Origin of the sequence: Raoultibacter timonensis (genome assembly GCF_900240215.1) — a bacterium.
Taxonomy (GTDB): domain Bacteria; phylum Actinomycetota; class Coriobacteriia; order Coriobacteriales; family Eggerthellaceae; genus Raoultibacter; species Raoultibacter timonensis.
In genome coordinates this window covers 1,142,282-1,199,952 of record NZ_LT964679.1, presented here as the reverse complement: position 1 = coordinate 1,199,952, position 57,671 = coordinate 1,142,282, and the positions used below count along the sequence as shown (strand labels likewise).

Genomic DNA, 57,671 nt, shown 5'->3' with positions numbered 1-57,671 from the left:
CTGCATACCATTATGCTGTCATCCCAGCATCTGCTCAACCTCATTAACGACGTACTCGAGATGTCGCGCATCGAAAGCGGGCAGATGTCTTTGCAGGAAGAGCGATGCACGCTCGATGCTATCGTCGAGGGCGTCGAGGCCATTATCCGCCCGCAGGCTCAGGCGAGAGGGCAGAAGATGCGCATCGATTGCTCGAGGCCGTCTCATCGGGAGTATACTGGCGACGAGCTTCGCATCAGCCAGATCCTGCTGAACCTGCTGTCGAATGCGGTGAAGTATACGCAGGAGGGGGGTGCCATCGTTCTCGATGTGAGGGAACTCGGGCAGGCAAGCCCCAGCTACGCTAAGATCAAGTTCACGGTTTCCGACAACGGGATGGGCATGCCCGAGGAGTTCGTCGAGAGGATATTCGAGCCGTTCGAGCGCAGCAGACAGGCGTCAAGTTCGAAGATACAGGGAACGGGACTCGGCATGTCGATCACCAAAGCTCTCGTCGATGCAATGGGTGGAACGATCGAAGTCGACAGCAAGGAAGGTGTCGGAAGCGTTTTCTGCGTGACCCTCGATCTGAGGATAGCGGTTGCCGGCGAGGCGGAACAGCCGATCGACGGTCCGGCTTCCGAAGACGAATACGACTACGGGGGAAAGCGGTTCCTTCTCGCCGAAGACAACGAGCTCAATGCAGAGATATTGATCGAATTGCTCGGACTGCGGGGGGCGGAGGTCGAGTGGGCCGAAAACGGCGAAGAGGTTGTTCGGATGTTCGCGGAAAAGCCCGCAGGGTACTACGATGCCGTGTTCATGGACGTGATGATGCCGATTATGAACGGATACGAGGCGGCTCAGGCCATACGGGCGTCGGACATTGGGTGCGCGCACGACGTCGCGATCATCGCATTGACGGCGAATGCGTTCGCCGAGGATGTGAAGGCGGCTCTGGACGCAGGGATGGACGCCCACGTTGCCAAACCTGTCGATCTCGAAGATCTCGGCCGCGTTTTGTGCAGGCTATGCGGCTAGACGGGCTGCCGGTTGGGCGCATCGGCTAGGTGGGCTGATCGACGAGGCCGCTAGCGAACGGGTTCGTAGCCGATGGCGGACTCTTCGTCGGTGGCCTCGAGTTTGAAGATGACGGGACGTAGCCCGTCGTTGCAGCTGCAGATGGCGACGCCGGGCGTGCGAATCCAGTCGCCGTAGTAGAACGTGCCCGCATCGGCACCGTGCGCGAGCGCGAAGGCGTATTGGTAGAGAGCCTTCCATGCTTCGTCACAGAACCCTTCGGGTTTGGCGTAGTCGGCGTAGTAAATCTGCCCGACCTCATGCATGGGGCACGCCTTAAGGCCTTCGGCGCCGTACTCGGCGGCAAGCTCCTCGTCGAGCGTGGTTTTGAGAACCGTTATCTTCACCTTGTTCATGCGTTCGTCCTCTCGGTCGGATCGTCCCATTGTAGACGATGCCGGACTGTGCGCTCGGAAATGAAACGAGTGCGGTGTTCCATAGGTCTGCGGCTTTGCCAAAGCGGTTGGAATCGCGTGCTTCGCTAAACGCCCTCGGTAGGCGGAGCGCTCCGATTGCCCGATCTGCTCGCGTTGTTGTCGACGGCATCGATGAGCAGCTGTTGCGAGTTGATGCCCATTTTCTGATAGATGCGGTAGATGTGGGTTTTCACCGTCGATGAGCTGATGCAGAGTTTCTCCTGGATGTGCTTTGCGTTGCGTCCCTTTGCGAGCAGGTAGAATATCTCACCTTCCCTCGGCGATAGGTCGAAGGCAGCGATCACCTCGTCGCAGCGTTGGTAGAAGTGCGAGGGGAGCTTTACGAACGATTCGGCTTCGGCGGGCGAGCTTTGATCGGTCAAAAGGCCGTTGAGGAACTCCTTGTTTCTGCCGTCGTTGCCGTTGTAGATCGAGAATGCGGTTACGACGATTCCCGCCATTATGACGATGACGAAGTTGAATACGACGGCATGCTCGGGGATCGCCGTACCGAGGACGAACGCGACGAAGGTTCCCACGAGGAACCCGAACCAGCGCGGCACCTGCCGCTGCGCGTAGCGATCGACGGGATGGAGCTGAAACTCGGCGTTCTCGATGCAGGAGTTCCCTCTGATCAGAAGCGAGCTGAACGCGAGCGCGTTGTTGACCAGGCACCCGCAGAAAACCTGCCCCGTCTCCCCGACCAGCGGCAGGAGCAGCAAACCCACCACGATGACCGGCAGTGAAACGCGTTGGATGAAGCTGTTGTCGAGGTCGATCTTCGGCTCGTAACGCGAGAACAGGAGCGCGGCGATGCTTCCGATGATGCCGCTGCCGCCGACGATGATGGCGGCGGTCGGGCTGATGAAGAACATGCACGCCGTTATGAATCCGTACAGAATGCCATGCGCTCCGACTGAAATCGAAGCAGCTGCGCTGAGCGCTGGCGCGCGACGATAGTTCTTGACGGGCAGGATGCTGGCTTGCGGAAGGTTTTTGAACGAGAACACGAGGAGGGAAAGCGAGAACATGGGGATAAGCGTGATCGCGAACAGGCTGACGGACGCCGGCGAGGCGCTTGCCGCGATAACGAAGATGAGCGTACCGAGGCAGGCGCCCGCGGCTATGGTCGAGAGGGTCCGCCGCGTGGGCAGCAGGCTCAAGTAGGTGCACCAGATGAGATCGAGGATGCCGCTTCCGATGCCGAACAGCACCCACGAGACAACCGACAAGGGCACGGGAATCGAGAAATACCTGCCTCCGACGGCGTTAGCGACTACCGCGAGCGAGAGCACGGTGCTTATCACCGCCACTTTCACTCGGTTCTCGAAAAACCAATCGGCGTTGAGCTTGCAGGCGAAGTAGGTGAGTACGAGCGCGCCGAGGCTTACCAGCCTGAGGATGAAGGCGTCGGGTATGTCGGTATAGGTGAGGAGCACCGTAGCGGGACTGAAGGCGCCGATGAGATCCCATCCGATGAAGCAGCCGAAGCCCAGACTGGCAATGAGGTAGGTGTTCAGGAGGTCATGGGAGGTAGGCTGTGCCACCGATGCTTGCTGAACAGGTGTTTCTTGCATAGGAAACCCACTTTCAACCTTCTGGTACGACAAGATTATACCTGCAAAAACCCTTTTCAACATTACCACCCGACACAGGATATGGCTAGAAAGATTTACGCTTTCGCTCAACGAAAGGGCGATTGCGTGCGGGCGGGGAATCGGATGCAATCGGCCTCGACATCCGGGGAAGGAAAGCCGGAAAGGGGGTAGAGCGCGGGGCTTTTCTTACGTTTCGGGATGCTTCTTTTCGTATCCATCCGACGTTGCCGCCGTTGCCCAAGCGAACGGTCGGCGAGGAAAAGTGAGGAGATATGGCAATAAACGCAAAAGGTACTCCTATCGTGAAAGGCCTCGGGTTCAACAGCTTCGGCATCGGAACCAACGCCTGCTCGGTCGACATCGACGAGGAGAACGACAAGATTCTCCGCATCAGGCCCTTCCACTTCGACGAGCATTACACACCCGAGGATCTGAACGCCTGGAAGCTCGAAGCCCGCGGCCAGACGTTCGAACCGGGGTTCAAGACGCTGATCTCGCCGTTGTCCCTCTGCTATAAGAAGCGCGTCTACTCCAAGAACCGCATACCCTACCCGCTCAAGCGCGTCGACTGGGATCCGCACGGCGAGCGCAACCCGCAGAACCGCGGAACGAGCAGCTACGTGCGCATCTCGTGGGACGAGGCGGCGGCCATCACCGCCGAGGAGATCAAGCGGATCCACGACGAGTACGGCCCGTACTCGATCCTCTGCGAGCTCGACGGCCACGGCGAGACGAAGTTCGTTCATGCGCCGCACGGCTGCCAGAGCAGGATGTTCGACCTCATCGGCTCCTATACCTTGCAGACGCGCCAGCCCGACAGCTGGGAGGGCTGGTACTGGGGCGCCAAGCACATCTGGGGCATGGATCCGCTCGGGCAGCAGTCGCTTCTGAACAACGTCATCAAGGACATCGCCGAGAACGGCGACGCGGTGCTGTTCTGGGGCTGCGACGTCGAGACGACCCCGCTCGGGTGGGGAGGGTATCTTGCGAGCCGCCTGTGCTTCTGGTTCACCGACCTCGGCATCAAGCAGATCCACATCTCGCCCGACGTGAACTACACCAACGCGGTGCACGCCGACAAGTGGATCCCCGTGAAGCCCAACACCGATGCGGCCCTCCAGCTGGCCATCGCCTACACCTGGATCACCGAGGACATCTACGACAAGGACTACCTCGACACCCACGCGGTCGGCTTCGACCACTTCCGCTACTACGTGCTCGGAGGCGAGGACGGCGTGCCGAAGACCCCGAAATGGGCCGAGAAGATCTGCGGGATTCCGTCCTATACCATCAAGGCGTTCGCCCGCTACTGGGCAAAGCACGCCGTGTCGATCGCGCACTGCAACGGCGGCTCGTTCATCAGGTCGTGCTACGCTCACGAGCCCGCCCGCCTCGAAGTGGCGCTGCTCGGCATGCAGGGGCTCGGCAAGCCCGGCGCCAACCAGTTCAAGTTCATCGAGTGGACGCTCTACGGCATGCAGACCGTCACGCCGCTGCCGCCCTCGTCGGAGATCCCCGATTGCAGCCCCGCGTATCGCGGCTGGTACCGGAGCTTCCCTGAGAGCTTCATTCCCAAGACCATGATCCCCGAGGCGATCATGAACCCGCCCGTGCAGTGGTACGGCCACATCGGAGCGGGCTTCCCGCGCGAAGACCAGTTCACCGGTCCCTTCACGTTCCCGCTCGAAGGCAACGAGCGCCTGCATATGATCTGGTCCGACACGCCGTGCTGGGAGACGTGCTGGAACGGCGGCAACGAGATGCAGGAAGCGCTGCGCCACGAGAGTATCGAATTCATCATCATCCAGCATCCCTGGATGGAGAACGACTGCAACTTCGCCGACATCATCCTGCCCACGAACACCAAGTTCGAGACCGAGGACATCGGAACCGACTCCGACAACGGCCAATGGAACCTCGTGTACTTCGAACGCCAGGCCATCAAGCCGCGCCTCGAGTCCAAGTCCGACATGGAAGCCGTCGGCGAGGTGGCCAAGGCGCTCGAGAAGTTCGGCGGCATCTACGAGAACCTGTTCGACCGCTACATGGGCGGCAAGACCTGCGAAGAGTACATCCAGGCGGGCTTCGAGAACACAGGAGCCGCCAAGAAGATGACGTTCGAGGAGTTCAAGGAGAAGCAGTACTACCCGTTCCCGACCATTGAGAACTGGGAGGACATCCCCGCAGGCTTAAGCGAGTTCTACGCCGATCCCGAGGGCCATCCGCTGCAGACGCCGTCGGGCAAGCTCGAGTACTACTCGACCACGCTTGCGAGCATGTTCCCTGACGACAAGGAACGCGGCCCGGTTCCGCACTGGATCGACGAAGGCGCGGGCCATCAGGAGCGCCAGTACCTGCCGCGCGGCAGGAAGTACCCGTTCCTCATCGTATCGAACCACCCGCGGTGGCGCGTGCATGCGAACCTCGACGACGTAACCTGGTTCCGCGAGATGGAGGAGTACGTGAAGGTGACCGGTCCCGATGGCTACAAGTACGAGCCGGTGTGGGTGAACCCGGTCGACGCCGGTGTGCTCGGCNCGTGGCGGGCGTCGCCGTCGACCTCGAGGCCGACGAGGTGGTCGTCGGCGCTGCGGTGACCCTCGAGAACCTCGCGGACGGCACGGTCGTCGCCGCCGAGACCGACGAGTTCGGCGACTTCTGGTTCGACCAGGTGGCCGCCGCCCCCTACCGCGTCTACGTCGAGGCCGAGGGGTACCTCTCGCGCATGGTCGAGACCGACGCGACCGACGAGGACCGGAACGTCGGCGTGGTCGAGCTGTTCAAGAACCAGATCGGGTAATGAGTTTCTGCCTGCCGCCTACGGGCGGCAGGGCTGCTGGATCCGGGGATCTTCCGAGATCGTCGGACCGTATAAGAGCCGATCGCCGCTCGGTGCAACGGGCCCGGCCGAGCGGTGTAAGGGGATATCACATATGCCGGTAGTTGCTTTCTGAAAGGAAGACAAATGGCACAAGAAATGGTAACCAAGTTTTTCAGCAAAGAGGGGTTTTTAAACAAGAAGGGCGTTGGCATCGTTCTTGCGGTTGCGGTACTCGTGATCGCCATGTTCGTTCCCGCAACGCCCGAGCTTTCCCGCGAAGGCATTATGGCGATAGCGACGCTGCTGTTCGCCGTGTCGCTGTGGGTATGCGGAACGTTTCCCGTGGGCGTCACGGGCATTCTCGCGCTCGTGGTCGCCGTGGTCATCGGTGCGGCAACGTATAAGACGGCCTTCGGCGGATTCAGCGCATCGGTCGTCTTCTACGTTATCGCGATCTTCTCGCTGCCCGCGTTGCTCCTTAAGACCGAGTGGGGCGTGCGTCTGGTGAACAGGATATTCAAGATCACCGGCGAGAGTTCGGAAAAGCTCATCCTGGCGTTCATGATCGGTACCGCACTCGTATCCACCATCATGTCCGACGTTCCTGCGGCGGTTCTGTTCATGGGCATTTCCTACGTTGTTTTAAGGGCGGCGGATGCTCAGCCCGGAAAATCGAACCTCGGCAAGTGCATGATGATCGCCATCCCGATCGCCGCGGTTATCGGCGGCGTCGTCACGCCCGCCGGCAGCTCGTTCAACGTCGTGGCCATGGGTCTCATGCAGGAGCTGACCGGACAGACCATCAGCTTCTTGAACTGGATCGTCGTCGGCCTTCCGATCGCCATCCTCTGCATTCCGCTCTGCTGGTTCTCGATCGTCAAGATCCTCAAGCCCGAGCCGATCGAATCGTCGGCGTTCGATAAGCTCCGTCAAGCCGCCGATGAGGCGGGCAAGCCCAACTCGTTCGAAATACGTGCTCTCATCATGATCCTCGCGCTTCCCCTTCTCTGGATTCTCGGCAGCTGGATTCCGATCCTCAACGTTACGACGGTGGCAATCATCGGTCTCGGTATCATGTTCTTCCCGGGCATTAACCTTCTTACGTGGGAAGAGTTCTCTGCGCAGGTTCCGTGGAGCATCATCCTCATGGTGGGTTCGGTTCTTTCCATCGGCGGCATCTTCTCGTCGACCGGCGCCGATCAGTTCGTGACGAACATGTTCATGAACAGCGGCGTTACTTCGCTTGACTTTACGTTGTTCCTGCTGGTAACCGTTGTATTCGTCTATCTGCTGCACACGATCGCACCGGTAGGCGCGGCCATCATCAGCTTGTTCCTCCCGATCCTCATCGGCATCTGCGTATCGCTCGGCGTTTCCCCGGCCATTCCGACCATGCTGCTTGCGTTCATCGTTGCGGGCAACTTCCTGCTTCCCGTCAATCCAACGCTTATCGTCACGTACGGCGAGGGCTACTACACCTTCGGCGACATGTTCAAAGCGGGTGTGATCCCGGCGATCATCTTCTGCGTCTGCATGGTGCTGTGGGTCCCGTTCATCGCGGGCGTGCTGGGACTGTAGCCGCGGCTAAGCACAGGCAAGTTGCAGGAAACGTATGCAGAAAAGGGCCTTCGGCGCATGCCGGAGGCCCGGACTGCGCGATGAGGAGAAGGTTTGAAAAGCAAATCGAAAAAGTATCAGAACCACGTACTGGTCGCGATCGTCGTCGTGCTTGTGGGCATTGCGATCGCGCTCGGGCAGTTCAAGGTGCCGTCCGTCATGCCGGCCATCATGGAAGAATTCTCTATGGATGTCGGGTCGGCTTCGTGGCTTATGTCCATCTTCACGTTCGCAGGAATATTCCTCGCCCTGCCCACCGGAGCCCTGGCATGTAAGTTCGGACCGAAGAACATGATGATAGCCGCAGTGGCCATCATCGCCGCCGGCACGCTCATCGGCGCTTTCGCCACCAGCGGCAGCATGCTCGTCTTTTCGCGCGCCATCGAGGGCATCGCGCTCGTGTTCTGCGGAGTGGCGGCTCCGCTCGCCATTCAGCGCTACGTCGCGCCCGACAAGATCGGGTTCGCGATGGGCGTTTGGGCTCTGTGGTTTTCGCTCGGATCGTTCTTCGGCGGCGTGCTCACACCTGCGCTGTTCGAGGCTATCGGCTTTCGGGGCGTGTGGTTCTTCATGGCTGCGGTTGCCGTCGTTGCGGGCGCGGTCCTGTTCTTTCTGCTTAAACCCTCCTCGGGCACCTTCTTCGAAGCGGTTGAAAGGGCGAGCGCTCAAACGGGCCCCAAGGCAAAACCCGACTACCGTCTGCTTGTGAAACCGCGGGTGCTGCTTGTGCTCGGGAGTTTTCTCATGTTCAACATGGTGCTTCTTTCGATGCTGTCGTTCTCCCCGACGTTTCTGCAAAGCCAGGGTATGGATGCCGGCCAGGCGGGGTTCGCGAGTACGCTTCCCATGCTCATCGCCATCGTGAGCTCTCCGGTGTTCGGCATGCTCGCCGATAAGACGGGCAAGGTGCGTCTGCTCTCGGTGGTGGCCATGCTCGCGATGGGACCCTGCGCCTGCGCGCTGTTGACGACGACGGGCCCGGTCATGTGGATCGCCGCCGTCGTCATGGGGTTGGTGGGCCTCGGATCGCCGACGATGTATTTGACCGTCTATCCCCGTGCCGTCGGCGACGAAGCTGTTATGCCGGTGGCTATGGGGCTCTTGATCCTCGTCCAGAGCCTCGGGCAGTTTCTTGGCACCGCGCTTATGCCGCTCGTCCTCGAAAGCGGATGGATGGCGATGGGCCTTACCGTAATGGTGCTCGGCCTGGTGGGTGCGGCCTTGCTCGCTTTCGTGAATCTGAGGGGGAGCGGGGAAGAGGCGGAGTCTACAGTTCGATGAAACCCTCGAGCCCGCTCGATCGCACGATCGAGCCGTCGTCGAGCACGAGCAGTGCTTCGATGCCGCAGGTGCGTTCTACGAAATCGAGCGCATCTGCGGAGCCGAGCGCGAAGACGGTTGTGGAATAGCCGTCCCCGTCGAGCGAGCGTTCGGAAACGATCGAGGCTCCCGCGATGTCGGTTTGCACGGGGTAGCCCGTTTTCGGGTCGAGGATGTGGTGGTAGCGGATGCCGTTCTTTGTAAAGCAACGTTCGTACAGGCCGCTCGTAACCACCGACCCCTGAGCGATCGGAACGGCGCCGATGAGCGTCGAGGGGGCGGCGGGGTTTCTCACCCCGATAGTCCAGAGCTTGCCGTCGGGCTTCGAGCCGAACGTCATGACGTTTCCGCCGAGGTTGATGATGGCGTTGGAGAATCCTTGCTCTCGCAAGAGGTCGCACAGGTCGTCGGCTATGAACCCCTTCGCCGTGCCGCCGACGTCTATCGAGGCGGCCGGGTCTTTCAACTGGGCCCAAAAGCCCGTTTCGTCTTCGGCGATAACCAGTGCATGCCAGTCGACGTGGGCGAGCGCATGTTCGAGCTCGTCTGGCTCGGGCACGGTTTCGTCGGCGAAATTCCAGAGCCGGCACACCGCGCCCATCGTAATGTCGAAGACGCCCCCGCTCGCTTCGCAGTAGAAGAGGCTCGAAGCGAGCACCCTATGGGTATCCCGTTCGATGGGAACCGCCTCGCCCGCCGATTCGTTGATGCGTACGATGTCGCTTCCGGCGAGGTGGCGCGAGAGCAGGCGCTCGAACGTCCTGCAACGTTCGACGGCGGCGGCGAAGCCGCGCCGTAGGACGGATTCGGCAAGGTCGCCCGGATACGTTTGAAGCAAGATTTCGGTATTGAAGGCGAAGAAGCTGCACGACCAAGCGCCCTTGGCGTCGGGCCCGGTAACGCTCACCGAGTCTTCGAGGGGTATGTCGGTCAGTAGTTGCTGCATGGGTCGATCATACCACTATGTTGCGCCGACGTTTTCCTTGTGACGCGAACGCACGGTTTCCGGCGATGAAAAAGGGCGCTTCCTGGGATTGGGTGTGGTGGGAAGCGCCCTTCGGGAAATGCCGCGCGGGGTGACGCGGCCGAGTGGTTGCAACTCGAGGTCAGTCGACCTTCGTGTACTCGCTGTGCATGCATGCGGGGCATGCCGGCAGCTTCTCGTCGTCGCGGTAAAGATGCACGAGGAAACCGCATTTGGTGCAGCGGTAGGTGCCTTTGCCGGGCGTCTCGCCGGTTTTGTAGATCATGGGGTCCTCCGTTCAGCCCTGCGAAGCCCATTCGTGGTATTTCCGCAGCTTGTAATCGGTTACGGCATCGATGACGGTGTAGAGGTACGTGTGGATGTCGTTTACTTCGCGCTCCTCTTCCATTGCGTTGTCTAAAATGATGCGTTCGACTTCCGCTTTGCTTTCATCGCTGGCGAGAATTCTCAAGAAATCGTTGAAGTCCTTCATGGTGTATCACCTCGTTTTCGCATCAATCATAGCAGCTCGGAAGGCGTATCCGTTGTCGGGAAGGAAACGGGGAAGATACGGTTGGATGAACTGAAAGCAAGCTCGCTGCGACGTTGTTTGCGGCGACGGCCGCACCGGAGGACTGGTCGATGCCCGAGGATCGGGTAGGGCGTTTGCCTGCGCAGCAACGAGAATCCGCTTTCGAATCCGCATCGTGCGCTTCCGATGCGCGGCTATTTGCTCCTGAGGAACTCGAAGAACGCGAACGCGATGGAGACGATGGTGAGTACCGAAACGATTAGCTGCGACATGCCGGTTGCATAGTCGACCTGCTCGGGATCGATGGCTCCGAGTACAAGGTAGTAGCAGCACCAAACAAGCCCCTGGGCAAGGATGAAGAACGTCAGGTATTTGGCGACGTTTGAGGCCTTTTTCTGAAACGCAGCGGTGCGTTTCACCTGCTTTTCGCTGTAGGTCGGTTTCTTGGCGATTTTGGCCGCGCCTAAGGAGAAGCCGATGATGATGCCGAGCGATAGGGCGAGGCAGATGGTGTAGGCGAGCTGCATGGATTCCTTTCGGGTTTGCCGGTACCGGCCGAAGTTGCAGTTAAGGAAGATGATGCCGCGAACGGCGTCGAAAGACAAGCCCCTTTCAGGTCGGGGCTCATTTGCTTCCTGCAGGTGGGCGCGCTCGGCGCGGCGGGTATTCGGGTTAGCGCATGACGAGAACGGGAACCTCGGATTCGGCGAGGACGGCCGAGCTCACGCTGCCGAGCATGCTCATGACGGCGCCGAGGCCGCGCGATCCCATGACGATCAGGTCGCACTCGTGCGCTTCGGCTACGTGGACGATTTCCCTTCGCGGCGTTCCGACGCGCATCATGACCTCGACGATGTCCTTGAAGTCCTTCGTTATCGCGGCGATTTCCTGCGCGACGGCGGTTGCGTCGTTGTCTTCGAACGCTTCGGTGTCGCTTGCCGCCATCATGCTGCCTGCTTCGAGCATCGGCTCGACGCCTCGATGGGTTGCGACCACGTGCAGGACGATGATCCTGTTGGCCATATCGTGATCGACGAGATCGAGGGCTGCTGCGAGGGCTTGTTTTCCGTGCTCCGAGCCGTCGTATGCGACGAGTATCTTGTGGTAGGGCATGAAGCGCTCCTTTCGGTTGCCGGATCTTCGGAAAAGCTTAGCAAACGGACGTAAAAACTACGTGTCGTATCGGTTACGGTTTGTGCTTCGTCCGTGCGTTCGGCTGCGTTTTCGGTAGCGCAGCACTCGGCACCGTGCGGGGGAACGGTACGCGCATGAGGTTTGCTTCGGTCGTCAAAGTTTTTTCGCTGCCGCGATCGGGCGCCTTTCGGGAATCGGTATACTGGGCTGTACGGCTCAACGAGTCGACAGATGACCGGCGAATCAGGAAACGAGGCCCATGGAACCAGCCATCCGCGCGCAGGGTTTGCGGAAAACCTACCCGCTTTCCGCAAAGCAGCGCAAACTCGAACGAACCGACCAACGGTACAAGACCGCTGTCGAGAACCTCTCTTTCGAAGTGGTGAAAGGAGAGATCTACGGACTGCTCGGCCCGAACGGAGCCGGCAAGACCACGACGCTGAGAATGCTCGCAGCCCTTATCAAGCCCGATTCGGGCGACGCGTGGATCAACGGCGCGAGCATCGTGTCCGATCCGATGGGCGTGCGCATGACCATCGGGTTTCTCACGAGCGAGCTCAAGCTCGAGGAGGTGTTCTCGGCCGACTACCTGTTCGATTTCTTCTCCGAGCTGCATCATATCGAACCGGCAAAGCGCGACGCTCGCAAGAAGAGCCTGTTCGCGCGCTTCGGCATCGAAGCGTTTGCGCAGACCAAGGTGGCCGATCTCTCAACCGGCATGAAGCAGAAGGTGTCGCTCGCCGTGTCGGTCGCCCATGATCCGAGCGTCATCATCTTCGACGAACCCACCAACGGGCTCGACGTGCTGACCGCGAAAACGGTTACCGATTTCCTCTTGGAGCTCAAGGGGGAGGGGAAGACCATTTTGCTGTCGACCCATATCTTCAGCCTGGTCGAGAAGGTGTGCGACCGTGCGGGCGTCATCATCGGCGGGCGCATGGTCGCAAACGGAACGCTCGACGAGCTGACCGGAGACCGCTCTCTCGAAGATGCCTTCTTCGACATGTATCGCATGACGGTGGGTGATGCATCGTGAAAAGCAGTGTGCTGACTATCGCGAAGAAGGAGCTCGCTCGCTTCTTCAGCAACAAGGCATCGGCCCTCATCGCTATCGTCCTGCCGGGCCTTCTGATCTTCGGCATGTGGTCGATCATGGGCAACGCCATGTCGGGCATGATCTCCGGAGACGGGACCGATCAATCGACGATTGCCGTCGTCGGCCTTCCGGCGAGCGTCGAGCAGATGGCCGACGCATCGGGGATCGACCTTGTCGAGAGCGCAAGTATTCCGAGCGCCGAAGAGATGCGCGAGCAGATCGACAAGGGGGATGTTTCGGCTTTCGTCGTGTTCCCCAACGGATTCGACGAAGCGGTCGCTTCCTACGATACCGCTTCGGGCGCGGTGGCTCCGCAGGTCGAGGTGTACTACAATTCGGCCGACTCGTCGTCGAGCAAAGCGTATGCGTCGTTTGTGGCCCTGCTCGATGCCTACGAATCGTCGCTTTCCAATAAGTTCGACGTGAATGCAGGCGAAGCAACCTACGATGTCGCCGAAGACAAGGACCTCGCGGCTACGATCATCGTGTCGATCGTGCCGATGCTGCTGCTTATCCTTTTGTTCAGCGGATGCATGTCGGTCGCATCCGAAGCCGTTGCGGGGGAGAAGGAGCGCGGAACGATGGCGACCATGCTCGCGACGCCCATCAAACGCAGCGATATCGCATTGGGGAAGATTCTCGCACTGGCGCTCATCGGGTTGGCTATCGCCGCTTCGAGCGCTATCGGCATCTTTGCCAGTTTGCCGAACCTCACCCAAGGCGAACTCGATATAAACGTGTACGGCGCGCCCGAGTACCTGCTGCTTGCGCTCGTCATCTTCTCGACGACGCTGCTCATCGTCATGCTGATCACCGTGGTATCGGCGCTGGCCAAGACCACGAAGGAGGCGCAGCTGTACCTGACGCCGCTTATGATCGTGGTCATGGTGATCGGACTGCTCGGCATGTTCGGCGACGGCGCGAAGCCCGAGCTGGGGTACTACTTCATTCCCCTGTACAACAGCGTGCAGTGCATGATCGGCATCTTCACGTTCGATTTCCAGCCGGCGGCTGTGGTGGCATGCGTGGCAAGCAACCTGGTATACACCGGCATCGGAATATACGTGCTCCAAAAGATGTTCAAGAGCGAGCGGCTCATGTTCGCTCGGTAGCCAAGCCGACGATCAAGGGGCTCGGTTCGTACGAAAGGCCGGCGAGGGGTTGCAGTCCCTCGCCGGCCTTCGCAGTCGCTTATGCGGTTGTGCTCGGGTGCGGTTTCGTTGGCGGATGCCGCGACCTCGGCGAACCCGCACCGCCTATTTGCCCATGCTGCTCTCAAGATCGGTCTTTGCGTCCTCGGCGGCATTCCTTGCATCGTGTGCAGCGTCTTTTGCCGCGTTGCCGGCGTCGTGGGCGGCATCCTTGACGGCGTTTTTCGCATCGTTAGCGGTGTCTTTGATCTTGTTCATGATATCGGACATGGGATCCTCCATTCGTTGATGTTCTCTGTCAACGAATATTCTAGGAGGAAACCTTTGGTGCTGGATGAGGTACGGAAACGAATGCCCAACAAGACGGTGTCGGCTGCAGCCGCCTCTATTTCTCGGGCGGGTCGATGACGAGGGAATCGGGCGGTTCCGACCCTTTGGGAACGAGGACGAGCGCGTAATCGCAGGCGCTTGCAATGCCCGCCACGGTGCCGCACTCGAGAGTGCCGCCGGTGTTGTCGGCCTGAGTGACCAGTGCGTTTACGTAGTTGCGCGTTTTGCCGATGCTCTTGCTGATGCCCGCCTGACTTTTGCCAGACGAGCAGATTGCCACGCGCAGTGCGTCTTGTGCTTTCATCGAACGACCTCCTTTGCCTCAATATGATACCATACGCCTAGTATGTATTGTGTGTATATGATGAATTGACCTACTATATATTGTGCATAGTTTCTAATGGGCATATAGTGAACCTACGCAGAGGAGGGGACATGAAAACGGGTATCCACGCAGCCTTGCCAGTCAAGGGGTGCTCACCGCCGATTCGGAGCGATGGCTCTAGGAGGGTGACTGTATCGTGGGAGGTCTTTTTTGCGGTGGCTCGGTTACGGTATCCATCGAATTCATCGACAATTTAAGGAATGCGGCAAACTCCGCCGGCGATTTGGCTCGTGCGATCGAATGTACGCGCATGGCCGTTTGCTCCGAGCTGAGCGATCCGGAGATGTACATCGAAGGCACGCTCAACGTGCTGCTGTTTTCTGCCGAGCATGTGCATGCGAGCACGGTTGCGCTCTGCGAAGAGGCCGAGATGATTTTAGAGGATCGGCGGACGGAAGCGCTCGGGCATCCGAAATAGTGTCATGAAAAAAATCAGGCCACCGGGAGCCGATGGCCTGTTGTTTATGGTGGTCGCTACAGGATTTGAACCTGTGACCCCCGCCGTGTGAAGGCGATGCTCTCCCGCTGAGCCAAGCGACCGAACGCGCATTCGAAAAGCCGTGCTTTCCGCGTGCTCGAAGTATTTTAGCGGTCATGTCGTCCGAGCGCAAGTGAGAATCTGATATTCGGGGCTTACGGTATAGACGGACTTGCGATAGAATACTGACTCGCGCGAGAAAGCATGCGCGGAACCCGCGGGCCTATAGCTCAACGGTGGAGCAGAGGACTCATAATCCTTTGGTTGCAGGTTCGAATCCTGCTGGGCCCACCATTCTAAATTCAGATGAAACTCCCTCGTTAGGGAGTTTCGTTTTTCACGATCCGCAGCATTCACTGTCTTCGCTGTAGGGTTGCGCGGCATCCCTTGCGTCCTTTACAGCACGAGCCTTGTCTGCGCAACGAGCAAGCTCGTTGCCTTTCTGTCGGCGATGACATCGCCCGGTTCGGCACGGTCGCACAGCATTTCGGATAAGGGGTCGTACGCGTCGAACCTCCTCGGGGCGTTGCGTTCGCCGCCGCCGTTCGCATAGCAGTACACGCAACCGTTCGCGCAGGTGTCGTACGCGCCGATGTCGACGCTCGGTATGCAGTAGCATCCCTCGCGCGAGCTCTCCGTACCCGTTTCGGCGACGTTGAGGCCGGTTGCCCGTTCTACGAACGAGGCGTCGATGCAGCCTACGCGCTTCATGCCCGCCGCTTCGAGATCCATCGAGCCGCAGCCGCCGCATTCGATTCCATACGACGCCGCAATGGCGCTGAGCGATTTCGCAAGAAAGGTTTCCTTCTCGGGTGCTACGCATTGCAGTCCCCGTCTGCCCATAAGGCGTTCTATCTTCGGGTACACGTCGAGGAAGCTGATGCGACATTGCGAGGTGAAGCCTTCGAGGCGCTTGGCGAACGTTTCAAAATAGTGAAGATGGTGGGAAATCGTATAGCGCTTGCTTATGAGGATGGGGCTGTAGCGCCATACCATGCGATGGGGCCCGACGGCGGCGGAGAGCTCTTGGAAAGTCCGAATGAGATCGGCTTTCGGTGGCAGCGCCCCTTCGATATCGGCCCCGTATGCATTCAGCGTGAACTGCACGTAATAGGGGTACGGGGAAAGCTCGTCGAGGCGCTCGAGCATGGGTTCGGGATTCTTCGTCCAAAACGCAATGCAGTCGATGGCTTCCGGAGTAAGGGGCACACGGGAAACGCTTGAGCGGTTCATGGGGTTTCGGACGAGAGCGTAGCCTTCCGAAAGGCGGTTGAGAAGCCAGTCCATATGGAATCGAGGTATGTCGGTGCGACGCGACGCGCTGACGATCATGATGTTTTCAGGCTCCCTTCATCCATTATCGCATCATTCAGTATAGCAAACAAATGTTCGTAGTAAAACCTTAAACATTCTGAAGGTTGTGCACCCGTTCTCCAACGAAACGATGAAAGGCTGCCGATGTCCATCGGGCATCCATATGGCGGCGGTAGCGTGGTGGGGATATATGAACAGCGAAACGGCATACGGCGAAAAGGATGTGGACGCACCTGTGGATGCGGTAGCTCGAAGCAACGTGACGCTTACGATGGGCGACTATCGCGAGTGGCTTGGCGGAACGCATCTCAAGGTGCTCAATACGCTTGCCCTTCCCGTTGCGCTGCTCCTGATGTTTATTTGCGCCGTCCTCTTGCCGTTCGATGCGTTTTTCCATATCGCCAATCACGATATCATGATGGAAGCGGCAGGCGTGGCCGCCGTGCTGCTTGCGATGCGTTTCATCGTTCCGATCGTTTTCGGATACGTCGCGTTCAAACGAGCGCGACCCCGCGGCGGTGCGGTGGAGCACGAGGTGGCGTTCTTCGGCGATCGGGTCGAGGCGGGAGGTGAAAACGGCGAGCTTGTCGTTTTCTACGAAGATGTCGAGAGAACCGATCAAACGGAGCACCTGTTCGTCATGACGTGCAAAAAACAGGGAGCATTGATCGTGAAGAAGGAGGCGTTTTCTTCCGAGGAGCTTGCCGCTATCGAGCGTTTGACGAAGGGATCGGCGGTTTGAGGTAACCGCATGTCAAAAAGTATTCGAACGGTTTGAAATTCGGTATTGCCAAACATCCGGGTTGCGGTATAATTTCCACTTGCGCATGAAGCGCAGCCCATTCCTCGGTAGCTCAACGGCAGAGCATCCGGCTGTTAACCGGAGGGTTGTAGGTTCGAATCCTACCCGGGGAGCCATAGTTGATTCGTTCGAACCCCTTTCGGGGTTCGAATTGTTTTCGGATCAAGAAGCGAAGGACCTATGCGGGCTTCGCCGTCGGCAATCCGGCTGAAAACGCGCATAGGGGCTCCTCTCGGATGCCCCGATGCGCGGACAGAGCTTCTGAGGCGGGATGCTAATACACCATGCCCATCGTCGCTCGCACTTCGTCGAGCGTAGCGTCGGCGATTTCGTTTGCGCGGCGATTGCCCTCGTGCAGCACTTCTTCGATATAGCCCATATCCTGAGCGAGCTTTTGCCGGCGGGCGCGGATGGGGGCGAGGTAGCCGTTCACGCTTTCGGTGACGTACTTCTTCAGCGTGCCCGATCCGCCATCGCCGATCTCGGCGGCGATCTCCTCTTCGGTGCGGCCCGTGCACAGCGCCGCGGTGGTCAGCAGTGCCGATACGCCGGGGCGCGCTTCCGGGTCGAACGTGATGGTGCGATCCGCATCGGTTTGGGATTTCTTGATGAGCTTCGCCGTCTCCTCGTCGGTGGAGGAAAGCGAAATGGCGTTGCCGTAGCTCTTCGACATCTTGCGGCCGTCGAGGCCCGGGATGGCGGGCGAGTTGTTCAGCAGGCCGTCGGGTTCGGGAAACACATGGCCGTAGCGCTCGTTGAAACGTCGTGCGATCTGGCGGGTCTGCTCGATATGGGGCATCTGGTCTTTGCCGACGGGTACGATGTTGCCCTTGCAGAACAGGATGTCGCACGCCTGGTGCACGGGATAGGTGAGCAAAAGGCCTGTAAGCGTGTGGCCCGAGGCCTCCATTTCCGCCTTAACCGTGGGATTGCGTAGAAGCTCGGCCTCGGTTACGAGCGAAAGGAACGGAAGCATGAGCTGGTTTAAGGCGGGAACGGACGAGTGCGTGAAGATGATGGTCTTCTCGGGATCGATGCCGCAGGCGAGATAGTCGATAACCATGTTGCGTACGTTGTCGGCAATGTTTTCGGTCGAATCGCGATCGGTGATCACCTGGTAGTCGGCGATGATGATGCGAGTTGCCACGCCGAGGTCCTGGAGCGCCACGCGTTCGCGGATCGTGCCGAAATAATGGCCGAGGTGCAATCGCCCCGTCGGCCGATCGCCCGTCAACATGGTGTACTTCTCGGGATGTTCGGGAAGGTCGGCGCGAATCTCGTCGGAGCGCTTGCGGCTCGCCTCGTAACTGTCGATGCTCATAGCGGTTTCTCTTTCGTGGTCGTACGGATATGCGAATACGATCACACCAGTATAGCGTTTTTCGCGTGCGCGCCGAAGAGCTTTATGCGCCTCGCGCCCTGATTGCGCCCGACCGTTGCATGCGCATACGGGCTGCATGTCCCTTTGGCGCATGCGCCGTGCGCCCCGGTGCTCACGCGGGTCTTAGCGGCGCCGCGCTGCGCGCGCCGCGGGGCTGCTTGGATGAAAAATGCGCCTCGCATGATGGATGCGAGGCGCCTGGGGTGCGGTTTGCCGTGTGGGATACGGGCTTCTAAAAATGACCGAACTGCAAGACCGAGTACACGGCACCGGCGATGCCGAGCGCGATCACCACCGCAACGATGATCTTTTCTTTATTGGTGAACAGCTTCGCCTTCGCGTCGTGCTGTTTGACCCCCGCGATGTAGAGCGGGATGCCGACGGCGTACACGATGCAGGCCACCATGAGGTAGTTCAGGCCCGCCGCGTAGATGAGCCAGAGCCCGTAGACCGATCCGATCACGCCCGTGACGATGGCGCTCGTGCGGCTCGCGAAGATGCCCGTGGGGTAGCTGTCCTTCTTGAGGGCGATCTTGAAGAGGAACAGCGTACAGAACAGATAGCACGGCAGCGCCATGACGCTCGTGATGCTGATCATGGTCGTCCAGGCGTTGCTGCCGATGAAGTACGATGCGACGAGTACCACCTGGATGACGATGGTCGTCCACAGAAGCGATGTCGACGGTGCGCTCTTCTTGTTCTCCTTCTCGAATGCCGTGGGGAAGATGCCGTCTTTCGCTGCCGCGAACGGCATCTCGCCGAGCATGAGCATCCAGACGAGCCACGAGCTCAAAACCGAGATGATGACGCCGGCGTTCACCATGATCTCGCCCCAGCTGCCGAACGACTGGAGCATGATGGCGGCCATCGAGGGATCGGCCATCTTGCCGACGGCCTCCTGCGAATCGACGCCCAAAGGCAGCAGGGAGACGATCACGTACAGCCCGAGCGTGACCAAGAAGCCGATCATGGTCGCCTTGCGCACGGCGGTCTGCGACTTCGCCCTGCCCGACACCACGACCGCGCCTTCGATGCCGAGGAACAGCCACAGCGTCACGAGCATGGTCGACTGCACCTGCGGCATGACGTTGGCCCAATCGAGCGTGAGGGCAACGCCGTCTTTCATGCCCCAGAAGTTGTCCATGAAGACCGAGAACTTGAAGATGGTCGCAACGGCCAGGATGAAGATGATCACGGGTACCAGTTTGCCGATGGTGCCGATGATGTTCAAGAAGCTCGTCTGCTTTGCACCGCGCAGCGCAAGGAAGTACATGATCCACGTGATGATGGACCCGCCGATGATGGAAGGTATGTTGTTGCCTCCGGCGAAGTCGGGAATGAAGTAGTTCAGGGTGGCCATGATGAGCACCGAGTACGCAACGAGTGCGAAGCAGTTGCAGATCCAGTACCCGTACGCGACGAAGAACCCGACGAGCTTGCCGAATCCCTTCTCCGCATACGCATACAGGCCGTTGGTCAGCTCGGGGCGCGCTGCCGAAAGGATGCGGAACGTGTTCGCGATGAACCAGATTCCGACGCCTGTCACCAGCCAGGCGATGATGATGGCTCCCGCGGAGGCATCCTGCGCCATGTTCTGCGGAAGGTTGTAGATGCCTCCGCCGATCATGGCGCTGATGACGATGCCGACCAGGCCGATGAGGCCTACTTTCTTGGTGCTGTCTTGGGTCGGTGCTCCGCTGGAACCGGAAGATGATTTGTCTGCCATGATTCCAGTCCTGTCTCAATTACCCTTGCGCGATATCGGTAAGGGGTTGGAAGTTCATTTCCTTCAGCCATTCGGTCAGGTTGATGTCGTTGAGCGATGTGAAGCCGTCTGCGGGAACCGCGTTGCGCGCGAGCGTGACGTAGGGGCCGACGGTGATGGCGTTGCCGATCTCGCCGGGTTTCATCATACGGTAGGCGAAGCCGACGTAGGTGCGGTCGAACAGCACGTTGGAGTCGCGTCCGCACTCGACGACGGACCAGACGATCTCCTTGCGATGGTCTTCGAGGAATGCGATCATGTCCTCTTCGTTATCGTTTTCGGTCCATACGCCCGCATCCTCGATGAACAGGTCTGCCGAAAAGTCGCGGTCGGCGGAAAGGGATATGGCGATGAAGGACCACACGCCGTACGCCTCGCCGTCCTGAAGCTCGCCCGACTTCGGGCGGTATGCCGTGATGCCCTTGTTCGCGCAGATGGTGTGAGCGCCGGGGATGAGGTGGTAGCGGCGGTTCTCCTCGGTGCCGAAGAGCTCCTTGCCGGCATCGAGCAGCGGTTGGGCGTCGAACACCTTGAGTTCGGAGCCATCGAACTGCTTCACGGAGAACAGCGGCTGGCTCTTGCCCGACGTGATATCGTCATGGCGGGCGAGGTCGTAGCCCCAAACCTGGCCGGCCATGCCGCAGAAGGACGAGGCGGTGAGCATGTTGATCTGCCCGATGTAGGCATCGGCCGCTTCTGCCTTGTCGTAGGTGACGATGCGGTCGATGAGCCCGTCGTCGGTCTTCTCGACGGTGCCCGCCGAGACCTTCAGGATCGACACGTAGCCGTTGCCGTAGGCGCCGGGCATGCCGTAGCCGTCGCAGTAATCGTCGTAGGGGCTGATGGCGGTCTTGTCGATGTGGGGGGCACGCATATGCTCGTGCTTGTGCTGGGACAGCGCGAGGGCGCGGTTCCTTCTCTCTTCGAGACTCATGGGTGGTTCCTTTCGTTCGTGACGCTTTACAGATTCGGTTCGGAGCGCTTCGCTGCAAGCGTTCGGTCCGCCGCCTTCCGTCAAGGCCCTGCTGCTTCGGCGATTCCGGTGGGCTGAGCGTTTGCTTGCTCGGTTAACCTTGGCCCGATAATACGACCGCGAAAGCGTCCGTGGTTCCCTAACGGCTCGATCGAAAACGTTTCGTACCTCTTTTGAAGCTGGGACGTAACGTTTGAAAATTTGTTACCTAAATTGTGCTATACGGGGGAGACCGCCTTGCGGGCATGCGGGAAAACGGGCCCGAACATTGCTCGGGCCCGTTTGGGAAAAGATGGTACGAACTGCGGTAATGTGGTAATTGACCCGTTTCGAGCCGCTTTGATTGCGTCTGATGCGCCGAACGCCGAACGGGATCGGGGCCTCGGTCAGGCCACGCAGAACAGCGCTTGTTCGGGTTTCTCGGCGAGCTTCCTCGAAAGCTCCTCGATCGGCCCGTACTCCATGCAGCGCGCCTGGCAGTGCTGCACGCACGTCGGCGCCTTGCCCTTCGCCGTGCGGTCGGCGCACAGGTCGCACTGGCGGGTCGGTACGGGCAGGTACCCGTACTGCCAGGTCGTCTCGTCTATCTGCCAGGGTCCGATCTCCTTGACGAGGATGCCGCATTGCCCAACTGGCATCGTGTGCTCCATCTGGCAGGCCATTTCGCACGAATGGCATCCGGTGCACCACTCGTGGTCGATCAACAAACCGTAACGGGTCATGGCTATTCTCCTTCCTCGACCTTGTATATCTTGCAGATGCTGTTTTTGTAGTTCGCACCGAACCCGCTCTTGCCGGGCGACCAGGGAAGCAGGGCGTTGATGTTGTAGTCGAATACCTCGAAGAGCTTTTCGGGATCCGATTCGGGCAGCCACCAGGCGTGGTCGGCTGCAACCATGCGCGGATCGACGATCGGCGTGGATTTGACCTTGCGCTTCGCGCGGCCCAGGTGGTTTTCGACCCACACCCAATCGCCGTCGGCGAGGCCGAGCGCTGCGAGCGTCTCGGGATGCACCTCGACCGTCGGGTTCTTCTTGTACGCGCGCAAACGATCGATTTGGCGATGCTCCGAGTGGAACGATGCCCAGTCGCGCGCGCCCGTGGTCAGGATGAGCGGGTACTCCTCGAAGAGCTCGGGCGTCGATCCGGGTCCCGGCTCGGGTTCGACGAAGTAGGGAAGAGGATCGAGGTGCACGTTGTTGTAGTAGTGCGACCACAATTCGATGCGCCCGGTCTGCGTATTGAAGCCGGGCTGCCCGTCGGGACGCAGCAAGCCCTTCTCGAAACGGCGGTACTCAAACGGCATGTAGGCGGGCGCAGCTTTTTGCAGCTCCTCGAACGTCATGCCCGTCTCTTCGAGTATCTCGCTGTACATGTCCTCGGTGTTGTCCCACGGCCAGGCGTCGGGGTTGAACANCACATCGAGATGTGAATAAGAGACGGGGGAGGGTGGGGGCGGGCAGCCCCACGTCGGCGACCGCCATGATGGTGGGCGTCTTGAACAGGTCGACCGCCACCACGAAGTCGAGCATCTTGAGCCCCTCGTAGGTGTATTTCGGCTGGGCGCCCGCGCAGGCGAGCACGTTGCTCGTCTGCAGGAAGGCGGCGCGCAGCTTGTAGGGCTTCTCGGTGTGGAGTGTTTCGGCCCACACGTCGGGATGGAGCATCTGCGGCCCCTTGTCGAATATCTCGTAGCGCTCGGGCCCGATGCGCTTGGCCCACTGCTCCTGCGAAAGGATGTCGCCGCCCCAGCCCTTGAGGTAGTTGAGTATCTCGGGCGGCACGATGAGGCCGCCGGGAACGTCGAGGTTGCCCGTGATGCTGAACAGTGCGAGCACCGCCTGCGCAACGGGAACCGTCTCTTTGGTCATGTCGATGGCGAGGCCCCACTGCAAAGCGGCGTTGTTGCTCTTTGCGAGCAGGCGCGCGGTGCGCACGATCTGGTCGGCGGGAACCCAGGTGATCTCGGAGACCTTCTCGACGGGGTAGCCCTGCACGCGCTCGGCGAGCTCCTCGAAGCCGTAGCACCATTTGTCGACGAAATCGCGATCGTAGAGGCCTTCGTTGATGATGACGTTGAGCATTCCGAGCGCGAGCGCGCCGTCGGTTCCGGGGCGTACCCGCAGGTGCTCGATCGCCTTGTTGGAGAGCCAGGTGACGCGCGGATCGATCATGACCACCTGCATGCCGCGCTTCATGAGGTCGATGACCCAGTGACCGAACAGGCCGTCGGAGTTGGACACGAGCGGATAGTTGCCCCAGATGAACATCGTCTCGGGCGGCTGGTACTCGGGGTTTTCGTAGCGGTCGGCGAACTGCTGCGAGCAGTCGGCGACCCAAAACGAGCCGGTCTGCGCGAAGCAGCCGACGACGCGGGGAAGGTAGCAGGCGATGCCGGCCAGCGGGAACGTGTCGTTGGGCGTGCCCATCGTGGCGGCGAGGCGCGTGATGTAGGTGGCGATGTCGCGCCCCGTGCCGTGTCCCGTGAAGATGGTCTCGGCGCCGTAGGTGTTGGAGATTTCCTTGAACGTGGTGTAGATGAGATCGTACGCTTCCTCCCAGCTGATGCGCTCCCACACGTCCTTGCCGCGATTCTTCGGGTCGCGCTTCATGGGGTAGCGCAGCCGGTCCTTATGATGCGTCACGTCGGGAACGGCAAGGCACCTCATGCACAAGCGGCCTTCCGAAAAGGGATTCTCGGGGTCGCCTTCGCACTTGACGAGCGTGCCGTTCTCGTCGGTGTAGAGCAGCACCCCGCAGCCATCGTGGCATCCCGGCCCCGACCATGCGACCGAGCGGGTGACCGTGAGCCCGTCCTCTTCGTATTGGAACGGTTTCTCATGCGGGACCAGTACGTATCCTCTGTCTTCCATGCAACTTCCTCCTTGAGTAGTGATTGCCGTGCGTTTAAGTGCGTCTACTAAGGACTTCGCTGCTGCCGCAGCGCTCGTTCGCCTCCCGTGCATATCGGTTGCACCGTGTTCGCTCCCAGCCCTATAAAGCAAAACGAAAATCGTGGCTCCATTGTGGGAAGAATGCGGTGAAAATCTGCCTACTGCGGATGTGAATTGCTCGATTTCAGCGTACTGCTGCGAGTAGTAATTGATGGTAGACAGCTCTTTGACAAGGGAAAATGCGAATAGCGAATACTGTCATGCGATCGCATGCGTGCGAACTCATGCGCGGTAGGGGCGTGCTCCCGGCGCGGCGATAACGGGCCGGTCCGTTTGGGCGGGGACGCTGCCGATTGCATCGCTTCCGCACGCTTCTGCGCATGCGTGGCATCGAATGCATCGGGTGCGATCGAATCGGGGTGCGGCGGAGCCCTCGTCGAAAGAGAGGGCGCCTTCTACGGGGCAGGCCCGCTTGCACTCCCGACAGCCGTTGCAGTGGGACGGATCGTGCGAAATCGTGGATGCGGCTGCGAATCGGTACGGTGCGCTCATGGGATTCCTTTCAGGTGCAGTGCGTTGAGACAAAGGGGCGTTCGGAAGCCATGGGCGAAAGGGTGCCGATCCTTCTTGCAGCGGAACCCTCTGCTCGCGGCAGAAAACAGGAGTTTTTCGTCATCTCGGGGCTATGAGATACCGGTAATGCAGCCGCCCGCGTTCGGATGCCTGCATGTGGCCAGTTCAGCGACTTGCGGCAACATGCTATGCCCGAATGTGCTTCGGACGAACTCATACAGCGACGAAATACTCCTGTTTTCTGTCATTTTCGGGCCTGCTCGCTGCCAGGGCAGGAGCTACCCGGTTCCTGTAACGGGTAGCGATAACAATACGTGCCTTACCCCGCGGTACTTGGCGGAGGCCACCCGTTTGCTCCACGGGCGGCCGCCAAGTAGCCCAGCGGTTCGAGCCGTGCGGGGGAGTTGCCGTGCGGTCGGCGTTTGCCAGCCAACCGCACGGCAGGAAGTTAGCCCATCTTCTTGACGTCGGCGAAGGCGAGGTGCTCGTACTCCCGGTGGAAGAAGCCCTCCTCGTTGCCGTCGATGAAGTCCTCGACGGGCGATTCGGAGTCGACGCGATCGGCTCCGTCGATGCAGGAGTAGATAGTGCAGAGCAGGCCGCGTGCGATCCACTGGCCGCCTGCCGGGTCGAGCGACTCGTAGGAGTCGTCGGTGAGCACGTTGCCGTTCGAGTCGAACACTCCTTGCGACCATGGTTCCTCCGAGGGAAGCTCGGGGAACCACCAGCTCGGCTGCGCCATCACGGTGCCGCGCTTGAGGCCCCACTCGAGCTTGGCCTTTTGGCGGATGCGCCCACGCGGCGTCTCGATCCATACCCAGTCGCCGTCGCGGATACCCGCGATGCGCGCGTCGGTCACCTGGATCTGCACGATCGGATCGGGCCACATCGAGCGGGTTCCGCAGCCGGGCACGCGCCACTCGGAATGGAACATCGGATTCCAGCGGCCTCCCACGGTGAGCCTGAACGGGTACTTCTTGGCGAGCTCGGGGTTCGAGCGTGGCGTTTCGGGCAGCTCGCGGTAGGCGGGGATGGGGTCGTAGCCGATCTCCTGCATGATGCTCGAGAATATCTCGGCCTTGCGCGACGGGGTGGCGAAGCCCTTGATCTGGCCGTTCGGCAGTTCCTTGGCGTACTTCCAGAACTCCACGTCGCCGGGTGCCCAGACGGTGTTCTCGACGGCCTGCTCGTAGGTGATGCCGGTGCGCTCGAAGCGGTGCGCGATGGCCTCCTCGTAGGTCTCCCACGGCCAGTGCTCCTCCTGGCCGAGGGCCACGCCGAGCGCACGGAACATATCGTAGTCGCTGCGCCTGTCGGCGACGGGGCGCGACATGCGGTCGCCGATCAGGAACACGTCCATCGCGTCTTCGTTCGTGGTCGCGATCGGGCGTTCGAGCGAGTCGGCGGCGGGCAGGATGTAGTCGGCGAGCGCCGCCGTCGGCGTCTTCCAGTACTCGGCCACCACGAGCAGGTCGAGCTTTTTGAGCGCCTCGTAGACGTGCTTGGTGTTCGGGGCCCAGGCGAGCGGGTTGGAACCCCAGGCGATCATCGCCTTGACGGGGTAGGGCTCGCCCGTGAGGATGGCGTCCCAGGCGAGCGTGGGCGCCACGAGCAGCTGGTGCAGCATGGGGCGCGGGATGTTCCACATCTTGCGGTAGCACTTGTCCACACGGGTGAAGCCCGGCCAGCTCATCATGCGGTACGTGTCGTTGCCGAGGAACTTCTCGCGCATCTCGTCGGACACGAGTTCGGAGAACTCCAGCTCGGCGTCGCGCAGGGGGAAGCGCTTGGTGCCGTCCTCTTCGACGAGTCCCGGATCGGCGAGGTACTCGCCCCCGCGGTTGTCGACGTTGCCGGTGAGGATGCGTAGCATCGTCTTCGCGATGCCCGAGCCGGTGGAGTTGTAGCCGTGCTGGTCGCCGCCGCCCACGCCCCAGGCGATCCATGCGGGCCCGTTCGTCGCGTAGATCTGCACGGCGTCGGTGAGGCGGTTCGCCCCGACGCCCGTGATCTCGGCGGCCATGTCCATCGTGTACTCGCTCATGCGCTCGGCGATCCGCTCCAGCACGGTCACGCAGGTCATCGGCGTGCCGTCGGCACGGGTGAGCGTGAACTCGCCGCGCAGCGCCGCGTCCACCTCGCCGTCGCGGTAGTAGCGGTTCTCGTCGGAGCACCATTGCAGAGGCGCGCCCGCGATGTCGTCCCAGACGACGAAATCCTCCTCTTTTCCGCGAGCGTCGATGTCGGATGCGCGCACGAGCTGGCCGCTTTCCTTGTCGATCAGGAACACCGCGTTGCTCCAGTACTTCAAGAACTCCTTATCGTAGAGGTCGTTCTCGATGATGTAGTTGATCCAGGCGAGCATGATGATGAGGTCGGTGCCCGGATGGATGGGCAGATGCACGCTCGCGTGCAGCGCCTCGACGCCGGCGAACGGGTCGATCACGATCAGGCGCGCGGGATTCACCTTGCGCTCGGTGGCCGCGGTGATCTCCTCCCAGATCTTGCCGTAGGCGGTTCCCTTCTCGTAGGGGCGGCAGCCCCACACCACGATGGTGTTCGCCTCCGATCCGCACGGCGGCATGGTGGTCTCGATCGGCCAGCCCACCATCGACATGTTGAGCGTGTAGGTCCAGCACCAGCACACGGTGCCCGGGTCGATGATGTTGCCCGGGTTGCCGAACAGGTTCGTGAAGCGCGTGCGCGCCCACAGATGATCGGAGCGGTATGTGCCCTCGGATACGATGAGCGATTCGGGCCCGTATTCCGCCTTGATGGCGGAAAGCTTCTCGGCGATCTCCCGTATCGCCTGATCGTAGGGGATTTCCTCCCACTTGTCCTCACCGCGCTCGCCCGCGCGCTTGAGGGCGTGGTTGATCCGTTTCGGATGGTAGTGGAACCGCAGGAACTTGTGCCCGTCCTTGCCCATGCGCTCGCAGTGCTCCGCCTGCGGTTCGAGCGCCTTGAGCTTCACGAGCTTCCCGTCTTTGCTCCCCCCGTACAAAAGGCAGTGCCCGTGGCAGAAGAAGCAGCGCCCCTTCGTCCATTTGATGCCGTCTTCGTCGATGTAGTTGTTCGGATAGCGATCGGCCATAGTCTGGCTCCCTTCTGGTCTCGTCCCTTCCTGAAATCAGGCCTCGGTCGACGCGGCAGACGTTGCTCAGCCGCCGAGGCCGCGGTTCACCTCCCATCCGGTATAGGGTTCGGGATCTTATGGTCGGGCAGCATCGGCGAGAGGAATAGACGGCCGAGAATATGAAAGGCGCGAAAACGCGGGCGCGGGCGTACTACTCGGGGCAGTAATTGCCCTCCACCATATCGATGAGCTCCTGTTGGGAGTGGATGTTGAGCTTGCGGTAGATGCGGTAGCCGTGGGTCTTGGCGGTGTACACCGAAATGTAGAGCTCGTTGTGGATGTGCTCGGCGTTGCGGCCCTTGGCGAGCAGCAGGAACACCTCGGTTTCGCGGGGGGAGAGGTCGAACCGCTCGCAGATGGCGAGGCACTTCTTCTTCCAGGCGCCCTTGGCCCCCTCGCTCTTTTCGCCCTGCTCGAGAATCGACAGGGTTCCGTCCTCGGCCATGGAGAGCACCTCGACGGCGACGTTGGACTTGTACGACACGATGGCGGGGATGAGCGTGGTGAGAAACGCCATGGCCAGGCAGCTCGGAAGCACGGTCGACTCGGGATCGAGCCCGAGTCCGACGAACACGGTCTGAAGGCCCCAGCCGAGCGCCAGGCCCTCGAAGGGCGCGATGGTTCCCTGCGAAAAGTGGAAGATGGGCAGAAGCTCGTGTTTGTAGGCCATCATGAGCAACGTGTTCCAGTGCGATAGGAAGTAGAAGCTCAGGCCCGCGGCGATGGCCGCAAGCGGATACAGGCGAAGATGCGCCTCGAGAAACGGCGCGGCGATGAAGCACAGGGCGAAGATGGGGAACAGGATGCGCTCGACGGTCGTGATGCGGGGCACGCGCCTGAGCACGATGATGACGAATGCGGAGATCGCGCCGCCGAGAAACACGCTCGCGACGATGGCGTACGACGCCGTTTCGGTGCCGAACGCCGAGAACATGAAGGCGAGCGTGAACCCGAAGAACGCGCCCATGCACAGAGGCGTGTAGCGGGTGCGCGAGAACAGCTGGAGCTTCTGGCCCGAATCGCTTTCGCCCTCGTCGCTTTCGGGCTGGGCCATGCGCTGCGAGCACACCATCTGCAAGAGCGCCGATACGAGGTAGGCACCGAAGGCGAGCGGCATGTCGAGCTGGAGGGGGGCGAGCTTGATGAAGACGCACAGGCACGCCACGAGCAGAATCGACCAGGCGAGGCGCTTCGCCGTCGTGCGGTTGTACGACTCCTCGCGGTCGAGCGTCGCCCAGATGCTGCCCCACGAGAGCAAGAGCAGGCTCATCGAGACGCCGAGCATGATCCAGGCGATCGACGCGACGAACAGCGGCGCGATGTCGGTGTAAAGGCCCCATATCGTCACAGCGAGGATGGGCACCGCCAAAGCAACGATCAGGGCGAACAGCCGCTTCGTTTTGGCGTAGTCCGAAAGGCGCACCGCGAGCTTCAGATGGGTGGCGAGCTGCGTGAGCGCCATAGCCGCAAGCGCGCAGAGCCTCACGAACAGCTCGGAGAACAGATCGGTGCTGCCGGGGTGGAAGATGCCGCCCATGAACGCGGCGAGGAACCACGCCCAGAAGCAGGCGAACCCGACGATCATGAGAAGCGAGGTCATCTCGGCGCGCTCGTCGCGCACGATGACAGGGTCGAATCCGTCAGCCATGGGTGCCTCCAGCGAGATCGGCGATCAGTAATGCCCAGAGTAGTACAGAAGAAAAATACCGACGGTAGTAACGTCGTCCGTCCGTTTCATATTCTAGGCAGATAGCCCTTCCGTTTGCAAGGGTACATTCTTACCAAAGTGCCGAATCCGCAATCCGCGGGTCGAGCATGGCATGACGAGACCATGCGGCAAACGTATATAAGGAAGGGGAAGCACATGGCAGAAACACCTCGCTATCCGTCGAGCGACGGAACCACGAGATTGACGACCTGCTCTACCTCGGGCCCGATGTTCGTCCACGTGAAAGACGACAAGATCGTGCGCATCGAGCCGATGCAGTTCGAGCCCGGCGAAGCCAAATCGTGGAAGGTCGTGCAGAACGGCAAGGAGTACAAGCCGCCGCTCATCCAACCGCTTCTGCAGTGGGGCTTGGCTTCGAAGCAGTCCGTGTATTCGGAGAATCGGGTGAAGTACCCGCTCAAGCGCGTCGACTGGGATCCCAACGGCGAGCGCAACACCGAGAACCGCGGCGTGAGCGGATACGAGCGCATCTCGTGGGACGAGGCGTATGCGATCATCGAAACCGAGATGCGGCGCATCCTCGACACCTACGGGCCCTCGGCGTTCGCCTATTCGTACTCGGCGCATCCGGAGTGGGGCTCGCTCCACTTCCTCTTCAGCGACCTGTTCCGCTTCTGGCACATGATCGGCGCCACGCACCGCGAGTTCACGCCGAACTCGTGGGAGGGCTGGGCGTGCGGCGCTCCGTTCCTCTGGGGCGACTGGCAGGGCCATGGGCTGCCGCCCGCGACCGACTCGCTGCAGGACATCACGCGCGAGAGCGAGCTCATCATCTTATGGGGCACCGATCCTATCATGCACAACACCTACAACGGCATCGACACGGGCCGTCTTTGGAAGTACTGGAACGATCTCGGCAAGCGCGTCATCGTGATCGACCCGCTCTACAATGAGACGGGCATGTTCACCGCCGATTCGTGGATCCGGATCATTCCCGGCACCGACAACGCCATGGGCTGCGCGATCGCCTACATCTGGATCACCGAGGGGCTCTACGATCAGGAGTACCTCGACACGCACGCCGTCGGGTTCGACGAGGATCACCTGCCCGAGGGCGCACCTGCCGGCAAGTCGTTCAAGACCTACATCCTGGGCGAAGCCGAGGACGGCATCCCGAAGACGCCGGAATGGGCCTCAAAGATATGCGGCGTTCCCGTGCGCGTCATCAAACAGATCGCCTACGAATGGGCTTCGAAGCCCACTTCGATGTGGGTGCTCACAGGCGGCGCCTGCCGCCGCACGTTCGCCCACGAGTTCGCGCGCCTGTTCGGCACGCTGCAGGTCATGCAGGGATTCGGCAAGCCCGGCGTGAACATGCTGAGCCCGGGTCTGTTCATCGCGGGCCCCTACGACGGCGAGAAGCAGATAGGCCCCACCGGCTACGCCGACGGCGGCATGAACGTCGTGCTCGACAACTACTACCCGAACAAGGTCAAGCAGTCCATCACATTCCAGAAGTTCTACGACTGCGTGTACAACCCGCCCCAAAAGTGGCACGGCGGCCATCAGGACAACTTCAATCCCGAGATGTACCTCGAGACCTGCGAGTACCCGATGCCCGGCCACTCCGAATGCCATTTCTACTGGCAGCGCGGCGGCACGCTCACCAACCAGCCCGGCAAGATGCTGCGCGACCACGTGGCGTACAAGAGCCCGAAGGTCGAGACGTTCGTGGTAGCCGACGTGTACTTCAACCGCGATTGCCGCTACGCCGATCTCGTGCTGCCGATCACGACGCTGTTCGAGCGCCAGGACATCACCGAGCCCGGCAGCGTGGGCCAGTACGTGCCCACGGCGGTCATCAACCTGCGGAGCGCGGTGTACAGCAAGAAGTGCATCGAGCCCATCGGCGAGAGCAAGACCGACCTCGAGATATTCGAGGAGCTGGCGCGGCGCCTGGGCTACGGCGACCAGTTCATGGAGGGCAATACCGAGGAGACCATCCTCGAGAAGATGTACACCCGCACGAACATCCCGATGGAGTACGACGACTTCAAGGAGAAGGGCTACTACGTCTGGCCTGCGATCGAGGATTACGTGGAGAACAAGCAGTGGAAGGATTTCTACGAGGATCCCGAGAACCATCCGCTCGACACGCCCACGGGCAAGGTCGAGATATTCTCTACGCTGATCTGGAACTACTACGGGCCCGACAACCCCGAGATCCCCGTGGTGCCGCACTACATCGAGGAGAAGGAGGGCCGATACGACCCGCTCGCCGAGAAGTACCCCTTCCAGGACCTCCAGGCGCACCCGAAGTTCCGCTTCCACGGAAAGTTCGACGACTGCGAGTGGCTGACCGAGAACTACAAGGTGTACGGACCCGACGGCTACCCGTACGAGCCCGCCTACATCAATCCCGACGATGCCGCGCGCTTGGGGATAGAGCACGGCGACATCATCCGCGCGTTCAACGATCGCGGGGGCGTGCTTGCCGGAGCGCAGCTCACCCACCGCGTCATGCCGGGCGTGGTGTGGCTGACCTACGGCGCGTGGAACGATCCGCTCGAGCCGACGCCGTGCAAGCTCGACCGCAGCGGCGACATCAACGCGATCACCAATCCCGATCCGATGTCGGTGCACCACGTGGGCGGCGCGTACAACTCGACGCTCGTCGGCATCGAGAAGGCCGATTTGGAAGCGCTTGCCCGGGAGTACCCGGAAGGGTTCGCCGGCAAGTACCGTACGAGCAATTGGAAGGGGTAACCATGAAGACGATACTTGTCGATCCGGATCGCTGCATGCAGTGCTGCCTGTGCCAGCAGGCGTGCAAGGACGAGCACTGCGACAACGACTGGTCGCCCATTGCCAAGCCCCAGGGCAAAAGCCAGTTCTGGGTCAAGTGCAACGAGACCGAGGTGGGCAGCGGCACGCGCATGAAGCTTCACCGTGTGACGGTCATGTGCCAGCACTGCTCGAACGCTCCCTGCATCGCGGCGGGCGAGGGTGCGGTGTATCGCCGCGAGGACGGCTACGTGATCATCGATCCCGAGAAGGCCGTCGGCAACAGGGCCATCGCCGAGGCGTGCCCGTACGGTGCCGTGTACTACAACGAGGAGCTCGATCTGCCGCAAAAATGCACGATGTGCGCGCATCTGCTCGATATGGGATGGAAGCAGCCGCGCTGCGTGACCGCCTGCCCGGCCGACGCGCTCACCTACGTCGACACCGACGAGTTGACCGTCGACAACATGTACGCGCCCCTCGAGCGTTTGCATCCCGAGTACGGCACCGACCCGCAGGTCGCTTACGTGAACCTGCCGAAGCCCTTTATCGCGGGTGCCGTGTACGATCCCAAGGCCGACAAGTGCTTGGCGAACGTGCTGGTCACCGCTACACATATGGTGACAGGCAAGGCCTCGTCCGCCTATTCGGACACGCTTGGTGAGTTCCGCCTCGTAAAGCTCGATCCAGGGTTCTACACCGTGTCGTTTTTCAAGGACGGCTACTGCTACAAGGAGCTGTCGAAGATCGATGCGAGGGTTTCACCGAACATCGAAGACGTGGTGCTCTACCCACTGCCTTCGTGAGCGGAATACCGTCTGGCCTCCGAGGGATCGGCGGCCAGACGGAACTATCATGCCGGAAATAGGTAAGAAAGGATGTATGCTATGTGTTTCCGNCCCGGAGCGCCGAAGGCGCCTGGTTTGTAGGCCTCGAAACGGGGCCGTCTCAGGCAGTGCAGTTCGCACGGCGTTCGGGGTCCGGCAAACAAGGGGTGGTGCCGGCCCCGCGAACGCGGTTGACAGGGGGATGTATGAACGCAACGTTGGATCGATCAGGAAGAACGAAGAAGCCGGTGCCGCGCTACGCGTGGGTCATCCTGGCCGTCGTGTTCCTCGCAAGCCTCGCCGCGCCGCTCAACTTCGTCAAGGCGCCGGGCATCGCGACGACGCTTATGCCGTACTTCGGCATCGGGGTCGAGGAATTCGGCTGGATCATGGCCATCTTCTCGGTAATGGGGATCATTCTCGCGTTTCCGGCTGGCTTTATCATGCAGCGCTTCGGGGTGAAGCGCGTCGTCCTGCTTTCCGTGGGGTGCTGCTTCGTCGGCTCCACGATGGGGGCGCTTTCGACCGAGTTCTCGCTGCTGCTCGTGAGCCGCTTCATCGAAGGCGTGGGCAACAGCATCATCTTCGTCGCCGCGCCGGCGGCGCTCATCGCGTGGTTTCCCTCCGAGCGGCAGGGTGTGGCGCTCGGCGTATGGGGCACCTGCATGCCGTTCGGAACGTTTCTCATGCTCAACATCGCACCGACGCTCACCAACCAGTACGGGTGGCAGTCGGTGTGGTGGTTCGGCTCGGCGGTGGCGGCGGTCGCGTTTCTGCTCTACGCGGCGTTCTTCAAGATGCCGGTCGCGCCGTACTCGGACGAGGCGAAGCACGTGAGCCACGCCGAGAATACGAACAAGACTTCCGTCAGGGAATTGGCCATGGTTCTCAAGGTTCGCGACGTGTGGCTGGCGGGATTCATCTTCGGATGCTTCAACTTCGTCGTGGCCACCGTCATCAACACGTACTATCCGTTGTTCCTCGAAACCGAGGTCGGGCTCACCAACGTGGTGGCTTCGTCCATCACCGGAATCCCCGAGCTGCTCTCGATCTTCGGCTGCCCGATCGTCGGCTTGGTCGCCGATCGGCTCGGCGCGAAGAAGGGGCTGCTCGTGGCGGGGTGCATCATCCTCGGCGTGACGAGCTCGCTTGTGTTCTTCGCTTCCTCGGCGCCGATGGCCATCGTCCTCATGGCGTGCCTCGGCGTGTTCTCGCCGCTCGTCTCGACGGGCGTGCGCCTCGTCATCCCCGAGGCGACCGGCAACGACCACCTGAAGGCGGGCATGGGAAACGCGGTGCTTTCGTTCTGGCAGAACTTCGTCGGGCTCGCGGGTCCCGTCCTCGCCGGCTTCTTCGTCGTGAACGTAGGGTGGGTGGAAACGGGTCTATGGCTGTTCGCGCCGCTGTTCGTCCTCGCGCTGGTCGCTTCGGTGCTCATCAGGTCGGGCAAGCGGGCCGAGCGGGCACGGGCCGAAACGTTTCGCAAGCGAAGCACGTGATGCCATACGGTGTACGCGTACTCGCAATGCACATGAGTTCGAAGTGCTCGGATACCAAAAAACCTTGCACGGGATTTTCATGGGATTTTCAATCAAATCGTATCCTCATCGGATAAAAGGGGGTTTCAATGTCAGCAACAGCAACAGCAACCCAGGCGATCGACAATCGCCCCACGCCGCGCTACGCGTGGGTGATCCTCGCCGTCGTATTCGTCGCAAGCTTCACCGTTCCGGTGAACTTCTTCAAGGTTCCCACGCTCGGACCCGTCATGATGGAGGCGTTCGGTTTCACGCCCGATACCTTCGGCTGGCTCATGTCGGTGTTCACCATCGTCTCGATCGTGCTCGCGTTTCCCGCTGCGGGCATCGCCAAGAAGGTGGGCATCAAGAAGATCTCGCTTGTCGCCATCGCCTCGTGCATCGTGGGCGGCCTCATCGGCGTGTTCGCCACGAGCCAGGGTATGCTCCTCGTCTCGCGCGTGTTCGAAGGCGTGGGCATGGGCTTCTTCGGCGTGCTCGCGCCTGCCGCTCTGGCCCAGTGGTTCCCCGCGCGGCGCTTCGGCCTTGCGGCGGGCATCTGGGGCATCTGGATGCCGTTCGGATCGGTCGTGATGATGAACCTCGTGCCGGCGCTCTACTCTTCGACGGGCGCATGGCAGACGATCTGGTGGTTCGCCATCGGCTTCTCGATCGTCGCTTTCATCCTGTTCCTCATCCTCTATAAAGAGCCCGACCAGGATGTGCAGCCCGCAGCCGAAGACCAGAGTGCGGCGCCCGCGAAGAAGGTCAGCATGCTCAAGGCCTTCAGCGTGAGCCTCATCATGCTCGGCATCATGTTCGCCGTGTACAACGTGTGCATCAACGGCACCGTCAACACGTTCTTCCCGACGTTCTTGCAGATGGAGCACGGGATGGACATGGCCGCTGCCGGATTCATCACCTCGGTCATCACGTTCATGAACATCATCTGCTCGATGGCTGCGGGCGTGATATCCGACAAGCTCGGCACCCGTAAGTGGTGCATCGTCGGCGCGCTCGTCATCCTCACGATCGCTTGCTGGTTCCTCTTCAGCTTCACGAGCGACAGCATGATGTGGATCGCGATCGTGCTGTGCGGATTGTTCCCGCCGTTCGTTTCGACCTGCGCCACCGCCGCCGTCCCCGAGATCATCCCGAACAAGGAGAACCAGGGAACCGGCATGGCGATGCTCGGCTTCTCGAGCAGCATCGGCTCGTTCGTGGGCGGCGTGGCCCTCGGGTGGCTCGTGCCCTCCATGGGCTGGTCGATGGGATCGCACGTGCTGCTCATCCCGCTGCTCGTGCTGGCGATCGTCTGCACGCTGTTCATCAAGGTGCGCTAAGCGCCTGTAACGTAGCGCAGGGTTGCGGACGGCGCGTTTGTTCGCGGCCCCGCTATTCGCCGTCGCGTTCGACGACGCTTGCTCGATGGCGGCACGGTGCCCTGCAGGGTTGGTTATCCTGTGGGGCACTTCTGCCTTTCGATGCGCCGCGTCGACCGCTCTTTTTGCCCGTTTCTGATACCGCCGCGCTTTTGGCAGGTCTCGCAACGGTCGATGCGCGGACCCCGGTCGATGCGCGACCGGGGCCTGATTCCGTCCGACTGCAGCGTGCATTGCGCGACGGTACTGCTTTATCGCGAAACCGTGCCGATTTTCTGCTGCTCCCGAACAACGCCTATAATGGATGAAACCGACGGAGGAGTCAGTATGGCGTTCGTGGAGTTTCGCGATGTGCGGAAGACATACAGGATGGGCGAGGTCGAAGTCGCTGCGGTCGACGGTATGACCTTCGATATCGAAGAAGGCGAGCTCGTCGTGGTCGTAGGACCTTCGGGCGCCGGCAAAACCACGCTTCTGAACATGCTCGGCGGCATGGACTCGTGTACGTCGGGAACCATCGTGCTCGACGGTCGCGAGGTGAACTCGTTCGACGCGAGGGAGCTTACGTACTACCGCCGCTACGACATAGGTTTCGTGTTCCAATTCTACAACCTCGTGCAGAATCTTACGGCGCTCGAGAACGTGGAGCTCGCTTCCCAGATATGCAAAGACCCGCTCGACGCCGCCGACGTACTCGGACAGGTCGGCCTCGGCCACCGTCTCGACAACTTCCCGGCGCAGCTCTCAGGCGGCGAACAGCAGAGGGTCGCCATCGCACGCGCCCTTGCGAAGAATCCGAAACTCCTTTTGTGCGACGAGCCCACCGGTGCGCTCGACTACCAGACGGGCAAGGCGATCCTGAAGCTGCTGCAGGATACGAGTCGGGTCATGGGCCGCACCGTCGTGCTCATCACGCACAACCAGGCCTTCACAGCCATCGCCGATCGCGTGATCCACGTCCGCGAGGGCAGGGCCGCAGGCGTGGAGGTCAACGAGCGTCCGGTTTCGGCTGAGACGATCGAGTGGTAAGGGTCCATGCGAAGCGCCTTCTCTAAAGATTTCTGGCGATCGATTTCGCATTCGTGGGGCCGCTTCCTTGCCATCGCGGCCATCGTCGCGCTCGGGGCGGGCTTCTACGCGGGTTTGCGCATGACAGCTCCCGACATGGAGCTTGCAGCCGACGCCTACTACGACGGCACCGACCTGTACGACATTCGGGTGCTCTCGACTATGGGCTTGACCGACGACGACATCGCCGCGCTCGAAAAGATCGAGGGCGTCGGGGGCGTGATGGGCGCCTACCAGGTTGACGCCATGTCGCTCATGGGCGGCGAGCAGGTGACGGTGCGCATCCACTCGCTCGACATCGACGCGGCGCGCGTGAGCGACACATCGGACGGGTTGAACGCGGTGTCCGACGATTCCGACTACCTGAACAGGCCGTTGCTCGTCGAGGGAACGTGGCCTACCGAGCCCGACGAGTGCGTGGTGTCGGCGGACGCCGTGATGGCGACGCCGTTGAAAGTCGGCGATACGATCGAGCTTTCCGAGGGGTCGCAGGATTTCGACGATACGCTCGTTTCGAAAACCTATACGATTACGGGATTCGTACGGGCCTCGTACTACATGTCCTCGGGAAGTCTCGGAACGACAAGCCTCGGAAGCGGCGCGCTTGCGCAGTACATGTACGTGCCCACCTCATCGTTTAAGGCCGATCAGCCCTACACCGAGGCCTACGTCGCCGTCGCGGGCGCAAAAGACGAGTTCGCCTCGGGCGAGGGGTATGCCGAAAGGGTGGCGGCCGTGCTGACGCGCATCGAGGACGCGGCCCCCTCGCTCGAGGCGCGCAGGCTCGACGAGGTCAAGCGCGAGGCGCAAGACGAGCTCGACAAGAATAGGGAAGAGTACGAGCGCGAGCGCGCAGACGCCCAGACTCAGCTCGACGAGGCGAAGCAGAAACTCGACGACGCCAAGCAGGAACTCGATGCCGCAAAGGAGACGCTCGACGCGACGCCGTCGCAGCTCGACGGGGCGGCGGCGACGATCGAATCGAGCGAGCAGCGGATATCGTCAGGTCAGGCCGAGTACGACGCCGGGGTGGCCGAGCTCGCCAACCAGCGCACCGAAGCGCAAGGGAGGTTCGATGCGGCCCAGGCGGAGATCGACGAGCAGCAAGCGCAGCTCGACACGGCCCAGGCGACGCTTTCCCGGCTCGAACCGCAGCTCGAGGCTGCGAAGCAGCAGCTTGCGGGCATGCAGCCCACGGATCCCGGCTACGGGGAGCTGGCCGCGCAGGTGGCTGCGCTCGAAGAGAACGTCGAGAAGATAAAGACCGCGCTCGCGGGCGGTATTCCAGCCCTCGAACAGGCTCGATCGGAGCTTGCTGCCGCGAAGGACACTGCCGAGAAGCAGTTCGCCGCCGCCCAAGCTCGGCTCGACCAAGCCGCCGCCGAGCTATCGGACGGCAGGGCTCAGCTTGAGCAGGGTCGCGCGCAGCTCGCCTCGGGGCAGCAGGATTACGAGAACGGGAAGCAGAGCTACGAAGAGGGACTCGGCGAATACGAGGATGGCCTGGCCGAATATCAGAGCCAGAAGGCCGAAGCCGAAGAGAAGTTCGCCGACGCTGAGAAGGAGATCGACGATGCGCAGGCGGAGATCGACGACATCGAGGCGCCCGAAATCTATGTCATGGACCGCACGAAGAACGTCGGCGCTGAGAGCTTCAAGTCGGATGCGCAGCGCGTCGACCAGATAGCCCAGGTGTTCCCGTTCATCTTCTTCCTCGTGGCAGCGCTGGTGGCTCTCACGACGATGACGCGCATGGTCGAAGACGAGCGCGTGCTCATCGGAACGTTCAAGGCGCTCGGCTACAGCAGGGCTCGCATCTCGATGAAGTACCTCGCCTATGCGGGCATCGCGAGCGGTACCGGTGCCCTCGTCGGAATTCTCGCGCTTTCGCAGCTCCTTCCTGCGGTCATCATGAACGCGTACGGCATCATCTATACGGTGCCCGTCGCGCCGACGCCCATCGACCCCGTGTTCGCGGCCATTTCGGCGGGCCTCGGCATCGGAGTGACGCTTGCGGCCACGGCGGCCGCTGCGGTTGCAACGCTGCGCGAGCAGCCTGCGACGCTCATGCTCCCGCGTGCGCCCAAGGCGGGCAAGCGCATCCTGCTCGAGCGCATCGGGCCTCTGTGGCGGCGCATGTCGTTCTCGTGGAAGGTCACGTTCCGCAATATCTTCCGCTACAAGAAGCGGTTCTTCATGACGCTCATCGGCATCGCCGGGTGCACGGCCCTGCTGCTGACGGGTCTCGGCCTCTCCGACGCCATCAACGACATCATCACCAAGCAGTTCGGGCAGATATACCAGTACAACACGACCATCGGCCTATCCGACGATCCGACCGACGACGATATGGGCAAGGTGCGAAGCGCCATCGACGACAAGAACGCGATCGAGGCGTACACGTACGCCGATACGACCTCGATGACGGCAAGCGCCCCCGGCGAGAAAGACCAGAGCGTCCACGTGATCGTGCCGGAGGATCCCGAAGCGTTCCAATCGTTCGTCACCATGCGCGAGCGCGTGGGGCACGTGCCGCTCGAGCTTTCGGGCGAAGCGGTGCTCGTCAGCGAGAAGATCGCTACCGAGCTCGGATTGCAGGTGGGCGACCCCATCACGCTTTCCAAGCAGGACGCGATCGGCAACACCACCGACGAGGGCTATACCGTAACGGTTACGGGTATCATGGAGAATTACGTGAGCCAGTACGTGTTCATGACGCCCGAGCTCTACGAGCGCGTTTCGGGGGAAGCCCCCGAGTTCACGACCATCTTCGCCAAAGCATCCTCCGACCCGGCGGTGCGTTCGGGTTTAAGCGACGAGCTGCTTTCGATCGAATCGGTTCGCACCGTGGGTTACAACGACGAAACCATCGATTCGTACGAGAAGATGCTCGGCAGCGTGAACTCGATCGTCGTCGTGCTCGTGGTAGCGGCGGCGGCGCTCGCGTTCGTGGTGCTCTACAACCTCACCAACATCAACATTACCGAGCGGCAGCGCGAGATCGCGACGCTCAAGGTGCTCGGCTTCACGACGCGCGAGGTGGACGCCTATATATTCCGTGAGATCATGCTGCTCACCGTCATCGGCTGCTTGGCGGGGCTTGTGTTCGGTGTGTTCATGGAGAACTTCGTCGTGGTGACCGCCGAGGTCGATCAGGTCATGTTCGGCCGCGAGATCCATGCGATGAGCTTCGTCATAGCGTTTCTTCTCACGATAGCGTTCGCGGTGCTCGTGGCGCTTGCTATGCGCCGCAAGCTCGCGAAGATCGACATGGTGGAGAGCCTCAAGTCGATCGAGTAGGGTGTCTGGCAGACCGGCACGCTATGCGGCCTTGAAGCCATGCGGCTCTTTGGTCAATTGGCAGGGGACGCTTCGCCTTCAACGATGTTTATGAGATCCTGCTGCGAATGAACGCCCATTTTCTGGTAGATGTGATACGTGTGGGTCTTGATTGTTCGCTCGGCAACGAATAGCTGATCGGCAATGTATTTGGCGTTGCGACCTTTGGCAAGGTAAAATAATATCTCCCCCTCTCGTGGCGTGAGGTCATACTTTTGAGCAGCAAGCGAGCACTTACGTTTATATGGCCGTTCGATGACAGCGGGTTCGCTCTTCGGTGGGTGATTCGTGTCCTTGTCGGGAAAACGTTCGTTGTCTGTGTTTATGATAAGCGGATACTTGTTCGGGTTTATTGCAGCAACGGTAATGTAGAGGCATACCGATGCAATGAGAACAATGATGAACACAGGCATGGCCATCATTCCGAGTTCCGTGGTGAGAAACGCGCCGCACGCCCATCCGATACCCTGTCCGGCAACGATGAAGAGGCGACCCTTCGAAAAACAGTAGCATGCTGAAATCGAAAGAAGATTGCCCCTCAGGGAGAGTACGGCTGAGTTTGTGAAATCGAAGAGATAGAGCACGATGAACAGCACAAGCGAGAACACGAGCTGCCATGGGGCTTCCGTGAACTCCATAAATAGCAGTCCGCAGACGATTATAGGAAGAAACACAAGTTGGCTGTGTTCCAACGAGAGCAGCTCGGGGCTATGCGTTCGCAATATGAAGAACAAGATGGCGGTGCCGATGAGGGCGACGCCTAATATGGCAGGCGTGAGCCCTGTTTGTTTAATCGAGTAAAAAAGGAAACAAGCGACTATGCCAATGAGGATGCCGTCTACGAGCATGATGTATGATCCGTTGCGATTGAACTTGCTCTTCTCTATAAGCCACTCCTCGTCATGAACGTCCGATTCGGCATAGCCATGGGGAAACGCGCGCAATAGCAAAATAAACGATGCAATGGTGGAGACAGCCATTGCTACGATATTGGTTGGCGATGTCATGGCCGACATGCCGATTACGAGGCAGCTGCCAAGGGCGAACGACCAAAAGCTTATCTTGGTTATGTACGACTCGTCGATGCTTCCCTGTCCGTCGACCCACGCGCAGGCAAAAAAACCGTTTGCTATACCCCAGAATGCCCAGGCCAGGGCGACGAGGGCCAAAGGCACCTCGATGCCGGTCAGCCGATCGACCAACACGGTTGCTGGCAGCAAAAGCTGCAACAGGAAGAAAGCCGTTCTGACGGTGTTCGATCTGACGAAAGAGTCCCGCTTCCTCACGAAGCGGTACAGGACGAAAAACACTGCGGCCATGCTGACGAACATAATGCTTCGCAAGCATCCGATGATAGTCGGTGATTCGGATACGGCGGTGAAGAACACCGGGCTGTATACGCTCGTCAAGCTGCTTGCGGTAAAAAGGGTGAATCCCACGATACCAAGCGCGGTTTTCTCCGAAAACATCCCGTTGATCTGGTTATCCCCGAAACTAATACCCTGAGTCATACCCCCGCCTTTCCGCCCAGATAGTATCCTGAGTCGCATTTCAATCAGGCTAATCATATCCAACAACAGATGTGCAGAAGAATCCGGAATGAAAAACTCATCCCGTCGGTTTTGCATGCTTCGAATTGGGGTTCGTGCATGCATCGTGGTTCGCGAAGGGGGGTCTAAGGCAACGTATCGGACAGGTTAATCGGGCGACTTAATTGTAAGGAGGTTCAAATGGCAGATCAAGAGGTGTTGGACAAATATGCGCCGACTCTCGACTTGCTGGAGACCAAAGAGGCGTACCTGTACGAGGGCGAACTCTACATCAGGTACGAGTTTCGCGATCCAGAAGAGCTGCAGGCTCGCATGACGTATCACAAGGTGGGCGACGACAACGTGGTGTCGGACGAGAACCTGATCATGCTGGGGGTATGGGCGCGTGCTCAAAAGAAGGGCGAGCGCGTCAAATAGCGAAGTCGATGTTGAAAGGAGTTTTGCATGAGGGAATGCTTTGATCCGAACGTATACAAAAAGGATTGGCAGTACCAAGAGGGCGACCTGACCGTCACCCGCACCTGCCAGTGGTCCGCGCCAGGCTGTCATCAGGGCTGCAGTGTCTTGTTCTACACCGATAAGGACGGCAAGCTGGTGAAGATCGAGGGGGATCCCAACTCGGCGGTTACCGACGGTCGCTTGTGCATGCGCTGTCTCGCCATGGTCGAGGCGGTGTATCATCCTGATCGCATCATACACCCCATGAAGCGCGCCAAGGAAGACCGCGGCTTCGACAAATGGGAGCAGATCACCATGGACGAGGCATACGATCTTGTCATAGAGATGGTGAACGATACGACTGAGAAGTACGGCGCGAAGTCGATCTGCACCGGTGCGGGCACGGGAAGGAACGCTACCTGGCAATCCAACGTGCTGGGACACGGCGGGTTCGGCACGCCGAACGACAACGCCGGCCTTCTCGCTGGCAACTGCTGCTACACGCCGCGCATGCAGGCGATGAACGCGCTGTTCGGCTCCACGTTTATCGCCGACTGCGGGCAGCTCAACGAAAAGCGGTTCGACGAGCCCGAGTACCGTCGTCCCGATCTGTTCATAATCTGGGGAAACAACCCCGTCCGTGCCAACGCGGACGGCTTCTACGGGCACTGGATCATTGACTGCATGCGGCGCGGCAGCGAGCTGTTCGTTGTCGACCCCCAGGTCACCTGGCTGTCGGCGCATGCGAAGATGTTCCTTCAGGTGCGCCCAGGCTCCGATGCGGCGCTCGCTTTGGCAATCTGCAACGTCATGATCGAAGAAGACCTCTACGATCACGAGTTCGTGGAGTGCTGGTGCTACGGGTTCGACGAGTTCAAGGAACGCGTAAAGGAGTACACCCCCGCCATGGCCGCTGAGCTGTGCTGGGTTTCCGAAGAGAAGATATACGAGGCAGCGCGCCTCATCGCCAACGCCGGCGTGACGACGCTGCAATGGGGCGTTGCGGTCGACCAGACGAAATGGGCCAACGGCACGTCCCAGGCGATCGCCTCGGTGCAGATCCTCACCGGCAACATCGACAATCCCGGCGGGTTCGTCGCCATCGACTTCGGTTACGTCCAAAGCGATATCCGCGAAAACGTCTCGAAGCAGCTCGGGCCCGAGGTCCGCAAGGATCGCCTCGGCGATGACGGCAACTGGGGTGCGCTCAACGCCATCGGCAAAGGCGGGCATGCGGTTCCCGAAGCCATCCTCCATGCTGCCGAGACGGGCGAGCCGTACCCGGTCAAGATGCTCTTCCTGTGCAGCACCACCGCGTTCACCAACATGGCGGGGCAGGCGCGGCGCGTATACGACGTGTACAAGGAGATGGACCATGTTGTGGTATGCGACTTGTTCATGACTCCAACGGCCATGGCGTGCGCCGACCTGTTCATCCCGATGGCCATGAGCTGCGAGCGCGATGGCGTACGCGGCTGGTATACGCCGCTGCGCTCCATCGTGAAGGTCACTCAGACCGGCGAGGCCATCGGCGACGAGCAGATGATGCTCGAGCTGGGCAAGCGCATGAATCCCGATCTGTTCTACTGGGATGACGTTCCCGAGATGCTCGAGTTCTGCACGAACAACATGGCCACGGTTCCGATCGAGGTCAGCCTTGAAGAGCTTCGCGAGAAGGTCATCATATACCCGAAGTTCGAGTACAACAAATTCCGCACCGGCAAGCTCCGCTTCGACGGAGAGCTCGGATTCAACACCATTTCGGGGCGTGTCGAGCTGTTCTGCAACATGTACAACAACGTTGGCATGGATCCGCTTCCGTACCACAAGGAGCCGCCCGAGAGCCCGTATTCGACCCCGGAGCTGTTCGAGCAGTATCCGCTGGTGCTCACCACGGGACGTCGGTCATGGGAGTTCTTCCATTCGGAGCACCGCCAGCTCAAGTCGATGCGCGAGTTCCATCCCGATCCCATCTTCGAGATCAATCCCGCCGATGCCGAGCAGGCGGGAATCAAGGAGGGCGATTGGGCCGTTCTCGAGAATTCGCATGGCTCGTGCAAGCTGCGTGCGCATCTGACCGACACCATGCTCAAAGGCGTTGTGAGCGCCGAGCACGGCTGGTGGTTCCCGGAAAAGGACCCTGAAGAGCCCTCGCTGTTCGGCCTTTGGGAATCCAACATCAACTGCCTGACCGTCCAGGGAGATTTCGGCCCGAGCGGTTACGGGTCTTCGTACAAAACGCAACTCTGCAAAGTGTACAAGGCTGACTAAAGACGACTGAGAAAGGAGGATGAGCCATGACGCAACACGGTCTTCTGATTGACTACGAGTTTTGCACGGGCTGCCATTCCTGCGAGATGGCCTGCAAGGTTGAAAAGGGTTTCAAAGAGGGCGAATGGGGAATCAAGCTCGCCGAGATTGGCCCATGGAAGCTTGACGAGGACAGGTGGGAGTGGGACTACCTGCCGATGCCAACCCAACGGTGCGATCTTTGCCAGGACCGCATCGATGCGGGGAAGGTCCCTGCCTGCGTGCACCATTGCCAATCGCTTGTCATGGAGTTCGGCCCCATCGAGGAGCTGGCAAAGAAGGTTACCAAGCCTCGCATGGTGCTGTATTCGGTCCAGTAGGCGCCTCCCGGCGCCGGGAGGCGCCGGGACAGTGCCCATTGCTTATCAAAGGGGGTTTCATGAGCACAACAACAGCTTCACTAGGGGAAAAGGTTGAATACGCTGTCAGGAACAACGTAACGCAGGCCCTCGGTCTCATCTACGGCCTCGGCATGCTTACTTGGACGGCATTCAATCAGATGAATAGCAACTACTGGTCGTACTTCCTGACTGAGATCTGCGGTCTCGAACCGACGGTCATGGGTACGGTCAAGGCGGTAACCGGTGTTGGCGAGTGGTTCTTCGTCATCATCGCAGCCATTATCATCGAGCGTGTGTGGCTCAAGCACGGCCAGTATAGAAGCTGGCTTCTCATCGCTCCTCCGGCGACGTTCGTATGCCTGCTTATGACGTTCGTCGATCCGAGCTTCCTGGATATGGGTGCGAAGACGGCGTGGATGATATTCTTCCAGATCGTCGGCGGGTTCTTTGCGAGCTTCTTCATGATTGCAGCCACGTCGATCGTGCCGGTGATCAGCCGTACCGAGGCCGACCGCACGCTGCTCTCGCAGCGCAAGGCTCAGGGCAATATGCTGGTCAAGGTGCTGTTTGCAGCCATATCCCTGCCGGCTATACTCGCCATCAACGGGCTGGTGTATCGTGTTCCCGCCGGAGAGAATGCGCAGAACGCGGGCCCCATGGGCTTTACGGTGCTCGCTTTGGTTTTCGGCATCATCATGATCGTCATGTTCATCGTCATGTACAAGCGCATCGATGGCATGGATCCTACGCAGAAGCTGTGCGAAGAGCGGGCAGCGGCGAAGAAACGCGGTGAGAAAGTGCCCCCGATCGACCCGGGCGAGAAGGTCGGGTTGGTTGAGATGATCAAGTACTGGATCACCAACCTGCCGGCTATCATCGGCCTGTTCGCCGAGATCATTCGCTTCATCGCTCAGATGACCATTCAGAGTATGGCCATGTACGTGTTCACGTATGCGTTCGGCGATGTAGCCATGGCTGCCGTGATGCTCACTGCGGCCAACATCACCGGTTTGGTCGCGACGTTCGTCTCCGAGCCTATCGCGCGAAAAGTCGGCATCCGCATCACCTATTTGGCGGGCATCGCCATCTCGTGCATCTCCATGGTTTTCTGCTATTTCGTCGGCGCTTCGGGCGAAATGGCGTTCATCGTGTGCATTTGCGGCGCGTACTTTGGTATGAACTTCATGAACGGCACAATGATGGGTATGCAGTCCAACGCCATCGCATACGGTGAGTGGCGCGACGGCAAGACTGCGAAGGCGTTTATCATGTCCACATTCCAGTGGTGCCCGAAGATCGCCAACGCCGTAGCCGGCGCTCTGACGGGTTTCGGATTGGCCGCCATCGGGTTCGTGTCGGGCATGGAGGCATCGCCGGAGCTTGCTCAGGGCATGATCAACATCATCTGCCTGATACCGGCAATCGCCTTCGCCATTGCATTCGTTGCCTTCTTCTTCGGATACCGTCTGCCTCCGAAGAAGATGGAGCAGATTGCGGAGGATCTTGCACGGCGAGAGGCGTCGAAAGAGGCTGACGCATCGGCTTAGGTACTTGTGGGCCTCGACTGCGACACGGTTTCGCAGTCGAGGCCGTATGAAAAAAGGAAAAGAAAGAGGTAAACGACATGTGCTTCAGACCAGCTGAAATCGACATGAGCAAGACGTGCCCCCAATGCGGCGCGCACAACGACTTTGGCAACGATACGTGTGATCAGTGCGGTGCCAAGCTGCCCGGAGCCCCGAAAGTGGGATCGGCTCCGGGTGCGCCGGGAGCACCGGGAGCACCGAAGGCGCCAGGAGCTCCTCAGGCGCCCGGTGCACCGAAGCCGCCGAGTGCACCCGGAGCACCCGAATAGCATGCCGCGAGGACGTGGCGACAGAGAGGAGCTGAACCATGGATTTGGGATCGATTTTTGCCCGCACCATCGCTGATACGCACTATGACATGCTTCCTTGCGATGCGGTCGAGGCATCCAAGATGGCGGTTCTCGATACGCTGGGATGCATGCTTGCGGGAAGCGGGGCAGGTGAGGGGATCGAAAGCGTCGTCGGTCTTGTTGACACGTTGGGGGGAGCCGGGCGCTGTACGGTGGTCGGCTGCGAGAAGCGAGGAAACGAGCTGCTCGCAGCTATGGCGAACGGATCGCTTGCCCACAGCATCGACTACGACGATGCGCACGACGATGCGTTTGTCCATCCGAGTGCATCGGTTGTTCCCGCAGCGCTGACGCTCGGGGAGAGCGTTGCGGCATCGGGCAAAGACCTTATCGCTGCGGTGACCGTCGGCAACGACCTCATCTGCCGCCTCGGTTTCGCCGTCTCGAATCCGCGGGAGAACGAAGGGCTGCTCTGGATGCTTCCCGTACTGCTCGGCACATTCTCGGCGACCGCCGCATCGGCGAAGATACTCGGCTTGAGCGCTGAAGAGACCGAAAACGCGCTCGGAATCGCCTACAACAGGGCAGGCGGATCGAAGGAGCTCGTCATCGAGCCTGGTGCGCTGCGCGGCCTGTACGGGATGTTTCCCAACATGACCGGCGTTTTGTCCGCCCTTCTCGCGAAGAACGGCGTCCCCGGTCTCAAGGAGACGTTCGAGGGCAAGGCGGGCTTCTTCTCCGTCTACTACGGTGGCGTGTACGATAAAAGCGCGTTCGACGACTTGGGCGCGAGGTTCGAGGGCGCTGGCGTGTCCATCAAGCCGTGGCCGTGCTGTCGTTTCACGAATTCACACGTTGATGCCGCACTCGGCTTAGCCGAGGACAACGACATCGATCCCGCCCGAGTGGCGCACATCACGCTTTACTATGCCGCCGAGGACGTCAAGCGGTGCCTCGAGCCCGAAGACGTGCGCAAGAACCCGCCGTCGATACCTGGCGCGAAGCTGAGCCTTCCGTTCACCGTTGCCCAGGCGATCGCGTACCGCAAGATCGAGATCGGCGACTTCTCGGTTGAGGCGCTGAAGGATCCGATGCTGCTTGAGCTGTGCGCGAAGACATCGTACGAGTACGACGAGAGCCTTGCGAGCACGCTGTCAAAGACCATGCTTCCGGGTAAGGTTCGCATCGAGCTGGATGACGCACGCGTCTTCGAGCGCCGCGTCGATGCGGTGTACGGACATCCGAGAAATCGAATGCAGTGGCCTGACCTCGCTCGCAAGTTCCGAGACTGCGCCTCATACGCCAAGCACGCCATGAAAGCCGAGGCGATCGAGTCGATCATCGATGCCGTGCAGCATCTTGAAGAGGTCGATGATGTGTCACGGATCATGGAGTTGGCAAGGTAGCTGCAGGTGGGAACTGTTTGCTTGGCAATCGCTGACGTGAGGACATGCTATGGACTTCGAAAAACTTGAGGTGAATGCAACCGGGGCAGGTGCCGTTGAGATCGAGGTGTCTGCGAGCGCAAACGACATCCACGCTCTTCTCGGCGAGTTTTACGATGCTTTGGCCGAAAGCCGAAATCTGCAAAACGGCGCATCGTGGGCAGAAATAGAGAAGGAGCTCGCGGATTCCCTTCCTAGCGAGCACCTTCGCGAGCTGCGCCGCGACTTCGTTATCGGACGGGTGACGGGTGAGGTTTTGAGGGCGCTGGATGTCGCTCCCGCCCTGACTCCCAGGATACATGCTCTCGAATACCCCGAGGACGGCGAGGCGTATTCGTACGCCTTGGCCGTGATCGAGCGACCCGAACTCACGCTGAGCTCCTACGATCCGGTAAGGATAGAGATGGAAGAGGCGATCGTGACCGACGAGCACCTTGCCGATTGCGTTGCGGAGATCCTCGATCAGCATGCTCAATACGTTGAAGATGATCCGCGTCCGGTTCGGCAGGGCGATCACGTGAAGGTTGACGTTACGACGCTGCTTGGCGATCAGACCGTCGCACGCCTGTCAGGCAAGGGCATGCTCTTCGACGTTGACGAGCACGCTATGCCCGCGCCCTTCATCAAGGGGATGCTCGGCATGCACGTGGGAGAGACGCGGACGATCGAGTACGCGGTCGAGCGCCCGCGCGCCATTGCGCCCGATGATGTGGACCGCTACGTTGCGACGGTTACCGTGCTGAGCCAGCAGCGAAAAACCACCCCCGAGCTGACCGACGAGTGGGTGCGCGAAACCTTTCCCCCTGTCGAGTCGGTTGCATCGTTTCTCGAAGAGCTGCGCCGGGATATGGAGTTTGATGCAAGGGCACTCAACAAGGACACGAAAGCCCGCTTGGCCAACATCGAGCTCGAAAAGCGACTGCAAGGCGAGATTCACGATGATTTCTACCGGGCTTCGTACAAAGCCCAGATGGACAAGCTCGAGCGAGAGCTGGCGATGCAGGGCAAGACCTTGGACGACTACTTCGAGGAAGAGAAAGCCAACGAAGAGGAGTTCAGCATGAAGATGCTCATCAGATCCGGGGAGAGCCTTCGCCAGGGCTTCGCCCTGGAAACGCTTTTCGAAGGAAGGGGCATGACGCTTTCGGATAAGGATATCGAGGCGGCATGCGTGAGGCTTCTGGGGTCGGATTCCTGCGATGAAGAGGCGCTGCAAAGCAGCGGCAAGCACCGCGTGGTGGAGGAGGCCGCAAAGAGGATGAAGGCGATAGGCTGGCTTGTCGAGACGGCGGAGGTAACGACGCCGCGCATGAAGGCCTGATCGCCGTGCGGCCGCGAGAGAGCCATGCAGGCACCGTCGCTTACGGCCGGGATGATCGGAGGATGACCGAGCAGATTGGATACGAGCGAAATGCATCCCGAACGGCTGTGGAACCGCAAATACGTTCACGTGCTCTTGATGGAGACCGTCATGCAGATGGCGCTCTATCTGACGAGGCCCATTACGGCGAGCTACGCGGTATCGCTTGGGGCCTCCGTTGCCGCCGCCGGATTCGTCGCGGGGCTTCTTGCGACGGCTGCCGTGGTGGTTCGTCCGCTGAGCGGGTCTTTTTCAGATCTGCTCAGCAAGAAAAACCTTCTTGTGGCGGCAGCGGCGCTCTTTGCCGTTTCCGCGTTCGGTTGCGCGACCGCCACAACCACGCTCATGCTCGGCGCATGGTGCGCCGTGCAGGGTTTCGCCTTCGCGTTCAAGTCGACGCTGATCATATCGATGGCTTCGCTTGTGGTTCCGAGGGAGTCTTTGGGAAGCGGCGTGGGGTGGTTGAGCATCGCCTACACCGTTGCATGCGCGCTCGGCCCGGCCATAGGCTCCTCTTTGGGAGGCTCGTTTGGGTACCCGGTCGTGTACCTCCTGTCAGCCTGTTTGCTTGTCGTGGGGTTCGTTCTCGCGGTTACGTTCAAGGCTCCGGCCGCCTCGTCGCATCATGCCCCCCTGCTTCGGGGTGCCGACGTTCGCTCGAAGATGAGCTTGGCGGTGCTTTTCAGGCCGAGCACGATGTTTTACGGGCCCGCGATCGCGTACTCGCTCGTAGCGGGGCTCATGATGGTCGCTCAGGGGACGACCAATACGTTTCTCGTGTTCATGGGCGAGCAGGGCGAGGTTCAGGGGGCACCGCTCTACTTCGTCGTGTATTCGATAGTCACGCTCGCTTCGAAGCCGTTAGCGGGCAGGATCAGCGATCGCCAGGGAGTGGCTGCCGTCGTCGTTCCCGCGCTCGCTGTTGCCGCGATAGGCATGGTGCAGCTTTCGCTGATTCGCTCGGCTTTGGCTGTTTGCGTTGCTGCGGTGTGCATGGCGGTGGGGCAGGCGTCGGCATACGCGGCGCTTCAGGCGGAGTCGGTGCGAAAGGTCAACGAGAGGAAGCTCGGAAGGGCGGCGAACACGTTTTACATCGGGCCGGATATCGGAATGGGACTGGGTCCTGTCCTGGGCGGCTTCGTGCTGCAGACGTTCGGCGCCCCGGCGACCTTTGCGTTCAACGCGGCGGCGCTGCTTCTGTCGCTGCTCGTGTTCTTGGCGTATAGGAGGCGAAGTTAGGGACGGCCCGAGCCGCGAGGGCCGAAAGCCGGGCATCGCACCATCACTGGGAATCTTCGAAATAATGGGGGTAGGGTCTATGCACTCATGGATAAAAGGCATTGTAGCGTATTTCAGAGTCGAGCATGCGATTGTACTGATACCCGTCTGCTCGTTTGCCGTGTTCGATAGCGCGTTCAGCGCATTCTCATCCGTGCTGGCGATGATCGGCGATCAGTTCCCCGATGTTCCGGTTGTCGTCATCCAGATGGTTCTCTCGATACCTTCGCTTCTCTCGATTCCGGCAATGCTCCTTTCGGGCTTTCTGGCATCGTATGTGAGAAAGCGCTCGATCGGGCTTGTTGCGCTGGCGATCCTGTTCGTCGGCGGCATGATACCCGTGCTGTTCCGAGCCCAGAGCATCTACATCCTCTTTGCGAGCAGCGCGCTCATCGGAATCGCGCAAGGTCTTATGCACCCGCTCGCATCGGCGATCATATGCGAGGGATGGTCCGGCAAGCAGCGAGGCAAGGTGCTCGGGTTCAAGCAGGCTGCAAACTACGTCGGGGCGGCTGTCGTCGCCTTGGTGGTCGGGTATCTGGCCCTGACGGGGTGGAGCAACGCGTATCTGGTCTACCTTGCGGTCATTCCCGTTTTTCTCATCACGATCTTTCGCCTGCCGAGGGGAGGCCTTGAGAGAAAGCTCATCAACAGAGAGGATAAGGCCCAGGGACTCAAAGAGCTGTTCACGCCGAAAGTCGTCTATCTGCTCCTTCTGTTCATGATGGCCGCATTGTTCTCGTTCTCCTTCCATTCGAACATTGCCATGATGGTCGGCGAGAAGGGCATGGGAACATCGGCCGATGTGTCAAAGATAACATCGCTCAACTACCTGGTGGCGTTCGTGCTGGGGATAACGTACGGGAAGCTGTCCGGCGTGATGAAGGACAGAACGCTTGCCTTCGGGTTTGCCGTTTTGGCGCTCGGTCTGCTGATCGCGTCGTTCAGCTCATCGTTTGCGATGCTCATGATCGGGGGAGTTCTGTTCGGCTTCGGCTCGGGGATCCAGGAAGTGAGCACGATATACTACTTGAGCAACGAAGCGGAGAAGCGCGCCACGATGGCCATTTCGCTCGGCCTCGTGTTCGTCAACATCGGCATCACCTTCTCTCCCCTTGTGATAACAGCCCTCAAGACGACGTTGCTTTCGTCGTCATCGGCTGCAGCGGGGATGCTCGTCGGGGCAGCGGGGTTCGCGCTGCTCGCTGGAGTCGAGCTGCTGTATCGAAATCATATGCGAAAAAGCAAGCCGAGCGTCAAGGGAGAAGGGGAATAGGACGAAATCATGGCCGGATGCTACGAGTGCAATCATTGCGGGAAATGCACGATGCCCGATCTTCCAGTCGCGAATATGGTCCTCGTCTGCAGCGACTGCGGGCGGGAGATACAGCCAGGGGAGAGCCCGAAGAAATGCGCGCGCTGCGGAGGCGAGCGCATCGAGTACAGACGGGCGACGACGGAAGGTAGTACTGAGAGTCATAGGGCGCAACGCTCGATCAGGCGTGTTTGAAAAACCTTACCTGATCGGCTCTTTCATACCTCTCAGCAGATGACGGGATCCCCTTTCGCAACGATGATTGAAACGCGGCAGCGAGGGTCGCTGATTGGGTGTCAGCGGGCTTTGCCGTAGGACGAATGCACGTGGCTTTCGCAAGCCCGAACGGGCAGTCGAGAAAGTTGCGTGCGCTGTGCAAGAGACAACGAGCAGGAAACAGGAAGGAGTATGCAGGATGAGTGAGTTACGTAGAGTGTCGGACACTCCCGCCGTCGAAGAGCTGGCTGACGGCACAAAGGTGTTTCGGACTGCCCAATGGTCACCTCCGGGGTGCCATGGAGTCGGCTGCGGGTTGAGGGTGTTCGTGAAGGATGGAAGGCTGGTAAAGGTAGAGGGGGATCCCGATCAGCCGATCACCAACGGGCGTTTGTGCGTGCGATGCCTGACGCTTCCCGAGTACTACTATCATGAGGATCGACTGCTCTATCCAATGAAGCGCGCTCGCGATCAGCGAGGGAACCCCGAGGCTTGGGAGCGGATTTCTTGGGACGAGGCGTACGACATTCTCGTCTCCAAGTATTGGGAGATTCGCGAGAAATACGGACCTGACAGCATATCGGTGTGGACGGGCACGGGGCGCGAGGCGAGCGCCTACCAGTTCCAGCTCTGCAATCAGGTGTTCCATAGCCGAACCGCCATACATGCCAACGGAGGCTGGTCTTGCATCATCCCCCGCCAGACGGCAATGGACTGGGTTCTCGGGTGCGCATACGTCGAGTACGACGGCGCGTTCGGGTTCGAGGACCGCTACGACGACCCGCGCTACGAGCTTCCGAAGTACATGCTCGTGTGGGGCCGCAACCCGCTCTGGTCAAACCCCGACGGCCTGTTCGGGCACAGTGTCATCGACATGATGAAGCGCGGAACGAAGCTGATCGTCGCTGATCCGCGCGCCAGCTGGCTCGCTATGCATGCCGAGTACCATCTCCAGCTTCGCCCGGGCACCGATACGGCGCTTGCGATGGCGCTGAACAACGTCATCATCGAGGAGGACCTCTACGATCACGAGTTCGTCGAATACTGGTGCTACGGCTTCGACGAGTACGCAGAACGCATGAGGACCATGCCTCCCGAGAAGGCTGAAGAGATCACCGGCGTTCCGGCCGACGATATCCGGGCGGCCGCCCGATGCCTGGCTCAAAAGCCCTCCACCGCTTCTGTCGGGTTGAAAGTGGACCAGAATCCGAACTGCATTCAGATCGGCCACGCTGTTTGGGGCATTTTCGCGATTTGCGGCAACCTCGATAATCCCGGCGGCGTCAAGCTTGGCCAGACGATGAAGAACGGTGGATCGACCGGCCGCGGCGGTGTCGGCATGACGGTTCAGAAGGAGGATGAGAACCCCATCCCCATCGCCGGTCACGAGCAGTACCCTGCGATGGATTTCATCATCAACACGACGCAGCCCGACTGCACGCTCGATACGCTGCTTACGGGAAGCCCGTACCCGATCGAGTATCTCTTCATTCAGAGCTCGAACTTCATCTCGTCGTGCATCACGCAGCAGCCGATGCGCTGGCTTGAGGCGTGCCGTCACAAGGAGTTCTGCGTCGCCACCGATATCTTCATGAATCCCACGATCCAAGCGCTCGCTGATCTGGTGCTGCCGGTATCCACTGCGCTTGAGCACGAGGGTTTGGTCACCTTCCATGGGTGTAATCAGCCCGGCCAGTTCAATGCGCTGACGAAGGTCCTCGAGCCCGAAGGCGAATGCAAATCCGATCTTGAGATCATGCTCGACATCGACCATCGCATCAATCCCGACCGCGACCCGAGCGAGAAGAAGTGGTTGGATACGCAAAGCTATCTGACCGACAAGATCCGCTCCATTCCCGATGTCGATATCGATTATCCCACGCTTCAGGAATGGGTGTACGGCCAGTACGAGGTTCCGTACAAGCAGTACGAGCTCGGCCTTCTGCGTGCCGACGGAAAGCCCGGATTCAAATCGCCGACCGGTCGCGTTGAGCTGTTCAGCACGGTGATGCAGCATCTTGGCGAGGATCCCCTGCCGTATTACGAGGAGCCTCGTTTCTCGAAGATATCGCGTCCCGAATGGGCCGAAGAGTATCCGCTCACGTTCGTTACGGGCGCTCGTCAGGTGACCTCGTTCCACACCGAGCATCGCATGATCGATTCCCTGCGCGAGATCCACTCCTATGCAACCGTTGAGATACACCCCTCGATGGCTGAGAAGCAGGGGATACACGAAGGCGACTGGGTGTACATCGAGAACCCGTGGGGACGCTGCAAGATGGTTGCGAAAATCACTCCGGTTGTAAAAGAGGATGTCATAAGCTGCGATCACGGCTGGTGGTATCCCGAAGACAAGGATAAGGAACTCTACAGCGTCTGGAAATCCAATATCAACGAGCTCATGCCGCACAAAGAGATCGGCAAGCTGGGCCTTGGCTCGCACTATGGAGCCATACCCTGCAAGATCTATCGTGCTGAGGGCTAACGACGGGAAGGTGGAAGGAGGTTTAATATGGCTACTTATGGATTGATGATAGACAACGAATACTGCACGGGCTGCCACTCCTGCGAGATCGCGTGCCGCAACGAGCTCGATCTCCCGAAAGGCCAATGGGGCATAAAGCTTCTGGAGCTGGGACCCTGGAAAAAGCTTGACGGGAAATGGGAGACAAAGTTCGTTCCCGTTCCGACGACGTACTGCACCCTCTGCGCCGAGCGCGTTGAGGCGGGAGGGGTCCCGGCGTGTGCCCTTCACTGCCTCGCGGACGTCATCGAGTACGGTACGCTCGAGGAGCTGGCTGTCAAAATGGCGGAAAAGGGAAAGCAGTGCTCGATGTTTCTGCCCTAAACCGGATTCGCTTCGAATACCGAGCATGAGCTGATGCACGCGTTAGCGCTCCCGAGCCGCGGCCGGGGGCGCTTTCTGCCTGTCCCGGTGGAAAACCATACCTATGCAAAGCGTGTGCAGACGTCAGCGGATCCACCTTTTCCGTTTGCGTTCGAGCGGTTGAACCGATACCATATGCCCTCGTGATTATGCAACTCGAACATATCTCAAAAGCGTTCGGCAGCCGCGTGCTGTTCTCCGACGTGACGTTTCGGCTCGAAGAACACGATCGGCTTGCGCTTGTCGGGCCCAACGGCGCCGGCAAGACCACGCTTTTGAACATCATCTCGGGCGAGGAGGATGCCGATGCGGGCCGCGTGCTCTTCGCCAAGGGCGCAGCGGTTGGCTACCTCGAACAGGAAGCGATCGAGATGGAGGATCGCTCGATTTTCGAGGAGGTCATCTCTTCACAGGTCGAGATCCTACAGGCCGAGCAGCACCTGCGCCGCCTCGAGCACGCGCTCGGCGACGATCCGACCGATTCAGAGCTTGCGGCGTGCGGTCGTGCGCGCGACATGTACGAAGCGCTCGGCGGCTATACGCTCGAGCCCCGCGTTCGAAGCGTGTTGTTCGGCCTCGGGTTCAAGGAGGAGGACCTCGAGCGCTCGACGACCGAGTTCTCGGGCGGGTGGCAGATGCGCATCGCGCTTGCCAAGCTGCTCATCAGAAACCCCGAGGTGCTCCTGCTCGACGAGCCGACGAACCACCTTGATCTCGAGAGCGTCAAATGGCTCGAGGGCTTTCTGCGCGGCTACGCGGGCACCGTCATCGTGGTCAGCCATGACCGCGCGTTCATGGACAACATGGTCGACCGCGTGGCCGAGATCGACAACGGCGAGGTGACGCTCTACAAGGGCAACTACTCGGCGTATCTGCGTACGCGCGAAGAGCGCATCGAGCAGCTCAGGGCAGCCGCCGAGAAGCAGGCCGAGGAGATCGCCCACATGGAGGCGTTCATCGAGAAGTTCCGCTACAAGGCCACGAAGGCCAAGCAGGTGCAAGACCGCGTCAAGAAGCTCGAGAAGATCAAGCGCATCGAGGTTCCCGAAGAGAAGAAGAAGGTGCACTTCAACTTCAAACAGCCGCCGCGCACGGGCGACAAGGTGGTTGGCGTCGAACACGTGCAGAAGCGCTTCGGCGAGCACGTGGTGTACGAGGACCTCAACGTGACGCTGTACCGCGGCGATAAGGTGGCGCTCGTAGGGCCCAACGGCGCTGGCAAATCGACTCTGCTCAAAATGGTGGCAGGCGCGCTTGCCCCCGATGCGGGCTCGATCGATTACGGCATCCACGTGACGAAGACTTACTACGCCCAGCACCAGCTCGAGGAGCTCAATTCGGGCAATACCGTGTTCGAGGAGCTCGACCGCGTGGCGCCGGGTTGGTCTATATCGCAGGTACGTACCCTGCTCGGCGCGTTTCTTTTCGTGGGCGATGCGGTGGAAAAGCGGGTGAGCGTTCTATCGGGCGGCGAGAAGAGCAGGCTTGCGCTTGCCAAGATGCTCGTGGCTCCGACGCCGTTGCTCTGCCTCGACGAGCCGACGAACCACCTCGATATCGCGAGCGCCGACATTCTCGAGCAGGCCTTGAAGCAGTTCGAGGGAACGATACTCTTCATCACGCACGACCGTCACCTCATCCGGGGCGTGGCGAACCGCATCATCGAAGTGGAGCCCGGCAAGGTTACCAACTACGACGGCGACTACGACTACTACCTGTTCAAGAGCGGCCAGCTCGACGGCGAGCAGCCTCAGGGCCAGTCGCTCGTCGACGAGATGGTGGGCGAGGGTTCGCGTCCGGGCGCGAAGGGATCGCCTGCGGGCAAGAACGGGCGCGGCTCGTCATCGGGCTCGAAGGAGACTGTTGTCACGGTTAACCGGCGCGGTCGAAAGGCGGAGGCGAACTCCGACGAGCAGCCGGAAGCCGTACTGCTTACCGCTCCGCGTGGCAGTGCGCCGAAGACCAAGGAGCAGAAGCGCAAGGAGGCCGAAGCGCGCAACCGCGCTTACGCTGCCCTCAAGAACCACCGCAAGCGCATCGCGCAACTCGATCGTCAGATGGAAGCCGACAACGCGCGCATGGACGAGCTCATGGCCCTTATGGCCGATCCCTCGTTCTACACCAACGAGGACGCATCGAGCGACGCGATCGCCGAACACGCCAAGCTCAAGCAGCGATTGGCTGCCGCCGAAGAGGAATGGTTCATGCTCACCGAAGAGCTCGAAGAGGAGCTGCGCCGCCAGCAGGAGGACGCGTGATGGGGCAAGGCACGGTGGGCGACGGGGCGGTTTTTGCCGAGCGCGCCGCGGTGCTTGGCGAAACCCCCGAGG

Annotated in this window: 46 protein-coding genes and 3 tRNA genes (1 of these 49 cut by a window edge); 28 read left to right on the top strand and 21 right to left on the bottom strand. The window is 60.4% G+C overall.

Going from position 1 to position 57,671, the window contains the following annotated elements:
* Positions 1-1,020, top strand: partial view of a PAS domain-containing hybrid sensor histidine kinase/response regulator gene (locus C1722_RS05315; protein WP_102378320.1) — the 3' portion only. 747 nt of this gene lie to the left of the window's left edge; only the last 1,020 of its 1,767 coding nucleotides appear in the window; its start codon lies off the left edge, out of view; its stop codon occupies positions 1,018-1,020.
* A 50-nt stretch (positions 1,021-1,070) separates the two neighbouring features.
* Here C1722_RS05315 and C1722_RS05310 read toward each other — a convergent pair whose 3' ends face one another.
* Together C1722_RS05310 and C1722_RS05305 are read right to left on the bottom strand one after the other, a co-directional pair.
* On the bottom strand, positions 1,071-1,415 hold the full coding sequence (locus C1722_RS05310) for a TIGR04076 family protein (protein ID WP_102378319.1): 345 nt from the start codon (positions 1,413-1,415) through the stop codon (positions 1,071-1,073).
* 125 nt (positions 1,416-1,540) lie between these two features.
* Complete coding sequence (locus tag C1722_RS05305) at positions 1,541-3,052, bottom strand: helix-turn-helix transcriptional regulator (protein WP_219724276.1); 1,512 nt, start codon at positions 3,050-3,052, stop codon at positions 1,541-1,543.
* 293 nt (positions 3,053-3,345) lie between these two features.
* On the opposite strand from C1722_RS05305, the gene C1722_RS05300 reads away from it, so the two are divergent.
* The 4 genes from C1722_RS05300 to C1722_RS05285 all read left to right on the top strand — a co-directional run bounded on the left by C1722_RS05300 (position 3,346) and on the right by C1722_RS05285 (position 8,792).
* Positions 3,346-5,670 (top strand): molybdopterin-dependent oxidoreductase, encoded by a 2,325-nt coding sequence (locus tag C1722_RS05300; RefSeq protein WP_102378317.1) that lies wholly within the window; start codon positions 3,346-3,348, stop codon positions 5,668-5,670.
* Positions 5,613-5,873 carry a carboxypeptidase-like regulatory domain-containing protein gene (locus tag C1722_RS05295; protein WP_180995044.1) on the top strand — a complete coding sequence of 87 codons (261 nt, stop codon included), beginning with the start codon at positions 5,613-5,615 and terminating at the stop codon, positions 5,871-5,873. Before C1722_RS05300 ends, C1722_RS05295 begins: the two co-directional genes overlap by 58 nt.
* Positions 5,874-6,038: 165 nt before the next feature.
* Positions 6,039-7,472 (top strand): SLC13 family permease, encoded by a 1,434-nt coding sequence (locus C1722_RS05290; protein ID WP_102378315.1) that lies wholly within the window; start codon positions 6,039-6,041, stop codon positions 7,470-7,472.
* A gap of 93 nt (positions 7,473-7,565) precedes the next feature.
* The gene (locus C1722_RS05285; RefSeq protein ID WP_102378314.1) at positions 7,566-8,792 is read left to right on the top strand and encodes an MFS transporter; all 1,227 of its coding nucleotides are present in this window, start codon (positions 7,566-7,568) and stop codon (positions 8,790-8,792) included.
* Here the strand turns inward: C1722_RS05285 and C1722_RS05280 are convergent.
* The 5 genes from C1722_RS05280 to C1722_RS05260 form a co-directional block, all read right to left on the bottom strand.
* On the bottom strand, positions 8,779-9,777 hold the full coding sequence (locus C1722_RS05280) for an FAD:protein FMN transferase (protein WP_102378313.1): 999 nt from the start codon (positions 9,775-9,777) through the stop codon (positions 8,779-8,781). The two genes, C1722_RS05285 and C1722_RS05280, sit on opposite strands and share 14 nt — an antisense overlap.
* Positions 9,778-9,937: 160 nt before the next feature.
* Positions 9,938-10,081, bottom strand: a complete 144-nt coding sequence (locus C1722_RS05275) for a zinc ribbon-containing protein (protein WP_102378312.1) — start codon at positions 10,079-10,081, stop codon at positions 9,938-9,940.
* Positions 10,082-10,093: 12 nt separating this feature from the next.
* The gene (locus C1722_RS05270; RefSeq protein ID WP_102378311.1) at positions 10,094-10,288 is read right to left on the bottom strand and encodes a hypothetical protein; all 195 of its coding nucleotides are present in this window, start codon (positions 10,286-10,288) and stop codon (positions 10,094-10,096) included.
* Positions 10,289-10,521: 233 nt separating this feature from the next.
* Entirely contained in the window at positions 10,522-10,854 is a 333-nt protein-coding gene (locus C1722_RS05265; protein WP_146040607.1) for a transporter, read from the bottom strand.
* A gap of 145 nt (positions 10,855-10,999) precedes the next feature.
* The gene (locus C1722_RS05260) at positions 11,000-11,440 is read right to left on the bottom strand and encodes a universal stress protein (protein WP_102378309.1); all 441 of its coding nucleotides are present in this window, start codon (positions 11,438-11,440) and stop codon (positions 11,000-11,002) included.
* A gap of 280 nt (positions 11,441-11,720) precedes the next feature.
* Here C1722_RS05260 and C1722_RS05255 point away from each other — a divergent pair, with 280 nt between their 5' ends.
* Both C1722_RS05255 and C1722_RS05250 read left to right on the top strand, forming a co-directional pair.
* Positions 11,721-12,497, top strand: coding sequence for an ABC transporter ATP-binding protein (locus C1722_RS05255; protein ID WP_102378308.1), 777 nt, complete (start codon positions 11,721-11,723; stop codon positions 12,495-12,497).
* Positions 12,494-13,669 (top strand): ABC transporter permease, encoded by a 1,176-nt coding sequence (locus C1722_RS05250; protein WP_102378307.1) that lies wholly within the window; start codon positions 12,494-12,496, stop codon positions 13,667-13,669. Before C1722_RS05255 ends, C1722_RS05250 begins: the two co-directional genes overlap by 4 nt.
* A 144-nt stretch (positions 13,670-13,813) precedes the next feature.
* Here C1722_RS05250 and C1722_RS16875 read toward each other — a convergent pair whose 3' ends face one another.
* Together C1722_RS16875 and C1722_RS05245 are read right to left on the bottom strand one after the other, a co-directional pair.
* Entirely contained in the window at positions 13,814-13,978 is a 165-nt protein-coding gene (locus C1722_RS16875; RefSeq protein WP_180995043.1) for a hypothetical protein, read from the bottom strand.
* A gap of 115 nt (positions 13,979-14,093) precedes the next feature.
* Positions 14,094-14,342 carry a hypothetical protein gene (locus tag C1722_RS05245; protein ID WP_102378306.1) on the bottom strand — a complete coding sequence of 83 codons (249 nt, stop codon included), beginning with the start codon at positions 14,340-14,342 and terminating at the stop codon, positions 14,094-14,096.
* Between the two features lie 217 nt (positions 14,343-14,559).
* Here C1722_RS05245 and C1722_RS05240 point away from each other — a divergent pair, with 217 nt between their 5' ends.
* Complete coding sequence (locus tag C1722_RS05240; RefSeq protein ID WP_102378305.1) at positions 14,560-14,841, top strand: hypothetical protein; 282 nt, start codon at positions 14,560-14,562, stop codon at positions 14,839-14,841.
* Positions 14,842-14,888: 47 nt separating this feature from the next.
* Here C1722_RS05240 and C1722_RS05235 read toward each other — a convergent pair.
* A tRNA-Val gene (locus C1722_RS05235) sits at positions 14,889-14,963 on the bottom strand.
* Between the two features lie 157 nt (positions 14,964-15,120).
* Between C1722_RS05235 and C1722_RS05230 the strand changes: the two genes are divergently transcribed.
* Positions 15,121-15,195: transfer RNA gene (locus C1722_RS05230), tRNA-Ile, on the top strand.
* Between the two features lie 102 nt (positions 15,196-15,297).
* Here C1722_RS05230 and C1722_RS05225 read toward each other — a convergent pair.
* Positions 15,298-16,233 carry a DUF1848 domain-containing protein gene (locus C1722_RS05225; protein WP_102378304.1) on the bottom strand — a complete coding sequence of 312 codons (936 nt, stop codon included), beginning with the start codon at positions 16,231-16,233 and terminating at the stop codon, positions 15,298-15,300.
* A gap of 172 nt (positions 16,234-16,405) precedes the next feature.
* Between C1722_RS05225 and C1722_RS05220 the strand changes: the two genes are divergently transcribed.
* Together C1722_RS05220 and C1722_RS05215 are read left to right on the top strand one after the other, a co-directional pair.
* Positions 16,406-16,957, top strand: coding sequence for a YcxB family protein (locus tag C1722_RS05220; RefSeq protein ID WP_146040606.1), 552 nt, complete (start codon positions 16,406-16,408; stop codon positions 16,955-16,957).
* A gap of 101 nt (positions 16,958-17,058) precedes the next feature.
* A tRNA-Asn gene (locus C1722_RS05215) sits at positions 17,059-17,133 on the top strand.
* 158 nt (positions 17,134-17,291) lie between these two features.
* Here C1722_RS05215 and trpS read toward each other — a convergent pair.
* The 9 genes from trpS to C1722_RS05175 all read right to left on the bottom strand — a co-directional run bounded on the left by trpS (position 17,292) and on the right by C1722_RS05175 (position 29,387).
* Positions 17,292-18,338 carry a tryptophan--tRNA ligase gene (gene trpS / locus C1722_RS05210; RefSeq protein WP_102379545.1) on the bottom strand — a complete coding sequence of 349 codons (1,047 nt, stop codon included), beginning with the start codon at positions 18,336-18,338 and terminating at the stop codon, positions 17,292-17,294.
* A 292-nt stretch (positions 18,339-18,630) separates the two neighbouring features.
* Positions 18,631-20,124, bottom strand: coding sequence for a basic amino acid/polyamine antiporter (locus C1722_RS05205; protein ID WP_102378302.1), 1,494 nt, complete (start codon positions 20,122-20,124; stop codon positions 18,631-18,633).
* A 19-nt stretch (positions 20,125-20,143) separates the two neighbouring features.
* Entirely contained in the window at positions 20,144-21,097 is a 954-nt protein-coding gene (gene hdcA, locus C1722_RS05200) for a histidine decarboxylase, pyruvoyl type (protein WP_102378301.1), read from the bottom strand.
* Between the two features lie 425 nt (positions 21,098-21,522).
* Positions 21,523-21,858: a 4Fe-4S dicluster domain-containing protein gene (locus tag C1722_RS05195; RefSeq protein ID WP_102378300.1), complete on the bottom strand. Its 336-nt coding sequence runs from the start codon at positions 21,856-21,858 to the stop codon at positions 21,523-21,525.
* A 2-nt stretch (positions 21,859-21,860) separates the two neighbouring features.
* On the bottom strand, positions 21,861-22,511 hold the full coding sequence (locus C1722_RS17305) for a molybdopterin dinucleotide binding domain-containing protein (protein ID WP_244902451.1): 651 nt from the start codon (positions 22,509-22,511) through the stop codon (positions 21,861-21,863).
* On the bottom strand, positions 22,432-24,009 hold the full coding sequence (locus C1722_RS05190) for a molybdopterin-dependent oxidoreductase (RefSeq protein ID WP_244902450.1): 1,578 nt from the start codon (positions 24,007-24,009) through the stop codon (positions 22,432-22,434). Before C1722_RS05190 ends, C1722_RS17305 begins: the two co-directional genes overlap by 80 nt.
* Before the next feature lie 303 nt (positions 24,010-24,312).
* On the bottom strand, positions 24,313-24,582 hold the full coding sequence (locus tag C1722_RS17800) for a 4Fe-4S binding protein (protein ID WP_102378299.1): 270 nt from the start codon (positions 24,580-24,582) through the stop codon (positions 24,313-24,315).
* Positions 24,583-25,051: 469 nt separating this feature from the next.
* A complete protein-coding gene (locus C1722_RS05180; protein WP_102378298.1) occupies positions 25,052-27,697 on the bottom strand; it encodes a molybdopterin-containing oxidoreductase family protein in 2,646 nt (881 codons plus the stop codon).
* A 193-nt stretch (positions 27,698-27,890) separates the two neighbouring features.
* Positions 27,891-29,387: a response regulator transcription factor gene (locus tag C1722_RS05175; protein WP_102378297.1), complete on the bottom strand. Its 1,497-nt coding sequence runs from the start codon at positions 29,385-29,387 to the stop codon at positions 27,891-27,893.
* Positions 29,388-29,603: 216 nt separating this feature from the next.
* On the opposite strand from C1722_RS05175, the gene C1722_RS05170 reads away from it, so the two are divergent.
* The 6 genes from C1722_RS05170 (at position 29,604) to C1722_RS05145 (ending at position 40,286) form a co-directional block, all read left to right on the top strand.
* A complete protein-coding gene (locus C1722_RS05170; RefSeq protein ID WP_180995042.1) occupies positions 29,604-32,174 on the top strand; it encodes a molybdopterin-dependent oxidoreductase in 2,571 nt (856 codons plus the stop codon).
* A 2-nt stretch (positions 32,175-32,176) separates the two neighbouring features.
* Positions 32,177-32,998 carry a 4Fe-4S dicluster domain-containing protein gene (locus C1722_RS05165; protein ID WP_102378295.1) on the top strand — a complete coding sequence of 274 codons (822 nt, stop codon included), beginning with the start codon at positions 32,177-32,179 and terminating at the stop codon, positions 32,996-32,998.
* 227 nt (positions 32,999-33,225) lie between these two features.
* Positions 33,226-34,518, top strand: a complete 1,293-nt coding sequence (locus tag C1722_RS05160) for an MFS transporter (RefSeq protein ID WP_102378294.1) — start codon at positions 33,226-33,228, stop codon at positions 34,516-34,518.
* A 128-nt stretch (positions 34,519-34,646) separates the two neighbouring features.
* Complete coding sequence (locus C1722_RS05155; RefSeq protein ID WP_102378293.1) at positions 34,647-35,879, top strand: MFS transporter; 1,233 nt, start codon at positions 34,647-34,649, stop codon at positions 35,877-35,879.
* A 366-nt stretch (positions 35,880-36,245) separates the two neighbouring features.
* A complete protein-coding gene (locus C1722_RS05150; protein WP_102378292.1) occupies positions 36,246-36,947 on the top strand; it encodes an ABC transporter ATP-binding protein in 702 nt (233 codons plus the stop codon).
* Positions 36,948-36,953: 6 nt separating this feature from the next.
* Positions 36,954-40,286 carry an ABC transporter permease gene (locus C1722_RS05145; protein ID WP_102378291.1) on the top strand — a complete coding sequence of 1,111 codons (3,333 nt, stop codon included), beginning with the start codon at positions 36,954-36,956 and terminating at the stop codon, positions 40,284-40,286.
* 53 nt (positions 40,287-40,339) lie between these two features.
* Here C1722_RS05145 and C1722_RS05140 read toward each other — a convergent pair whose 3' ends face one another.
* Positions 40,340-41,953: a response regulator transcription factor gene (locus C1722_RS05140; RefSeq protein WP_180995041.1), complete on the bottom strand. Its 1,614-nt coding sequence runs from the start codon at positions 41,951-41,953 to the stop codon at positions 40,340-40,342.
* 102 nt (positions 41,954-42,055) lie between these two features.
* On the opposite strand from C1722_RS05140, the gene C1722_RS05135 reads away from it, so the two are divergent.
* The 11 genes from C1722_RS05135 to C1722_RS05085 all read left to right on the top strand — a co-directional run bounded on the left by C1722_RS05135 (position 42,056) and on the right by C1722_RS05085 (position 57,599).
* Positions 42,056-42,292, top strand: a complete 237-nt coding sequence (locus tag C1722_RS05135; RefSeq protein ID WP_102378289.1) for a hypothetical protein — start codon at positions 42,056-42,058, stop codon at positions 42,290-42,292.
* Between the two features lie 27 nt (positions 42,293-42,319).
* A complete protein-coding gene (locus tag C1722_RS05130; RefSeq protein ID WP_102378288.1) occupies positions 42,320-44,584 on the top strand; it encodes a molybdopterin dinucleotide binding domain-containing protein in 2,265 nt (754 codons plus the stop codon).
* A gap of 26 nt (positions 44,585-44,610) precedes the next feature.
* Positions 44,611-44,943 (top strand): 4Fe-4S dicluster domain-containing protein, encoded by a 333-nt coding sequence (locus tag C1722_RS05125; protein WP_102378287.1) that lies wholly within the window; start codon positions 44,611-44,613, stop codon positions 44,941-44,943.
* A gap of 59 nt (positions 44,944-45,002) precedes the next feature.
* Positions 45,003-46,511: an MFS transporter gene (locus tag C1722_RS05120; protein WP_102378286.1), complete on the top strand. Its 1,509-nt coding sequence runs from the start codon at positions 45,003-45,005 to the stop codon at positions 46,509-46,511.
* A 346-nt stretch (positions 46,512-46,857) separates the two neighbouring features.
* Positions 46,858-48,246, top strand: a complete 1,389-nt coding sequence (locus tag C1722_RS05115; RefSeq protein ID WP_102378285.1) for an MmgE/PrpD family protein — start codon at positions 46,858-46,860, stop codon at positions 48,244-48,246.
* Positions 48,247-48,295: 49 nt separating this feature from the next.
* Positions 48,296-49,606 carry a trigger factor gene (locus C1722_RS05110; RefSeq protein WP_102378284.1) on the top strand — a complete coding sequence of 437 codons (1,311 nt, stop codon included), beginning with the start codon at positions 48,296-48,298 and terminating at the stop codon, positions 49,604-49,606.
* A gap of 75 nt (positions 49,607-49,681) precedes the next feature.
* Positions 49,682-50,884, top strand: coding sequence for an MFS transporter (locus C1722_RS05105; protein ID WP_102378283.1), 1,203 nt, complete (start codon positions 49,682-49,684; stop codon positions 50,882-50,884).
* 79 nt (positions 50,885-50,963) lie between these two features.
* A complete protein-coding gene (locus tag C1722_RS05100) occupies positions 50,964-52,199 on the top strand; it encodes an MFS transporter (protein ID WP_180995040.1) in 1,236 nt (411 codons plus the stop codon).
* A gap of 454 nt (positions 52,200-52,653) precedes the next feature.
* Positions 52,654-54,939: a molybdopterin-dependent oxidoreductase gene (locus C1722_RS05095; protein WP_102378281.1), complete on the top strand. Its 2,286-nt coding sequence runs from the start codon at positions 52,654-52,656 to the stop codon at positions 54,937-54,939.
* A gap of 27 nt (positions 54,940-54,966) precedes the next feature.
* Positions 54,967-55,302 carry a 4Fe-4S dicluster domain-containing protein gene (locus C1722_RS05090; protein WP_102378280.1) on the top strand — a complete coding sequence of 112 codons (336 nt, stop codon included), beginning with the start codon at positions 54,967-54,969 and terminating at the stop codon, positions 55,300-55,302.
* 182 nt (positions 55,303-55,484) lie between these two features.
* Positions 55,485-57,599: an ABC-F family ATP-binding cassette domain-containing protein gene (locus tag C1722_RS05085; RefSeq protein ID WP_102378279.1), complete on the top strand. Its 2,115-nt coding sequence runs from the start codon at positions 55,485-55,487 to the stop codon at positions 57,597-57,599.
* The last annotated feature ends 72 nt before the right edge of the window (positions 57,600-57,671 follow it).

What these genes read in the sequence shown, in the direction of transcription:
- C1722_RS05310 (WP_102378319.1), bottom strand. Translation starts at nt 1,415, where the DNA reads ATGAACAAGGTGAAGATAACGGTTCTCAAAACCACGCTCGACGAGGAG.
- C1722_RS05135 (WP_102378289.1), top strand. Translation starts at nt 42,056, where the DNA reads ATGGCAGATCAAGAGGTGTTGGACAAATATGCGCCGACTCTCGACTTG.
- C1722_RS05255 (WP_102378308.1), top strand. Translation starts at nt 11,721, where the DNA reads ATGGAACCAGCCATCCGCGCGCAGGGTTTGCGGAAAACCTACCCGCTT.
- C1722_RS05195 (WP_102378300.1), bottom strand. Translation starts at nt 21,858, where the DNA reads ATGACCCGTTACGGTTTGTTGATCGACCACGAGTGGTGCACCGGATGC.
- C1722_RS05125 (WP_102378287.1), top strand. Translation starts at nt 44,611, where the DNA reads ATGACGCAACACGGTCTTCTGATTGACTACGAGTTTTGCACGGGCTGC.
- C1722_RS05130 (WP_102378288.1), top strand. Translation starts at nt 42,320, where the DNA reads ATGAGGGAATGCTTTGATCCGAACGTATACAAAAAGGATTGGCAGTAC.
- C1722_RS05170 (WP_180995042.1), top strand. Translation starts at nt 29,604, where the DNA reads ATGGCAGAAACACCTCGCTATCCGTCGAGCGACGGAACCACGAGATTG.
- C1722_RS05205 (WP_102378302.1), bottom strand. Translation starts at nt 20,124, where the DNA reads ATGGCAGACAAATCATCTTCCGGTTCCAGCGGAGCACCGACCCAAGAC.
- C1722_RS16875 (WP_180995043.1), bottom strand. Translation starts at nt 13,978, where the DNA reads ATGTCCGATATCATGAACAAGATCAAAGACACCGCTAACGATGCGAAA.
- C1722_RS05145 (WP_102378291.1), top strand. Translation starts at nt 36,954, where the DNA reads ATGCGAAGCGCCTTCTCTAAAGATTTCTGGCGATCGATTTCGCATTCG.
- trpS (WP_102379545.1), bottom strand. Translation starts at nt 18,338, where the DNA reads ATGAGCATCGACAGTTACGAGGCGAGCCGCAAGCGCTCCGACGAGATT.
- C1722_RS05290 (WP_102378315.1), top strand. Translation starts at nt 6,039, where the DNA reads ATGGCACAAGAAATGGTAACCAAGTTTTTCAGCAAAGAGGGGTTTTTA.
- C1722_RS17305 (WP_244902451.1), bottom strand. Translation starts at nt 22,511, where the DNA reads ATGTACAGCGAGATACTCGAAGAGACGGGCATGACGTTCGAGGAGCTG.
- C1722_RS05120 (WP_102378286.1), top strand. Translation starts at nt 45,003, where the DNA reads ATGAGCACAACAACAGCTTCACTAGGGGAAAAGGTTGAATACGCTGTC.
- C1722_RS05220 (WP_146040606.1), top strand. Translation starts at nt 16,406, where the DNA reads ATGAACAGCGAAACGGCATACGGCGAAAAGGATGTGGACGCACCTGTG.
- C1722_RS05245 (WP_102378306.1), bottom strand. Translation starts at nt 14,342, where the DNA reads ATGAAAGCACAAGACGCACTGCGCGTGGCAATCTGCTCGTCTGGCAAA.
- C1722_RS05160 (WP_102378294.1), top strand. Translation starts at nt 33,226, where the DNA reads ATGAACGCAACGTTGGATCGATCAGGAAGAACGAAGAAGCCGGTGCCG.
- C1722_RS05110 (WP_102378284.1), top strand. Translation starts at nt 48,296, where the DNA reads ATGGACTTCGAAAAACTTGAGGTGAATGCAACCGGGGCAGGTGCCGTT.
- C1722_RS05280 (WP_102378313.1), bottom strand. Translation starts at nt 9,777, where the DNA reads ATGCAGCAACTACTGACCGACATACCCCTCGAAGACTCGGTGAGCGTT.
- C1722_RS17800 (WP_102378299.1), bottom strand. Translation starts at nt 24,582, where the DNA reads ATGAGCGCACCGTACCGATTCGCAGCCGCATCCACGATTTCGCACGAT.
- C1722_RS05150 (WP_102378292.1), top strand. Translation starts at nt 36,246, where the DNA reads ATGGCGTTCGTGGAGTTTCGCGATGTGCGGAAGACATACAGGATGGGC.
- C1722_RS05175 (WP_102378297.1), bottom strand. Translation starts at nt 29,387, where the DNA reads ATGGCTGACGGATTCGACCCTGTCATCGTGCGCGACGAGCGCGCCGAG.
- C1722_RS05165 (WP_102378295.1), top strand. Translation starts at nt 32,177, where the DNA reads ATGAAGACGATACTTGTCGATCCGGATCGCTGCATGCAGTGCTGCCTG.
- C1722_RS05100 (WP_180995040.1), top strand. Translation starts at nt 50,964, where the DNA reads ATGCACTCATGGATAAAAGGCATTGTAGCGTATTTCAGAGTCGAGCAT.
- hdcA (WP_102378301.1), bottom strand. Translation starts at nt 21,097, where the DNA reads ATGAGTCTCGAAGAGAGAAGGAACCGCGCCCTCGCGCTGTCCCAGCAC.
- C1722_RS05305 (WP_219724276.1), bottom strand. Translation starts at nt 3,052, where the DNA reads ATGCAAGAAACACCTGTTCAGCAAGCATCGGTGGCACAGCCTACCTCC.
- C1722_RS05260 (WP_102378309.1), bottom strand. Translation starts at nt 11,440, where the DNA reads ATGCCCTACCACAAGATACTCGTCGCATACGACGGCTCGGAGCACGGA.
- C1722_RS05090 (WP_102378280.1), top strand. Translation starts at nt 54,967, where the DNA reads ATGGCTACTTATGGATTGATGATAGACAACGAATACTGCACGGGCTGC.
- C1722_RS05095 (WP_102378281.1), top strand. Translation starts at nt 52,654, where the DNA reads ATGAGTGAGTTACGTAGAGTGTCGGACACTCCCGCCGTCGAAGAGCTG.
- C1722_RS05265 (WP_146040607.1), bottom strand. Translation starts at nt 10,854, where the DNA reads ATGCAGCTCGCCTACACCATCTGCCTCGCCCTATCGCTCGGCATCATC.
- C1722_RS05140 (WP_180995041.1), bottom strand. Translation starts at nt 41,953, where the DNA reads ATGCAAAACCGACGGGATGAGTTTTTCATTCCGGATTCTTCTGCACAT.
- C1722_RS05180 (WP_102378298.1), bottom strand. Translation starts at nt 27,697, where the DNA reads ATGGCCGATCGCTATCCGAACAACTACATCGACGAAGACGGCATCAAA.
- C1722_RS05115 (WP_102378285.1), top strand. Translation starts at nt 46,858, where the DNA reads ATGGATTTGGGATCGATTTTTGCCCGCACCATCGCTGATACGCACTAT.
- C1722_RS05275 (WP_102378312.1), bottom strand. Translation starts at nt 10,081, where the DNA reads ATGATCTACAAAACCGGCGAGACGCCCGGCAAAGGCACCTACCGCTGC.
- C1722_RS05155 (WP_102378293.1), top strand. Translation starts at nt 34,647, where the DNA reads ATGTCAGCAACAGCAACAGCAACCCAGGCGATCGACAATCGCCCCACG.
- C1722_RS05270 (WP_102378311.1), bottom strand. Translation starts at nt 10,288, where the DNA reads ATGAAGGACTTCAACGATTTCTTGAGAATTCTCGCCAGCGATGAAAGC.
- C1722_RS05225 (WP_102378304.1), bottom strand. Translation starts at nt 16,233, where the DNA reads ATGATCGTCAGCGCGTCGCGTCGCACCGACATACCTCGATTCCATATG.